52 protein-coding genes and 1 riboswitch (2 of these 53 only partly in view) are annotated in these 57,015 nt (G+C 60.8%); of the genes, 39 read left to right on the top strand and 13 right to left on the bottom strand.

What is annotated here, in order from left to right; genetic code table 11:
- From ilvD to AAIL67_RS02020, 6 genes are all read left to right on the top strand, one after another.
- Positions 1–1,592, top strand: the 3' portion of a protein-coding gene (gene ilvD / locus AAIL67_RS02045; protein WP_003063146.1) for a dihydroxy-acid dehydratase. It extends 268 nt beyond the left edge of the window; only the last 1,592 of its 1,860 coding nucleotides appear in the window; its start codon lies off the left edge, out of view; the stop codon is at positions 1,590–1,592.
- A 116-nt stretch (positions 1,593–1,708) separates the two neighbouring features.
- Positions 1,709–2,716, top strand: coding sequence for a tripartite tricarboxylate transporter substrate binding protein (locus AAIL67_RS02040; RefSeq protein WP_343483281.1), 1,008 nt, complete (start codon positions 1,709–1,711; stop codon positions 2,714–2,716).
- A 146-nt stretch (positions 2,717–2,862) separates the two neighbouring features.
- Positions 2,863–3,705 carry a prolipoprotein diacylglyceryl transferase gene (gene lgt / locus AAIL67_RS02035; RefSeq protein ID WP_034351803.1) on the top strand — a complete coding sequence of 281 codons (843 nt, stop codon included), beginning with the start codon at positions 2,863–2,865 and terminating at the stop codon, positions 3,703–3,705.
- A gap of 155 nt (positions 3,706–3,860) precedes the next feature.
- Entirely contained in the window at positions 3,861–5,276 is a 1,416-nt protein-coding gene (locus AAIL67_RS02030; protein WP_034351853.1) for a malonyl-CoA decarboxylase, read from the top strand.
- Between the two features lie 113 nt (positions 5,277–5,389).
- Positions 5,390–6,406, top strand: coding sequence for a tripartite tricarboxylate transporter substrate binding protein (locus tag AAIL67_RS02025; protein ID WP_343483280.1), 1,017 nt, complete (start codon positions 5,390–5,392; stop codon positions 6,404–6,406).
- A gap of 163 nt (positions 6,407–6,569) precedes the next feature.
- Positions 6,570–8,123, top strand: a complete 1,554-nt coding sequence (locus AAIL67_RS02020) for a malonyl-CoA synthase (protein WP_343483279.1) — start codon at positions 6,570–6,572, stop codon at positions 8,121–8,123.
- A gap of 334 nt (positions 8,124–8,457) precedes the next feature.
- On the opposite strand, the gene AAIL67_RS02015 is transcribed toward AAIL67_RS02020, so the two are convergent.
- Positions 8,458–8,901: a universal stress protein gene (locus tag AAIL67_RS02015; protein WP_003080460.1), complete on the bottom strand. Its 444-nt coding sequence runs from the start codon at positions 8,899–8,901 to the stop codon at positions 8,458–8,460.
- A gap of 188 nt (positions 8,902–9,089) precedes the next feature.
- Here AAIL67_RS02015 and AAIL67_RS02010 point away from each other — a divergent pair, with 188 nt between their 5' ends.
- The 9 genes from AAIL67_RS02010 to AAIL67_RS01970 all read left to right on the top strand — a co-directional run bounded on the left by AAIL67_RS02010 (position 9,090) and on the right by AAIL67_RS01970 (position 17,332).
- Complete coding sequence (locus tag AAIL67_RS02010) at positions 9,090–11,471, top strand: cation-translocating P-type ATPase (protein ID WP_343483361.1); 2,382 nt, start codon at positions 9,090–9,092, stop codon at positions 11,469–11,471.
- On the top strand, positions 11,471–11,608 hold the full coding sequence (gene ccoS / locus AAIL67_RS02005; protein ID WP_003056328.1) for a cbb3-type cytochrome oxidase assembly protein CcoS: 138 nt from the start codon (positions 11,471–11,473) through the stop codon (positions 11,606–11,608). Before AAIL67_RS02010 ends, ccoS begins: the two co-directional genes overlap by 1 nt.
- Positions 11,609–11,671: 63 nt before the next feature.
- Positions 11,672–13,108 (top strand): cytochrome-c oxidase, cbb3-type subunit I, encoded by a 1,437-nt coding sequence (ccoN, locus tag AAIL67_RS02000; protein WP_034351806.1) that lies wholly within the window; start codon positions 11,672–11,674, stop codon positions 13,106–13,108.
- A 19-nt stretch (positions 13,109–13,127) separates the two neighbouring features.
- Positions 13,128–13,760, top strand: a complete 633-nt coding sequence (gene ccoO / locus AAIL67_RS01995; RefSeq protein WP_003063130.1) for a cytochrome-c oxidase, cbb3-type subunit II — start codon at positions 13,128–13,130, stop codon at positions 13,758–13,760.
- 17 nt (positions 13,761–13,777) lie between these two features.
- Positions 13,778–13,915: a CcoQ/FixQ family Cbb3-type cytochrome c oxidase assembly chaperone gene (locus tag AAIL67_RS01990; protein ID WP_003063128.1), complete on the top strand. Its 138-nt coding sequence runs from the start codon at positions 13,778–13,780 to the stop codon at positions 13,913–13,915.
- A 27-nt stretch (positions 13,916–13,942) separates the two neighbouring features.
- Positions 13,943–14,854, top strand: coding sequence for a cytochrome-c oxidase, cbb3-type subunit III (gene ccoP, locus AAIL67_RS01985; RefSeq protein WP_003063126.1), 912 nt, complete (start codon positions 13,943–13,945; stop codon positions 14,852–14,854).
- An 82-nt stretch (positions 14,855–14,936) separates the two neighbouring features.
- On the top strand, positions 14,937–16,379 hold the full coding sequence (gene ccoG, locus AAIL67_RS01980) for a cytochrome c oxidase accessory protein CcoG (protein ID WP_034394184.1): 1,443 nt from the start codon (positions 14,937–14,939) through the stop codon (positions 16,377–16,379).
- A gap of 126 nt (positions 16,380–16,505) precedes the next feature.
- On the top strand, positions 16,506–16,811 hold the full coding sequence (locus tag AAIL67_RS01975) for a FixH family protein (protein ID WP_003063123.1): 306 nt from the start codon (positions 16,506–16,508) through the stop codon (positions 16,809–16,811).
- A 257-nt stretch (positions 16,812–17,068) separates the two neighbouring features.
- Positions 17,069–17,332, top strand: coding sequence for a hypothetical protein (locus AAIL67_RS01970; RefSeq protein ID WP_003063120.1), 264 nt, complete (start codon positions 17,069–17,071; stop codon positions 17,330–17,332).
- Between the two features lie 63 nt (positions 17,333–17,395).
- Here the strand turns inward: AAIL67_RS01970 and fnr are convergent, their stop codons facing one another.
- The gene (fnr, locus tag AAIL67_RS01965; protein WP_034369963.1) at positions 17,396–18,118 is read right to left on the bottom strand and encodes a fumarate/nitrate reduction transcriptional regulator Fnr; all 723 of its coding nucleotides are present in this window, start codon (positions 18,116–18,118) and stop codon (positions 17,396–17,398) included.
- Positions 18,119–18,386: 268 nt separating this feature from the next.
- On the opposite strand from fnr, the gene hemN reads away from it, so the two are divergent.
- The 5 genes from hemN to AAIL67_RS01940 all read left to right on the top strand — a co-directional run bounded on the left by hemN (position 18,387) and on the right by AAIL67_RS01940 (position 25,760).
- Positions 18,387–19,769 carry an oxygen-independent coproporphyrinogen III oxidase gene (gene hemN / locus AAIL67_RS01960; RefSeq protein WP_034394190.1) on the top strand — a complete coding sequence of 461 codons (1,383 nt, stop codon included), beginning with the start codon at positions 18,387–18,389 and terminating at the stop codon, positions 19,767–19,769.
- Between the two features lie 3 nt (positions 19,770–19,772).
- Positions 19,773–20,486 carry a sulfite exporter TauE/SafE family protein gene (locus tag AAIL67_RS01955; RefSeq protein WP_034351810.1) on the top strand — a complete coding sequence of 238 codons (714 nt, stop codon included), beginning with the start codon at positions 19,773–19,775 and terminating at the stop codon, positions 20,484–20,486.
- Between the two features lie 110 nt (positions 20,487–20,596).
- Positions 20,597–21,841, top strand: coding sequence for an HD-GYP domain-containing protein (locus tag AAIL67_RS01950; RefSeq protein WP_224650531.1), 1,245 nt, complete (start codon positions 20,597–20,599; stop codon positions 21,839–21,841).
- Positions 21,838–24,327: an EAL domain-containing protein gene (locus AAIL67_RS01945; RefSeq protein WP_343483273.1), complete on the top strand. Its 2,490-nt coding sequence runs from the start codon at positions 21,838–21,840 to the stop codon at positions 24,325–24,327. The genes AAIL67_RS01950 and AAIL67_RS01945 overlap by 4 nt, the downstream gene beginning before the upstream one ends.
- A gap of 182 nt (positions 24,328–24,509) precedes the next feature.
- On the top strand, positions 24,510–25,760 hold the full coding sequence (locus tag AAIL67_RS01940; protein ID WP_343483272.1) for a LuxR C-terminal-related transcriptional regulator: 1,251 nt from the start codon (positions 24,510–24,512) through the stop codon (positions 25,758–25,760).
- Between the two features lie 1,179 nt (positions 25,761–26,939).
- Here AAIL67_RS01940 and AAIL67_RS01935 read toward each other — a convergent pair.
- From AAIL67_RS01935 to AAIL67_RS01925, 3 genes are all read right to left on the bottom strand, one after another.
- A complete protein-coding gene (locus AAIL67_RS01935) occupies positions 26,940–27,905 on the bottom strand; it encodes a 3-oxoacyl-ACP reductase family protein (protein WP_238585703.1) in 966 nt (321 codons plus the stop codon).
- 277 nt (positions 27,906–28,182) lie between these two features.
- Positions 28,183–29,256: a linear amide C-N hydrolase gene (locus AAIL67_RS01930; RefSeq protein ID WP_034394203.1), complete on the bottom strand. Its 1,074-nt coding sequence runs from the start codon at positions 29,254–29,256 to the stop codon at positions 28,183–28,185.
- 555 nt (positions 29,257–29,811) lie between these two features.
- Positions 29,812–30,732, bottom strand: a complete 921-nt coding sequence (locus tag AAIL67_RS01925) for a GGDEF domain-containing protein (RefSeq protein WP_343483271.1) — start codon at positions 30,730–30,732, stop codon at positions 29,812–29,814.
- A gap of 609 nt (positions 30,733–31,341) precedes the next feature.
- On the opposite strand from AAIL67_RS01925, the gene AAIL67_RS01920 reads away from it, so the two are divergent.
- Together AAIL67_RS01920 and AAIL67_RS01915 are read left to right on the top strand one after the other, a co-directional pair.
- On the top strand, positions 31,342–31,557 hold the full coding sequence (locus AAIL67_RS01920) for a hypothetical protein (protein ID WP_034351818.1): 216 nt from the start codon (positions 31,342–31,344) through the stop codon (positions 31,555–31,557).
- 292 nt (positions 31,558–31,849) lie between these two features.
- Positions 31,850–32,107 carry a hypothetical protein gene (locus tag AAIL67_RS01915; protein ID WP_343483270.1) on the top strand — a complete coding sequence of 86 codons (258 nt, stop codon included), beginning with the start codon at positions 31,850–31,852 and terminating at the stop codon, positions 32,105–32,107.
- A gap of 435 nt (positions 32,108–32,542) precedes the next feature.
- Here the strand turns inward: AAIL67_RS01915 and AAIL67_RS01910 are convergent, their stop codons facing one another.
- On the bottom strand, positions 32,543–33,421 hold the full coding sequence (locus tag AAIL67_RS01910) for a LysR family transcriptional regulator (RefSeq protein WP_063660870.1): 879 nt from the start codon (positions 33,419–33,421) through the stop codon (positions 32,543–32,545).
- 88 nt (positions 33,422–33,509) lie between these two features.
- Between AAIL67_RS01910 and AAIL67_RS01905 the strand changes: the two genes are divergently transcribed.
- Together AAIL67_RS01905 and AAIL67_RS01900 are read left to right on the top strand one after the other, a co-directional pair.
- The gene (locus AAIL67_RS01905) at positions 33,510–34,310 is read left to right on the top strand and encodes a glutamine amidotransferase (protein ID WP_343483269.1); all 801 of its coding nucleotides are present in this window, start codon (positions 33,510–33,512) and stop codon (positions 34,308–34,310) included.
- On the top strand, positions 34,307–35,002 hold the full coding sequence (locus tag AAIL67_RS01900) for an amino acid racemase (RefSeq protein ID WP_034407806.1): 696 nt from the start codon (positions 34,307–34,309) through the stop codon (positions 35,000–35,002). The genes AAIL67_RS01905 and AAIL67_RS01900 overlap by 4 nt, the downstream gene beginning before the upstream one ends.
- A 254-nt stretch (positions 35,003–35,256) precedes the next feature.
- On the opposite strand, the gene AAIL67_RS01895 is transcribed toward AAIL67_RS01900, so the two are convergent.
- The 4 genes from AAIL67_RS01895 to AAIL67_RS01880 form a co-directional block, all read right to left on the bottom strand.
- The gene (locus AAIL67_RS01895) at positions 35,257–36,156 is read right to left on the bottom strand and encodes a PhzF family phenazine biosynthesis protein (protein WP_343483268.1); all 900 of its coding nucleotides are present in this window, start codon (positions 36,154–36,156) and stop codon (positions 35,257–35,259) included.
- A 232-nt stretch (positions 36,157–36,388) separates the two neighbouring features.
- Positions 36,389–36,874 (bottom strand): thermonuclease family protein, encoded by a 486-nt coding sequence (locus AAIL67_RS01890; protein WP_045839048.1) that lies wholly within the window; start codon positions 36,872–36,874, stop codon positions 36,389–36,391.
- 411 nt (positions 36,875–37,285) lie between these two features.
- Complete coding sequence (locus AAIL67_RS01885; RefSeq protein WP_034377466.1) at positions 37,286–37,666, bottom strand: cell division protein ZapA; 381 nt, start codon at positions 37,664–37,666, stop codon at positions 37,286–37,288.
- A 40-nt stretch (positions 37,667–37,706) separates the two neighbouring features.
- Positions 37,707–37,916, bottom strand: coding sequence for a hypothetical protein (locus AAIL67_RS01880; RefSeq protein WP_003063053.1), 210 nt, complete (start codon positions 37,914–37,916; stop codon positions 37,707–37,709).
- 241 nt (positions 37,917–38,157) lie between these two features.
- Positions 38,158–38,399: riboswitch (cobalamin riboswitch) on the top strand.
- A 67-nt stretch (positions 38,400–38,466) separates the two neighbouring features.
- On the opposite strand from AAIL67_RS01880, the gene AAIL67_RS01875 reads away from it, so the two are divergent.
- The 15 genes from AAIL67_RS01875 (at position 38,467) to cobT (ending at position 53,205) form a co-directional block, all read left to right on the top strand.
- Complete coding sequence (locus AAIL67_RS01875) at positions 38,467–40,377, top strand: TonB-dependent receptor (protein ID WP_343483267.1); 1,911 nt, start codon at positions 38,467–38,469, stop codon at positions 40,375–40,377.
- Between the two features lie 6 nt (positions 40,378–40,383).
- Positions 40,384–41,796: a cobyrinate a,c-diamide synthase gene (locus AAIL67_RS01870; protein WP_343483266.1), complete on the top strand. Its 1,413-nt coding sequence runs from the start codon at positions 40,384–40,386 to the stop codon at positions 41,794–41,796.
- Positions 41,797–41,843: 47 nt separating this feature from the next.
- A complete protein-coding gene (locus AAIL67_RS01865) occupies positions 41,844–42,425 on the top strand; it encodes a bifunctional adenosylcobinamide kinase/adenosylcobinamide-phosphate guanylyltransferase (RefSeq protein ID WP_343483265.1) in 582 nt (193 codons plus the stop codon).
- On the top strand, positions 42,422–43,333 hold the full coding sequence (locus tag AAIL67_RS01860) for a helical backbone metal receptor (RefSeq protein ID WP_343483264.1): 912 nt from the start codon (positions 42,422–42,424) through the stop codon (positions 43,331–43,333). The genes AAIL67_RS01865 and AAIL67_RS01860 overlap by 4 nt, the downstream gene beginning before the upstream one ends.
- On the top strand, positions 43,330–44,373 hold the full coding sequence (locus AAIL67_RS01855; protein WP_343483263.1) for an iron ABC transporter permease: 1,044 nt from the start codon (positions 43,330–43,332) through the stop codon (positions 44,371–44,373). Before AAIL67_RS01860 ends, AAIL67_RS01855 begins: the two co-directional genes overlap by 4 nt.
- Positions 44,370–45,167, top strand: coding sequence for an ABC transporter ATP-binding protein (locus AAIL67_RS01850; protein WP_343483262.1), 798 nt, complete (start codon positions 44,370–44,372; stop codon positions 45,165–45,167). The genes AAIL67_RS01855 and AAIL67_RS01850 overlap by 4 nt, the downstream gene beginning before the upstream one ends.
- Positions 45,168–45,227: 60 nt before the next feature.
- Positions 45,228–45,797: a cob(I)yrinic acid a,c-diamide adenosyltransferase gene (gene cobO, locus AAIL67_RS01845; RefSeq protein ID WP_003080011.1), complete on the top strand. Its 570-nt coding sequence runs from the start codon at positions 45,228–45,230 to the stop codon at positions 45,795–45,797.
- Positions 45,798–45,833: 36 nt separating this feature from the next.
- Positions 45,834–46,586, top strand: a complete 753-nt coding sequence (gene bluB / locus AAIL67_RS01840; protein WP_063660880.1) for a 5,6-dimethylbenzimidazole synthase — start codon at positions 45,834–45,836, stop codon at positions 46,584–46,586.
- Positions 46,583–47,665, top strand: coding sequence for an adenosylcobinamide-phosphate synthase CbiB (cbiB, locus tag AAIL67_RS01835; RefSeq protein WP_343483261.1), 1,083 nt, complete (start codon positions 46,583–46,585; stop codon positions 47,663–47,665). Before bluB ends, cbiB begins: the two co-directional genes overlap by 4 nt.
- Entirely contained in the window at positions 47,658–48,665 is a 1,008-nt protein-coding gene (locus AAIL67_RS01830) for an aminotransferase class I/II-fold pyridoxal phosphate-dependent enzyme (protein WP_343483260.1), read from the top strand. The genes cbiB and AAIL67_RS01830 overlap by 8 nt, the downstream gene beginning before the upstream one ends.
- Before the next feature lie 65 nt (positions 48,666–48,730).
- Positions 48,731–49,516 carry a HipA family kinase gene (locus tag AAIL67_RS01825; RefSeq protein WP_343483360.1) on the top strand — a complete coding sequence of 262 codons (786 nt, stop codon included), beginning with the start codon at positions 48,731–48,733 and terminating at the stop codon, positions 49,514–49,516.
- Entirely contained in the window at positions 49,503–49,904 is a 402-nt protein-coding gene (locus AAIL67_RS01820) for a DUF3037 domain-containing protein (protein WP_343483259.1), read from the top strand. Before AAIL67_RS01825 ends, AAIL67_RS01820 begins: the two co-directional genes overlap by 14 nt.
- A 3-nt stretch (positions 49,905–49,907) precedes the next feature.
- Positions 49,908–51,374: a cobyric acid synthase gene (locus AAIL67_RS01815; protein WP_343483258.1), complete on the top strand. Its 1,467-nt coding sequence runs from the start codon at positions 49,908–49,910 to the stop codon at positions 51,372–51,374.
- A gap of 105 nt (positions 51,375–51,479) precedes the next feature.
- Positions 51,480–51,908 carry a hypothetical protein gene (locus AAIL67_RS01810; protein WP_063660884.1) on the top strand — a complete coding sequence of 143 codons (429 nt, stop codon included), beginning with the start codon at positions 51,480–51,482 and terminating at the stop codon, positions 51,906–51,908.
- 184 nt (positions 51,909–52,092) lie between these two features.
- Positions 52,093–53,205 carry a nicotinate-nucleotide--dimethylbenzimidazole phosphoribosyltransferase gene (gene cobT / locus AAIL67_RS01805; protein WP_343483257.1) on the top strand — a complete coding sequence of 371 codons (1,113 nt, stop codon included), beginning with the start codon at positions 52,093–52,095 and terminating at the stop codon, positions 53,203–53,205.
- A 55-nt stretch (positions 53,206–53,260) separates the two neighbouring features.
- Here cobT and nth read toward each other — a convergent pair whose 3' ends face one another.
- The 3 genes from nth to AAIL67_RS01790 form a co-directional block, all read right to left on the bottom strand.
- Positions 53,261–53,917, bottom strand: a complete 657-nt coding sequence (nth, locus tag AAIL67_RS01800; protein WP_034351836.1) for an endonuclease III — start codon at positions 53,915–53,917, stop codon at positions 53,261–53,263.
- A gap of 87 nt (positions 53,918–54,004) precedes the next feature.
- Positions 54,005–55,663: a POTRA domain-containing protein gene (locus AAIL67_RS01795; protein WP_343483256.1), complete on the bottom strand. Its 1,659-nt coding sequence runs from the start codon at positions 55,661–55,663 to the stop codon at positions 54,005–54,007.
- Between the two features lie 183 nt (positions 55,664–55,846).
- A protein-coding gene (locus tag AAIL67_RS01790; protein ID WP_343483255.1) for a collagen-like triple helix repeat-containing protein crosses the window boundary here: on the bottom strand, positions 55,847–57,015 show its 3' portion. It continues 385 nt past the right edge of the window; 1,169 of the gene's 1,554 nt are visible here — the last part of the coding sequence; its start codon lies beyond the right edge, outside the window — the gene reads right to left on this strand; it ends in the stop codon at positions 55,847–55,849.

The following is a 57,015-nucleotide window of genomic DNA, read 5'->3' as shown; positions in this document are numbered from 1 at the left end:
TGCTGTATTCGCTGCCCAGCCGCGACCTGATCGCGGACTCGGTCGAGTACATGGTCAATGCCCATTGCGCCGATGCGCTGGTGTGCATCTCCAACTGCGACAAGATCACCCCCGGCATGCTGATGGCTGCGATGCGCCTGAACATTCCGGTGATCTTTGTTTCCGGCGGCCCCATGGAAGCCGGCAAGACCAAGCTGGCCAACCCCGAAACCAAGACCATAGAGTTCAAGAAGCTGGACCTGGTGGACGCCATGGTGATCGCGGCCGATCAGCGCTATTCCGACGCCGAGGTGGCCGAGGTGGAACGCTCCGCCTGCCCGACCTGCGGCTCCTGCTCGGGCATGTTCACCGCCAATTCGATGAACTGCCTGACTGAAGCGCTGGGCCTGTCCCTGCCCGGCAATGGCACCGTGGTGGCCACGCATGCCGACCGCGAAGAGCTGTTCCTGCGCGCCGGTCGCCGCATCGTCGAGCTGGCCCGCGACTACTACGAGAACGACAACGACAGCGTGCTGCCGCGCTCCGTGGGCTTCAAGGCCTTCGAGAACTGCATCACGCTGGACATCGCCATGGGCGGCTCCACCAATACCATCCTGCACCTGCTGGCCATCGCCCAGGAAGCGGGTATCGACTTCACCATGGCCGACATCGACCGCCTCTCGCGCGTCGTGCCCCAGCTGTGCAAGGTGGCACCCAACACGCCCAAGTACCACATCGAAGACGTGCACCGCGCCGGTGGCATCATGGCCATCCTGGGCGAGCTGGACCGCGCCGGCAAGCTGCACACCGATGTGCCCACGGTGCATGCCAAGACCATGAAGGATGCGCTGGAGCAGTGGGACATCATGCGCACGCAGGACGAGGCCGTTCGCCACTTCTACATGGCTGGCCCCGCCGGCATTCCCACGCAGGTGGCGTTCAGCCAGAACACCCGCTGGCCCAGCCTGGACCTGGATCGTGCCGAAGGCTGCATCCGCAGCTACGAGCACGCGTTCAGCAAGGAAGGCGGCCTGGCCGTGCTGCGCGGCAACATCGCGCTGGACGGCTGCGTGGTGAAGTCCGCAGGCGTGGACGAGTCGATCCTGGTCTTCGAAGGCCCGGCCCATGTGGTCGAGTCGCAGGACGAGGCCGTGGCCAACATCCTGGCCGACAAGGTCAAGGCAGGCGATGTGGTCATCGTGCGCTACGAGGGCCCCAAGGGCGGCCCCGGCATGCAGGAAATGCTCTACCCCACCAGCTACATCAAGTCCAAGGGCCTGGGCAAGGCCTGTGCGCTGCTGACGGACGGCCGCTTCTCGGGCGGTACCTCCGGCCTGTCCATCGGTCACTGCTCTCCCGAAGCGGCAGCCGGCGGCGCGATTGGCCTGGTGCAGAACGGCGACATCATCCGCATCGACATTCCCAACCGCAGCATCAACATGCTGGTCAGCGACGAAGAGCTGGCCCGCCGCCGTGAAGCGCAGAATGCCAAGGGCTGGAAGCCTGCCCAGGCCCGTCCCCGCAAGATCTCTGCGGCCCTCAAGGCCTATGCCAAGCTGGTGACCAGCGCCGATACCGGCGCCGTGCGAGATCTGTCGCTGCTCGACGATTAAGTTACGTTTGTTTCGTCATTTCGTCAGCGCGGACTTTGCCTGCTGACGGACAATCCCACAGCCGCTCGATGCAAGTCGCGCGGCTGTTTTTATTGTCTTGCCAGAAAGTGATCTCCATGTCTTTCGCTGTTCGCCCCTCCTTCTTGTTGAAGACAGCAGGGCTGCTGGCCTTGCTGGGGGCATTGACGGCGCAGGCTGCAGAAGGGCGTTACCCGCAGCGTCCCGTGCGTCTGGTGGTCCCTTTCACGCCCGGAGGCTCCACCGATATCGTGGCGCGCCTGGTTGCCGATGCCATGCACACGACGCTGGGTCAGCCCGTGGTGGCCGACAACCGGTCCGGCGCCAGCGGCTTCATCGGGGCCGAGGCCGTGGCAAATGCGGCGCCTGACGGCTACACGATCGGCCTGGGCACCATCAGCACGCTGGTGGTCAATCCCGTCATGCTGCCCCAGACGGCACGCATAGATCCTGCCAAGGCCTTTGTGCCGGTGGTTGCACTGGCGTCCATTCCGTCGGTGTTCTCCGTGCATCCGAATATGGGTGTGCAGAACTATGCCCAGTTCCTCACTCTTGCGCGCAGCAAGCCGGGGCAGTTCAATATCGGATCGGCCGGAATCGGCTCCATCGGGCATCTGATTGCCGAGCGCCTCAATGCCGATCTCAAGCTCAAGCTGCACCACATTCCCTACAAGGGGCAGGGGCCGGTGATCAGCGGCGCGCTGTCGGGCGAGACCCAGGTGCTCAGCGATCAATACCCTTCGTCGGCTCCGCATGTGGCTGCGGGCCGCCTGGTTCCGTTCGCCGTGGCCGCGCAGGAGCGCTTGCCGGCCCTGCCGCAGGTGCCCACGTTCAGGGAGTTGGGCCACCCTGCGCTCAACGATCTGGCCATCACCTGGTTCGGCATCGTTGCTCCGGCAGGAACACCGCAGGCCGTCGTGACCAGGCTCAACGGCGCTGCCAACGCGGCCTTGCAGGATCCTGCCGTGCAGGAGCGGTTGCAGGCCATGGGCGTGAATGTATTGGGCGGCACACCGCAGCGATTGAGCACCATGATGGATGAGACCGCCAAGGTCGTGCGCCAGACCGTGCGCGAGCAGGGCCTGGCGGTGGACAAGCCGCATTGACGCTTGAAAGAGCGCCGCTGGCGCCGGATGCAGCAGGATGCCAGGTCGAGGTTTTTCGCATCAGGGGGGCTTTGAGCCGGTGAATGAGGCTCTGCAGCGTTCTCGGAGCATGCAGTTTTGCAGAAACGTCATCGGCCTGCGGCACAATGCCTGACATGCTGATGTATCCGCACATTGATCCTGTAGCCGTGCAGATTGGCCCGCTGGCCGTGCACTGGTATGGCATTACCTATCTGGTGGCCTTTGGTCTGTTCCTGTTTCTGGGCACGCGCCGACTGCACCACCCTCCATTCAAATACATGACGGGCGATCGTGCCTGGGCGCGCAAGGATGTGGAGGACATTCTCTTCCTTGGCGTGCTGGGCGTGGTCGTGGGCGGGCGCATCGGCTACTGCCTGTTCTACAAGCCCGGTTACTACCTCTCGCATCCGCTGGAGATTCTTGCCGTCTGGCAGGGCGGCATGAGCTTTCACGGCGGCCTGCTGGGCGTCATCGGCTCCATGATCTGGTTTGCGCGCTCGCGCAAGCGCAACTGGCTGGAAGTCGCAGATTTTGTGGCGCCCTGCGTGCCTACAGGGCTGGCTGCGGGCCGCATCGGCAACTTCATCAACGGCGAGCTCTGGGGGCGTTTTGCGAGTGCGGATCTGCCCTGGGCCATGGTGTTCCCGCAAAGCGGCTCCATGCTGCCGCGTCATCCCTCGCAGATCTATCAGTTCCTGATGGAAGGGCTGCTGCTGTTCATCATCCTGTGGCTTTACGCGCGCAAGGAGCGCAAGCCCGGCCAGGTCGCGGCGGTTTTTCTGATCGGCTATGGGGCCTTCCGCTTCATCGCAGAGTACTTCCGCGAGCCCGACGACTTCCTGGGCATTCTCTCGCTGGGCATGAGCATGGGGCAGTGGCTGTGCATTCCCATGATCGTGGCCGGTGTGCTCATGTGGGTGTGGTGTGGCAAGCGCCAGGCCTACGCGGTTCAGCGGACTGCGGCCTGAAGGCCAAATCCTGAAAAACGCAGACTTCGGTCTGCGTTTTTCATGGTGTGGTGTGCGAGGCGGAAAAACTGCACATAATGGCTGAAAGCGTTACTGCAATTGCGGTATCTGCTTCTTCAATGAGAGCATGATGGTGCTGGAACAAGGAGATGCATATGGGGTGGGCAGCCGAGTGGATTGAGCAAACCAAGCTGTGGGTGCGCGGTGCCGAGGGCGAGAAGGGCGACGCCCAGCATCGCCCGCTGGCGCAACGCCTGGAGGCCACCTTGCGTCGTGGGGAGGAGGCGCTGTCGCCGCGCGAGCTGCGCCGCTTGCTGCTGGACATGCAGCAGGTGGCGGATACCGCGCTCAGCGACGTGGAGGGCGGCCGTCACGCGCAGTTGCTGATGGATTGGTATGCCAAGGCCGATCTGGCCGCGCGCAAGGACTTCTGGCTGCTGGCGATCGAAAAGTTCGGCCCCGATGCCAAGGCACTGCAGGCGGCCCGCGAGCGCTACGACAAGGCGGGCAGCGATGTGGAACGCGGCGAGGCCGAGATGAGCCTGCGCCGCGCCCTGGTTTCGTCGCGCACGCGGCTGCTGCAGCGTTTTGCCCAGCCCAAGGGCGGCATGGGCTTTCTGGTCGACATGCGCGCCGAGTTGCTGGCCTTGCCCAAGGCGGAGCAGCACTATGTGGCGCTGGACGCCGAGCTGGAGCATCTGTTTTCCAGTTGGTTCGATGTGGCCTTGCTGGAGCTCAGAAGCCTGAACTGGGATTCGCCCGCATCGCTGCTCGAAAAGCTGATCAAGTACGAGGCAGTGCACGATATCCGCAGCTGGGCCGATCTGAAGAATCGCCTCGACAGCGACCGCCGCTGCTATGGGTTCTTTCACCCGCGCATGCCCAATGTGCCGCTGATCTTTGTGGAGGTGGCACTGCTGGACAAGATGGCAGGCAGCATGGCTCCGTTGCTGGACGAGGCCGCAGCGGCAGCCGATCTGGCCAAGGCCAACACCGCCATCTTCTATTCCATCAGCAACACCCAGACCGGACTCAAGGGCGTGAGCTTCGGCGATTCGCTCATCAAGCATGTGGTGGAGACGCTCACCGAGGAGTTTCCCAAGCTCAAGCAGTTCGCCACTCTGTCGCCGATTCCGGGACTGCGCAGCTGGCTGAGCAAGAACGGCGATGCGGCGCTGGCGGAGCTCGACGACAAGCAAAAGGCAGCCCTGGAAAAAGTCGCCGGCGGAGTGAGTGCCGCGCAATTGCTGGCCGCGCTGGACGATCCGGGCTCGCTGCCGGAGAAATCGGTGGTGCGTCAGGCTGCCATGTTTTGCGCCGCGCGCTATCTGGGTCGGGAAACTGCCAAGGGTCGTCCGCTGGATGCCGTGGCACGCTTTCACCTTGGCAACGGTGCGCGCGTGGAGCGCCTGAACTGGGCGGCAGACCTGTCGTCCAAGGGGCTCAAGCAATCCATGGGGCTGATGGTCAACTATCTGTATGACCTCAAGCGCCTGGACAAGCACCGCAGCCTGTTGGCGCAGAGCAAGATTCCCGTTTCCTCGGAGATCGAATCGCTGTGCAAGGGTTGAGTGCATCGCGACTCGCGCTGCGCCCGGCCTGAGCCGGCTTGTTGCTGCTGCGTCTTCCAACCACAAGTCTGGCTGCGGCGATGCTGCTGACCAGGCGCGCAGAGGAGACATAGATGCAGGATTCTTGGGAAAAGAGCGTGGGTTTGCAGCGGCGCACGCTGCTGGGGGCGACGGGGGCGCTGCTGGCGGCTGGAGCATCGGGCTGGACGGGCATGGCCCAGGCATCGGAATGGCCGAGCAGGCCTGTCAATCTGATCGTGCCTTTTCCTGCCGGCGGCGGCACCGACACCTTTGCCAGGCCGTTCTCTGCCCAGTTCGCCAAGACCTCGGGCAAGACCTTGGTGATAGACAACCGCGGTGGCGCGGGCGGTACGCTGGGCGCCAGCATTGCGGCCAAGGCCGTACCCGACGGCTACAACTTCTTCATGGGCGGCACTCACCATGTGATTGCGCCATCGGTCTACCCCAAGCTCGAATACGATCTGGAGCACGACTTCATCCCGCTGGCGCTGCTGGCCAGCGTGCCGCAAGTCGTGGTGGTCAATCCCAAGAAGGTGACGCATGCCAGCTTGCAGGCTCTTGTACAGGACCTGCGTGCCAACCCCGGCAAGTACAACTATGCCTCGGCAGGGCCGGGCTCCTCGCACCATCTGGCGGGCGAGCTGTTCAAGCTGCAGACCAAGACCCAGATCACCCATATCCCCTACAAGGGCGCAGGGCCGGCGCTGCAGGACCTGATTGCCGGCAATGTGGACATGCTGTTCGATGGCCTGGGCTCATCGGCCCAGCATATCAAGGGCGGCCGCATCAAGGCCTTGATGGTGGCGGGCGCCAAGCGCAATCCCGCCTTCCCCGATGTGCCCAGCGCGGCCGAGTGCGGCCTGCCGGACTTCACCGTCACCACCTGGTATGGGCTATGGGCCCCCAAGGGCACGCCTGCTGCCGTGCAGCAGCAGATGCTGGACGAGGTGCGCAAGATCGGAGCCGCCGAGGACATCAAGGCTGCCTGGGCCAAGAACGGCGCCGATTACGGCCAGCTGAGCCAGCCGCAGTTTGCCGCCATGGTGCAAAGCGAGATCCAGCGCTGGGCCCATGTGGTCAAGGCGGCGAATGTGAAGATTGACTCCTGAGCCAGCTGGCTGCCTTGCGGGGCGCCCTTTGCTGGCGCCCCATTTTGAAGAAGTGATTTTTTTCAGTGCCTGGCGCCACCGGCCAGGCCAGGGCCGGGCCTATGATGGCCATGGACCTTTTGCTTTCACCGTTTCCGAGTTCGACAGCATCACGATGACCGACATGCCTCAAGCCAATCTTTTCAGCGCACTGCGCGCTGCGTTTCCTGCGGATCTGACGAAAATCGCCGTGGAGGCCATCGAGCCCGATGGCTCCAGCCTCTACTACACCTGGGCCGATCTGGAGCAGGGCAGTGCGCGCATGGCCAATCTGCTGGCCTCGCTGGATCTGCCCGAGGGCAGCCGCATTGCGGTGCAGGTGGAAAAGTCGGTTGAAGCCATGATGCTCTACCTGGCCACGCTGCGCAGCGGCCATGTGTTCCTGCCGCTGAACACCGCCTACCAAAGCGCCGAGATGGAGTACTTCATCACCAATGCCGAGCCGGCCGTGGTGGTGTGCGCCCCCGGCTATTTTGGCTGGGTGTCCAAGATTGCCTTCAACCACGGCGTGGGCCATGTCTACTCCCTCGGCACCGATCGCACGGGCAGCTTGCTGGAGCGTGCGGCCCACCACAGCGACGAGCATCAGGTCGTGCCACGTCGCGCCGACGATCTGGCGGCGATTCTCTACACCAGCGGCACCACGGGGCGCAGCAAGGGCGCCATGCTCAGCCACGGCAATCTGCTGAGCAATGCGGCCATGCTCAAGGTGTACTGGGGCTGGCAGGAAGGCGATGTGCTGATTCACGCGCTGCCCATCTTCCATGTGCATGGCCTGTTTGTCGCCATTCACGGGGCGCTGCTCAACGGCAGTCCCATGATCTGGTTTGCCCGCTTCGAGCCCGAGGCCGTCATGGCGCGCTTCAAGGATGCGACCGTCTTCATGGGGGTGCCAACCCTTTATGTGCGCATGCTGGCCGATGCCAGGCTGGACCGCGACATGGCCGCGCACATGCGTCTGTTCATCTCGGGCTCGGCTCCCATGCTGATCGAGACCTTCCGTGCCTGGAAGACGCGTACCGGCCACACCATTCTTGAGCGCTACGGCATGAGCGAGACCATCATGCTGACCTCCAACCCCTATCAGGCAGATGCGCGCTATGGCAACGAGGCCGAGCGTCGCGGCGCAACCGTGGGCTTTCCCCTGCCTGGCGTGGGCGTGCGCATTCATGGCGATGACGGCAAGGCCATGCCCGCAGGCGAGATCGGCAATATCGAGGTGCAGGGCCCCAATGTCTTCAAGGGCTACTGGCGCATGCCCGAGAAGACGGCAGAGGAGTTCACGGCCGACGGCTGGTTCAAGACCGGCGATGTGGGCCTGCAGGACGAGCGCGGCTATTTCAGCATCGTGGGGCGCAGCAAAGACTTGATCATCTCGGGCGGCTACAACGTCTATCCGGCCGAGGTTGAGGGCTTCATCAACGATCTTCCCGGCGTGGACGAAAGCGCCCTGGTGGGCGTGCCTCACCCGGACTTTGGCGAGGTCGGCGTTGCCGTCATCGTGCCGCGCAAGGGCGCGCAACTGGATGGGCTGAAGATTCTGGAGTCGCTCAAAGCCAGGCTGGCCAATTTCAAGGTGCCCAAGCGCTGCTATGTGGTGGACAGCCTGCCGCGCAACACCATGGGCAAGGTCCAGAAGAAGCTGCTGCGCGATCAGTATCAGCAGGAGTTCTCCTGAACCCGTTCGAAGCGGACGCCAGGCGTTGGTTTTTGGCTGCATTATTGGCTGCGTTTCAGGCGCTTGTCTTTTGACTTGACTCCTGAAAAGTGAGCTGATTGCGCAGCTTGCAAGGCAGATTCAGCATTGAATCGACCCAAAAATAAAGCAGCTTGTACGCAAGCTGCTTTTAATTTGTAAGTAGCAAACGGCGGCCCATGAGCGGCCTGTGTCACTGGATATCAGGGGGAAACCCAGCAAGGGGCGCCCGGCCAGGGGCGCCCGGCCAGGGGTGTCCCCCAGTACAGATGCCATCCTCTCAAGGGAAGCCGCTAAGCGGCTCAGGGAGATCCGATCAGCGCAGCACCAGCACCGGCACCGGTGAGTGCGTCAGCACATGCTGGGTTTCGCTGCCCAGCAGCAGGCGCTGCAGACCCTTGCGACCGTGCGAAGCCATGACGATCAGGTCGCAGTCATGCTTTTTGGCCATCTCCACAATCGACTCGGCCACCAGGTCTGAGTGGGCGATTTCGGTGGTGACATTGACCTTGCGTTCATGGCCAAAGGCTTTGACGCCGTTCAGCAGGGTCTGGGCCTGATTGGTCCATTGCTCCTCAACGCGCTTGGCTTCCTTGATGTCCAGCAAGTCGCTGCCTTCCAGGTAGCTGCGCGGATAGTGCGAGACAACCTTGAGCGCAATCACGCTGGCGCCGCACAGAGCGGCCAGATCCAGGCCTGCATGCACAGCCTTGTCTGAGAGTTCGGTGCCGTCGGTAGCAATCAAAATGCGGTTGTACATAGCTTTCTCCTTAGGTTGCATGCGTTGTAAATACAAGCATATGTCGATTGGGCAGTTAACGGTTGATTAATGTCAAGGTGGGTATCATCTGGCGTCGTTACGCTTGAAACATGTCCCAACACACTACTGTCCAGCCTTCCGCGGCAGAGCATGCTGTTGCTGACACCGGTTTCCTGAACTTGTCCCAGATGCACAGTCATCTGCTGGACGATCCGCAAGAATGGAGCTCGTTTGGTCGCCCCGCCGGCCAGAGCTCCAAGGCCCCAATCTCCGAGAACGCAACCGAGTCCCCGGTGTGGGATTCCTTTGTGGTTCTGGAGGGCATGCACTGTGCTGCATGTGCGCTGACCATCGAGGAGGCGCTTCGGGCTGTCCCCGGAGTGCAGGCAGCCGAAGTCAGTGCCGCAACGCGCCGAGCCCGTGTCGAGTGGCGTCCTGCCCAGGTGCTTCCATCGCAATGGATGGAGGCCGTATCGCGTGCCGGCTATCGCGCCTTGCCCGCGCGCGACGCGTTTGCGCGCGAACTGCGCCAGGCCGAGACGCGCCGTGCCCTGTGGCGCTGGCTGGTGGCCGGCCTGTGCATGATGCAAGTGATGATGTATGCATGGCCAGCCTACACGGCGCGGCCCGGCGACCTGTCGCTGGAGATGGAGACCTTGCTGCGCTGGGCATCCTGGGTGATTTCTCTGCCCGTGGTGCTGTTTTGCTGCGGGCCCTTCTTCAAGAGCGCGCTCAAGGACATCACCCAGCGCCGCGTGAGCATGGACTTGCCCGTGGCCCTGGGCATGTTGATCACCTTTGTCATCAGCACGCTGGGCACTTTTGATCCCTCCGGTCCCTTCGGTCAGGAAGTCTTCTTCGACTCGCTGACCATGTTTGTCTTCTTCCTGCTCACAGGACGCTGGCTGGAGCTGCGCCTGCGCGACCGCACGGCCGGTGCACTGGAAGCCGTGATGAACCGGCTGCCGGATTCGGTGCTGCGTCAGCAGCCCGACTCGGGAGAGTTCGAGCGTGTGGCCACGCGCCGCCTGCGTGTGGGTGATGTGGTGCGTGTGCTCACGGGCGAGGCTTTCCCCGCAGACGGCCGGATTATGCGCGGCACCACCCATGCCGATGAGGCGCTTCTGACTGGCGAGTCCACGCCTGTTTTGCGCGCACAAGGCGATGCAGTCACCGCCGGCAGCTACAACCTGGACAGTGTTGTCGATGTGAGAGTGGACAGCGTGGGTGAGGGCACCCGCTTTGCGCAGATCGTGAATCTGATGGAAAGCGCTTCGCTGCAAAAGCCAGCCCTGGCCCAGTTGGCCGACAAGGTGGCCCGGCCTTTTCTCGTTGTGGTGCTGCTGGCGGCGCTGGCTGCCGCCATCTGGTGGTGGCCCACCGACCCGGGCAAGGCCATGATGGTGGCCGTGGCCGTGCTCATTGTCACCTGCCCCTGTGCGCTTTCTCTGGCCACGCCCGTGGCCATGCTGACGGCGGCCGGCACCCTGGCGCGCAGCGGCGTGCTGGTGCGCAATCTGCAGGGGCTGGAGGCGCTGGCCGCCGTGGATACGCTGGTGTTCGACAAGACCGGAACGCTGACGCGCGACGGCCTGGTGCTGCGCGCGCTGACACCTGCTGAAGGTCAAAACACTGATGAGCTGCTGGCGCTGGCCGCCTTGCTGGCGCGCCAGTCCATGCATCCCGCTTCCAAGGCACTGGCGCAGGCGGCCGAGGTGGCCGAACTGCCTGCCAGCGCATGGCTGCTGGATTCCGTCCAGGAAATCGCTGGCAGCGGCCTCGATGTCTGGGTGCAGGCGCGCAGCAATACCGCCTTGCGCCGCCATCTTCGTCTGGGCTCGGCCGCGCATTGCGGCGTGCCCGAGTTGGCTCCGCATGAGCCAGGGCAGAGCGTGGTGCTGGCCGAGGAATCGCAAGGTGGCTGGCTGCCCCTGGCACAGTTCCATCTGAGCGAGGATGTGCGCCCTGAAGCGGCCCAGGTCATTGCCAACCTCAGGCTGCAAGGCGTGACGGTGCAACTGCTCTCGGGTGACCGCTCTGCAGCGGTGCAAACCGTGGCCGCCAAGCTGGGCATAGAGCAGGCGCAGGGCGACTGCAAACCGCAGGACAAGCTGGCCACCATGCAGGCGGCACAGGCGGCAGGGCATAAGGTTGCCATGGTCGGCGATGGCCTGAATGACGGCCCAGTTTTAGCCGGAGCGCATGTCTCTTTTGCTTTTGGTAAAGCAGTGCCGCTGGCACAATCGCAAGCAGACTTCGTGGTACTGGGAGACAGCCTGGAGTTAGTGTTGCAAAGCCTGTTGCTGGCCCGACGGACCCTGTCCGTGGTGCGCCAGAACCTGGGCTGGGCAGCAGCCTATAACGCGATCTCTATTCCTCTGGCCCTCGTGGGCTGGATGCCTGCCTGGCTGGCAGGGCTCGGCATGGCGCTGAGCTCCTTGCTGGTCGTCGCCAACGCAGCCCGTCTTGCACGTGCGTTGCCGCTGCAGGCTGTAGATAGCAACGCGTCCGCCCCCGCGCACCTTGCGCCGCGGGGCACCGTCATGCCACTGACTCAAGGAGGCCATTGATGGACATTTTGTATGTATTGATTCCGCTGTCGGTTGTTCTGGTCATGGCCATTGTGGCTGCCCTGTGGTGGGCCGTGTACCGGGGCCAGTTCGAGAGCGTGGAACAAGAAGGCGAGCGCATTCTTCGCGACGATTGATGTGGCTCAACGAGCCCGACCAGAAACCAATGAACACTTTGCAAGATATCTAAGAGGTGCCCGATGGAAGCAACAAATAACAATGCTGTCTATTACGACGACACCGTCGTAAGACAGTTCTCTATCATGGCCGTGGTATGGGGGGTGGTAGGTATGGCGGTGGGCGTGTTTATCGCGTCCCAGCTGGCCTGGCCGGAACTCAACTTCGGCATTCCATGGCTGAGCTACGGACGTCTGCGTCCGCTGCATACCAATGCCGTGATCTTCGCTTTTGGTGGCTCGGCGCTGTTCGCGACCAGCTACTACGTGGTGCAACGCACCTGCCAGACCAAGCTGTTCATGCCCAAGCTGGCCAGCCTGACCTTCTGGGCCTGGCAACTGGTTATCGTCGGCGCGGCCATCAGCCTGCCTCTGGGTTACACCCAGGGCAAGGAATACGCCGAGCTGGAATGGCCTCTGGACTTGCTGATTGCCGTGACCTGGGTGTCCTATGCCATCGTGTTCTTCGGCACTATCGGCATCCGCAAGGTCAAGCACATCTATGTGGCCAACTGGTTCTTCGGTGCTTTCATTCTGGCCGTGGCCCTGCTGCACATCGTCAACAATATTTCCATCCCCGCCGGCTGGATGAAGAGCTACTCGGCTTACGCCGGCGTGCAGGATGCGATGGTTCAGTGGTGGTACGGGCACAACGCCGTGGGCTTCTTCCTGACCGCCGGCTTCCTGGGCATGATGTATTACTTCATCCCCAAGCAGGCGGGCCGTCCCGTGTATTCGTATCGCCTGTCGATCGTGCACTTCTGGGCGCTGATCTTCACGTACATGTGGGCGGGTCCTCACCACCTGCACTACACCGCTTTGCCTGACTGGACTCAGTCCGTGGGCATGGTGTTCTCGCTGATCCTGCTGGCTCCCAGCTGGGGCGGCATGATCAACGGCATCATGACGCTGTCGGGTGCCTGGCACAAGCTGCGCGACGATCCCATCCTGCGCTTCCTGATCGTGTCCCTGTCGTTCTACGGCATGTCCACCTTCGAAGGCCCGATGATGGCCATCAAGACCGTGAACGCGCTGAGCCACTACACCGATTGGACCGTGGGCCACGTGCACTCCGGCGCTCTGGGCTGGGTGGGTCTGATCACCATGGGCTCTCTGTACTACCTGATCCCTCGTCTGTTCGGCCGCGAGAAGATGCACTCCGTGCCCGCGATCGAGCTGCACTTCTGGATGGCGACCATCGGCATCGTGCTGTACATCGCCGCAATGTGGATTGCCGGTGTGATGCAGGGCCTGATGTGGCGCGCTGTCAACCCCGACGGCACGCTGACCTACACCTTCGTGGAAAGCGTGAAGGCGACCTATCCCTTCTATGTGATTCGCGTGACTGGCGGTCTGCTGTATCTGGGCGGCATGCTGGTGATGGCATGGAACACCTGGAAGACCGCAATGGCCGGCCGTTCCGTCAAGGTGGCAGTGCCTGCCGTGGTGGCTCACGCCTGAGCATTGAGGAGCAAAAGCAATGTCTGATCAAAATAACGCAGCTCCCAAGAGCTTTTCGCACGAGAAGATCGAGACCAGCAACTTTTTGCTGATCGCGCTGACGCTGTTCGTGCTGACCATTGGCGGCCTGGTCGAAATCGTGCCGCTGTTCTTCCAGAAGTCCACGACCGAAGCCGTGGCGGGTCTCAAGCCCTACACGCCGTTGCAGCTGATGGGGCGCGACGTCTATCTGCGCGAGGGTTGCTACAACTGCCACTCGCAGATGATCCGCCCCTTCCGCGCCGAGACCATGCGCTATGGCCACTACTCGGTGGCTGGCGAGTTCGTCTACGACCACCCGTTCCAGTGGGGCTCCAAGCGTACCGGCCCCGACCTGCATCGCGTGGGCGGCAAGTACAGCGACGAATGGCATCGCATCCACCTGAACAACCCGCGTGACGTGGTGCCCGAGTCCAACATGCCTGCTTACCCCTGGCTGGAAGCCAACAAGGTGGATGACACGGCCGTGGCAACGCGCATGAGCGCGCTGCGCAAGGTGGGCGTGCCGTACACCGATGCGGAAATCGCCGGTGCTCAGGCCGAGGTCAAGGACAAGACGGAGATGGAGGCAGTGATTGCCTATCTGCAGGTCCTTGGTCGCGCCGTCAAGTAAGAGAGAAAGGGCTGGAAATGGATATCACCACCATGCGTATCGTGGCCACGCTGGCATCGCTGGCGTGTTTCGTGGGCATCTGGTGGTGGGCGTATGCCCGCCGCAACCAGGCCCGTTTTGACGAGGCAGCTCAGGTTCCATTCCTGGAAGACTGAGTCTGATCACCACAACGAGAACATCCCATGAGCGATTTCATTAACAATTTCTGGTCGGTGTATGTCGCGGCGATTACGCTGATCGGCATCTTTGGCTGCTTGCTGCTGCTGATTCTGGTGGCCCGCAAGAAGGTCGTTCCCTCGGGCGACAACACCACAGGCCATGTCTGGGACGAAGACCTGCGTGAACTCAACAACCCCATGCCCAAGTGGTGGATGGGTCTGTTCGTGATCACCGTGGTTTTCAGCCTGGGCTATCTTGTGGTCTACCCAGGTCTGGGCGGCTTCGGCGGCAAGCTGGACTGGAGCCAGACCGGCGCCTACGACAAGGAAATGGCCAAGGCCAAGGCGGACCTGGAGCCTCTGTATGCCAAGTTCACCAGCATGCCCACCGAAGAAATGGCCAAGGATCCCCAGGCCATGGCCATTGGCGAGCGTCTGTTCATGAACAACTGTGCGCAATGCCACGGCTCTGACGCTCGCGGCAGCAAGTCCTTCCCGAATCTGGCGGACGGCGACTGGTTGCATGGCGGATCTCCCGAGAAGATCAGGGAGACCATCACCAACGGCCGTATCGGCATGATGCCGCCCATGGCGGCAGCCGTGGGCTCGGCGGAAGATGTGCGCAATGTGGCGCACTATGTGCTGAGCCTGTCGGGCAGCCCTCACGATGCCGTCAAGGCTTCGCAAGGCAAGTCCAAATTCGTGGCCTGTGCGGCTTGTCACGGCATGGACGGCAAGGGCAACCCCGCGCTGGGAGCGCCCAACCTGACCGACGACATCTGGCTGCATGGCTGGGGCGAGGCGGCAATCGTGAACATCGTCAACAACGGCAAGCACAATGAGATGCCTGCCCAGAAAGAGAAGTTGACGGAGGCTCAAATTGCCGTGCTGGCCTCCTATGTCTGGAGTCTTTCGAATACGCAAAACCAGAAGTAATGCGTTTTGAAAAGGCGGTGCCCTGGCACCGCCTTTTTTGCGTTTCAATTTTCAGTAATTACAAAAATATTAAGGAACTGCGATGCCGTGCGATCAGGGGAAGCCCCGAAAAGTCATACCGATCACGCCTGAGCCTCATGAGGGCGGGCCTGAGCTGGTGCCTATGTTCGCTTCCGAGCAAAAAGTGTACTCACGCTCAATCAGTGGCGTGTTCTCACGGTGGCGCTGGGCCATGGTGTTTCTGACCCAGATCGTCTTCTACGGCCTGCCCTGGCTGCAGTGGGGCGAGCGCCAGATGGTGCTGTTCGATCTGGGGGCCCGGCGCTTCTATCTGTTCGGACTGGTGCTGTACCCGCAGGACTTCATCTATCTGACGGGGCTGCTGATCATCAGCGCGCTGGGGCTGTTCCTGTTTACCGCCGTAGCCGGGCGCCTGTGGTGCGGCTTCTCCTGTCCGCAGACGGTCTACACCGAGATCTTCATGTGGATCGAAAGCAAGGTCGAAGGCGATCGCAGTGCCCGCATGCGTATCGACAAGAGCGGCTGGACTTTGGAGAAGATCTGGAAAAAGTCGCTCAAGCAGTTTCTCTGGATCGTTCTGTCTCTTTGGACAGGTTTCACCTTTGTCGGCTACTTCGTGCCCATCCGTGAGTTGGGTGTGGAGCTGATGGCCTTCCAGGGCAACTGGCAGATTTTCTGGGTGGCGTTCTACGGCTTCGCCACCTACGGCAACGCCGGCTATATGCGCGAGCAGGTCTGCAAGTACATGTGTCCCTATGCACGCTTTCAGAGTGCCATGTTCGACAAGGACACCATGATCGTCAGCTACGACGCCGAACGTGGTGAAGCTCGCGGCCCGCGCAAGAAAGACGTTGACTACAAGGCACAGGGCCTGGGGGACTGCATAGATTGCAAGCTTTGCGTTCAGGTCTGCCCCGTGGGTATCGATATCCGCAAAGGACTGCAGTACGAGTGCATTGGCTGCGGTCTGTGCATCGATGCCTGCAACTCCGTGATGGACAAGATGGAGTATCCGCGTGGCCTGATCCGATTGACCACTCAGAATGCCGTAGCCAAGGCCTGGAAGCAGGTGCAGGTGATTCGCCGCATTTTCCGCCCGCGTGTGCTGATCTACTCGGCCGTGCTGGTGGCCCTCAGCGCCGCCATGATCGCCAGTCTGGTGCTGCGCGAGCCGCTCAAGGTCGATGTGATTCGCGACCGTGCTGCGCTTTCGCGCATCGTGGCGGGCGGCAAGCTGGAGAACGTCTACCGTCTGCAGATCATGAACGCCACCGAGTCCGAGCAGCGCTACCGTATCAGCGCCGTAGGCCTGGAGAATCTGGAAGTCGCATCCGAGCAGGAAGTGAGCGTTGGCCCTGCAGAGACACGCGGCATTGCGGTGCGGCTGCAGATTCCGTATGGCTCGGCAACTCCCGGCTCGCACCCCGTACACTTCAATGTGGACGCAGTGACTGCCGGAGCAGGGCGTATTTCCGAGAAGACGGTGTTCCTGGTGCCGCGTTAATGCCAGGTCTTGCCGGTCTTCGTGAGCCATCACGGAGGCCGGACAAGGGCACCGCCAATCGGCAACAATTTATGCCACCCTGCCATGCGTGCCTGGGTGGTCAGAATTTTGGAAAGAGGTTTCATCATGTCGGCAGCACAAGCCAAGGTCTCGCAAACGGCCAAGATCATCCACCCCGAGGACGGCAAGCCCTGGTGGAAGTTTGCCCATGTCTGGCTCATCATCGCCGGCCCGGTGATCGTGGTGATTGCCGGCTTTGTCACCGCATACATCGCACTGAGCAGGCCCGATCCCGTGATTGACCCCGACTACTACCGCCATGGCATGGAAATCAACCAGCGCCTGAGCGAAAGTGAAAAAAGCCTGGCCCCAGCAGTCACCGGCCGCAATCATGCGGCCACGCCAGCCAAGGATCATCCGCTGGATCGCTGAGCGCTCCGGCGCTTGCTTCGCCAAGGTCGCTTTTGCGGCCTTTTTTGTTGCCGATATCAAAATCAGAGCGTGTTGCGCATGCACCGTCTAACGTTGATGTAGAAGTAAATGGTTTTTTGATATTCGGATTGAGAAGGGTGCTACTGAAAAGAGAGTAATTCAGGGTTTCCCGCCACGGTGCATGCCCGCAGTCCTGCATGAACGGTCACCACTGTTGTGCAAAATATGATCAAGCCCACAGCCCAAGGAGAATCAGGATGGATGCTCGACGCTGGATGTGGATTGTCTGGCCGGCCTTTCTGGCGGCGGCAATCATGGAGATGGTGGTTTTTGCCTTTGTGGACCCGCTGGATGTGCACTGGCTGGGCTCCCCACTGGACTGGTCGCGCCAGGCCATCTATACGGTCGCTTTTTTTGCCTTCTGGGTCGTGACGCTGATTGGAGGTGCGATGACGGTGATGCTGGGGCGCTCCGTCAGCGATCTCAATGGCGGCATCGTTTCCGAGCCTCTGCCCGATTAATTCGCACAGATAAAAAAGCCCGCTGTCCGCGGGCTTTGTCTTGAGAGTGTCTGTCGAATCGGTTCAGCTCTGGCATTGCTGGCTGTTGACGATGCGTTTGAGCGCCTCGGTATCCAGGATGCGCAGGTGGCGCTGCTTGACTTCCACGATGCCTTCCTCTGCAAATTTGGAGAAGGTGCGGCTCACGGTCTCGAGCTTGAGGCCCAGGTAACTGCCGATTTCTTCGCGCGTCATGCGCAGCACCAGTTCCGACTTGGAAAAGCCGCGTGCCGACAGGCGCTGGACCAGGTTCAACACAAAGGCCGCCAGGCGCTCTTCGGCACGCATGCTGCCCAGCAGCAGCATCACGCCATGCTCACGCACGATTTCGCGGCTCATGACCTTGTGCACATGGTTTTGCAGGGCCGTGACCTCGCGCGAGAGCTGCTCCAGTTTGTCAAACGGCATGACACAGACCTCGGCATCTTCCAGGGCCACGGCATCACAAGTGTGGTGGTCGTTGACGATGCCGTCCAGACCAATGATTTCGCCAGCCATCTGAAAGCCTGTGACCTGATCGCGTCCGTCTTCGGTGGCCACGCTGGTCTTGAAGAAGCCGGTTCGAATGGCATACAGAGAGGTGAACTCTTCGCCATTGCGAAACAGCAGCCCGCCGCGCTTGACCTTGCGGCGCGTGGCCACAATCTCGTCAATGCGCTCCATTTGTTCATCGTCCAGGCCCATGGGCATGCACAGTTCACGCAGATTGCAGTTGGAGCAGGATGCTTTGATGGTCTGAAGATTCATGGGCTTTTTGCAACGGCGCAGACAGACACAGAGTGGAGAGTCGCGCTGGTCATTGACCTCGTGGTTGAAGATGAGATGGATCAAATTGTCGCAGCACTTGCCTTGAGGTCTCTTGATTTTCATCAAGGACAGGGTGATTGCCTTGGGGCACATTGCCTGTATTCGTTCAAAAACATGCGCTTTTGCCTATTTTGGGCATGATTTTCAGGATCTGATTTCCATTGAAATCTGCTCTATACAGAGTGTGGGCGCACCCTAACTCCCAGTTATGACCGCAGTCACGCCTGAGTTGCTGAGCCGCTTTGATATCCCCGGCCCACGCTACACATCGTTCCCAACAGCCGACCGTTTTGTTGAGGCTTTTGGTGCAGACGACTACATACTGGCACTCAAGCAGCGCAAGACGCATTCTGGCTCGCGTGCTTTGCCCCTGTCCGTTTATGTGCATGTGCCGTTCTGTGAGTCGCTTTGCTATTACTGCGCCTGCAACAAGATCGTGACCAAGCATCACGAGAAGGCTGCCGAGTATCTGGACTACCTGAGCCGCGAGCTGGCCATGCATACCGAGCATTGCGGCAAAGGTCAGCTCGTAAGCCAGCTGCATCTGGGCGGAGGCACACCGACCTTTTTCAGCGATGCCGAGTTGCAGCAGCTGATGGTTTTGATGCGTGAACATTTCAAGCTGGATCCCGCGGGCGAGTACTCCATCGAGGTCGATCCGCGCACCGTCAGCAACGAGCGGCTGAGAGCTCTCAAGGACATGGGGTTCAATCGCCTGAGCTTTGGCGTGCAGGACTTTGATCCCGCGGTGCAGAAAGCGGTGCATCGCGAGCAGCCCGCCGAGCAAGTCTTTTCGTTGGTGGCCGAGGCACGCCGCCTGGGCTTTGTCTCCATCAATGTGGACCTGATCTACGGGCTGCCCAGACAGACGCCCGAGTCTTTTGCGCGCACGCTGGCACAGGTCAATGAGCTGCGCCCCGATCGCATTGCACTGTATGCCTATGCGCATCTGCCCGAGCGCTTCAAGCCGCAAAGGCGCATCGAATCGGCAGACCTGCCTGTGGGGCAGGACAAGCTGAACATGCTCTCCGGCGCAATTGATGCATTCATGGATGGCGGCTATGTCTATGTAGGCATGGACCACTTTGCGCTGCCTGACGACTCTCTGGCCATTGCCAAGCGCCAGGGGCGCCTGCATCGCAACTTTCAGGGCTACAGCACCCAGCCTGATTGCGATCTGATTGCACTGGGCGTATCGGCTATCGGCAAGGTGGGTGCGACCTACAGCCAGAACGTCAAGACTCTTGAAGAGTACTACGATGCCGTCGATGGAGGCATGCTGCCCGTGCAGCGCGGACTGGCGCTTTCGCGTGACGATCTGGTGCGCAGAGCCGTCATCATGTCCATCATGTGCCAGGGCTCCGTCCTGTATGAGCCCATGGAGCAGGCCTGGCTTATCAATTTCCGCGAGTACTTCGCTGCGGAGCTGGATGCGCTGGCAGAGATGCAGCGCAATGGCTTGGTCGAGCTGTCCGTCGAGGGCTTCAAGGTCACTGGCCTGGGCTGGTTTTTTGTGCGCGGAGTAGCCATGCTGTTTGACCGATATTTGCAGGCTGACCGGAACCGCGCCCGCTTTTCGCGCATCATCTAGCGCATGTTGTTTTCGCTGGTCTGGACTGCTTTGATCATGGGGCTCGTGGGTGGGCCCCATTGTCTTGTGATGTGCGCTGCCCCCTGCAGTGTGGTCACAGCAGCGAAGCCTGTCGGCGGCGGGCAGCCAGTTGTCGTGCTCGGCCTGCAAAAACGCCAATGGCTGCGTACCAGCCTGTTTCATCTGGGGCGCATCGCTGCCTATGCCCTGCTGGGCGGGATCGCGGCCGTGGCCATGGAAAGTCTGGCCTGGCTGACCAGTCAGACAACGGCATTGCAGAGACTTTGGACGCTGATGCATGTGGCGGTCATGGCCTGGGGGTTGGCCATGGTGGTGCAGGCGCGGCAGCCAGCCTGGCTGGAGAGGGCGGGGCGTTCCGTCTGGGCCAGGGTTCAGCCCTGGGTCACCGCGCCGGGCGGCAGTCTGGCAGCGGGCTTTGCCTGGGCACTGATGCCTTGTGGTTTGCTGTATTCGGCGGTGTTGGTGGCGGCCTTGAGTGGCGGCGCCTGGCAAGGTGCTTTGTCTATGGCTGCCTTTGCCGTTGGTGGTGCACTGTGGTTGCTGGCGGGGCCCTGGCTGTGGCAACTGGGGCAGTCGCATGTCAATGCATTGCGGGCCAGGTGGGGCACCAGAGTTGCAGGTCTGATGCTGATTGGCGTTGCGAGTTGGGCTTTGTGGATGGACCTGGTCTACAAACCCAGTCTTTGGTGCCGATAAGTCACACAAGAGGGGGTTGTTGACGCTGTTTGCATCCCAACAGACCCTAGTCATGCTTGAGCAGTCATGGAACTGCGGAATAATGTCTCATCTTGTGTGTAGCGCCCAAAGTGAATCGTTTCGTTGCTATTGATATCGGACAACTGCGTATCGGCATGTATGTCCATCTGGAGACCGGCTGGTTGCGCCATCCGTTTCCCGTCAGCAGCTTCAAGATTGTCAATGACGAGCAGTTGCAGACACTCAGGACCCTGAAGCTCAAGGCAGTTCAGGTCGATCTATCGAGAAGCGATCTGGAGGAAGCGGCAGCGCCTCCGACAGCAGACCCTCAACCCGCTCCTGCCCCCCCCGAGAACGATGCGCATGCCTGGCGTAACAGTATTTTGGGCGTGCAGTCCAGGTTTCTGGGCGCGGTTTCCGTATTTGATGACGTGCAGGCCTTGTTGCCTGTCAACCCCGAGAAGGCGCGGACAACGACGGATATGCTGGTTGCACAGCAAGTCGTCAAACTGGCGCAGGCTCGTGATCTGAGTTTGCATCTGCTCGCGGATACGGGGGGCGCCACCTTTGGCGTACATGGTGTCAATGTCTCCGTGCTGAGCCTGTTGCTGGGTAAGACGCTGGGCCTGTGCGATGACGTATTGAAGGATCTGGGCACGGCGGCCCTATTGCATGACATCGGCAAGCCGGGGCTTGAGATTTCCGCATCGGCCAATGCACTGAATCAGGGCACGGGCCGCACGCCTCTGCGAGAGACCGTGTATGCGCGTCATGTCGGAGAGTCGGTGGCATTGGCTCTATCCATGGGCTATCCTCCTTCCGTCACGACGGCCATCGCCCAGCATCATGAATGGGCCGATGGGTCAGGCTTTCCACTTGGCTTGCTGGCCGAAGATATGGACATTGCCGGACAGATCCTGGCGCTGGTCAATAATTTTGAGCGCTTGTGCAATCTGCCACTGCAAGGCAACGAAATGACGCCTCATGAAGCCATGGCTGCACTGTACGGACAGTATCGCCAGCGATATGCGCCCGATGTGCTCAAGGCATTCGTGCAGACCTTGGGGGTCTATCCACCGGGCTCTTTGGTGGAACTAAGCGATGGGCGGATGGGCGTGGTGGTGTCTGTCAACACCAGCCAGTCGCTCAAGCCGAAGGTGCTGACCTATGACATGCAGGCGCCGCAGAAGCTGCGGTTCGTAGATTTGCTTGAATATGTGGGTTTGGGTATTCGCCGGGGCTTGACGCGAAATCAGCTTTCTCGAAATGCGTTAGAAGCTTTACAGCCGCAAAGGCGTCTTTGCTACTTTTTTGACAGTTCTGCAGCACCTGCTGCCGAGAAAGACCTCGCGTGACTTTGCAGCAGAGTTTTCTGATTGACCCTCTGCTTGCCTCCATGCTCGATGGTTTGCAGGAGGCGGTCTGGCTGCTGGATGCGCAGACATTGCGTGTCGTGCATGCCAATGCAGCCAGTATGCAGCTCACGGGCTACACGCCCGAGCAGGCGCAGGAGCAGTATGTCGATGTGCTGTGCGCCTCCCTGGTGCAAAAGGCGTTCTGGCAGGATGCCTCAAACTGGGTGGGCGGGGCGAAATTTCTCACGGAAATCTGTACAGCCAATGGTTCATTGACAGCTGTGGAGATGGGGGTGGGCTCCATCGCCCTGAATCCACGCTGGTTGATGCTCACCATGCTCGACCGCAGCGAGCAGTTGCGGCACGAGAGCGAACTGGACATGCTGCTTGCAGAGTTGCGGGCGACGCTTGAGTCCGCTGCAGATGGCATGCTGGTCTGTGATCTGCGCGGCGGCATTCGGGCATTCAATCACCGTTTTGCGGAGCTGTGGCAACTACCCGAACCACTGCTCGTGCAGCGAGATGATGCGGCCGTCTTTTCCCATCTGGAAGCGCAGACCATCAGCAGCGAGAGTCAGTTCACTCTTCTGCAGGATGCGCAGGACCTGTCGGCTCCTGAAACCTCGGAGGTACTGCAGCTGCTCAGTGGCAGGGTTCTGGAGCGCCGCTCCGTGCCTCAGCTCAGTCGCGGTGTGGCGATAGGGCGTATCTACTCCTATCGAGACATCACGGTGGAATCCAGCTCGGCGACAGAACTACGTCTGGCTGCAAGAGTGTTCGAGTCCAGCCTGGACGGTATCTTCATTGCCGATGCCAATGGTGTCATCGTTCAGGTCAACCCGGCTGGCGGGCAGTTGCTGCATGGCAAGGCGGTGCTGGGGCTCGCTGCCTGGACTCTGTTCGAGTCCGAGGGAGGGCCTGTGTCCGACCTGCTGGAGCTGGCCGCTGCGCGCTGGGATGTGGGCAGCTTCTGGGAGGGCAATCTTTGGCTCAAGCAGAGTGAAGGTCAGCGCTGCGCGGTCTGGCTGTCCTGGGTGGCATTGCGTGACGGCTATGGGCGTCTGGTACAAAGCATTGGCTTTATGCGCGACATGACCATGCAGCGCAGTGCCCAAAAGCAGATTGAGCAGCTGGCTTACAGTGATGCGTTGACAGGGCTGCCCAATCGCCTGAGTTTGAGCCGTCACGTGCAAGCCGCAATCACTGCTGCGCGCTTCACACAGCAGCCCTTCAGCATTCTGTTTCTGGATCTGGATCGTTTCAAGATCATCAACGATTCATTGGGCCATGACTTCGGCGACCGGGTGCTCAAGCTGGTTGCTCAGCGGCTGAGCGGACTGCTGCGCCCTGCGGATGTGCTGTGCCGTCAGGGCGGGGACGAATTTGTTCTCTATCTGCATGATTGCACGGGGGAAGGGGCTTCGGCCGTGGCTGCCCGTATTCTGGACGAAATGCGCCAGCCCTTCATGCTTGACGGCCTGGGCTTTTCCGTTCAGTGCAGCATTGGGGCTGCGCAATTTCCGGCGGATGGTTTGACGCTGGACGAGCTGATTCGTCAGGCCGATATCGCCATGTATCGTGTCAAGGAGCGTGGACGCGGCAATTTCAGTTTCTACCAGCCGCAAATGAGTGCGGGTCTGCTCTCGCGCATGAAGCTGGAGCATGCCATGCGCCAGGCGCTGGACAAGGGGCATATGGCCGTGCACTTTCAGCCACAGGTACATATCCGTTCGGGTCGCATTGTGGCGGCAGAGGCCTTGCTTCGATGGACGGACCCCGAGCTGGGGGTGATTTCTCCTGCAGCCTTCATTCCCTTGGCGGAGGAGTCCGGCTATGTGGTTGCGCTGGATGCCTGGGTGCTGGAGCAATCAGTACAAGAGGCGGCGCGCTGGCTGGCTATGGACATGCCTGTCAAGGTATCGGTGAATGTCTCCGCGCTGGAGTTCAGGCAGCCGGACTTTGTGGATCGCCTCAAATATGTGCTGGAAGCCAGCGGCTTGCCGGCACAGTGGCTGGAGCTGGAACTGACCGAGAGCATTTTGCTGCAGGAAGCGCAGGAAATGGCTTTGCGCGTGCACCAGATCGCAGAGCTGGGCGTGGGTCTGGTCATTGACGACTTCGGTACCGGTTATTCGAGCTTGGCTTATTTGAAAAAACTGCCGATCTCCAAGATCAAGATCGACCAGAGTTTTGTGCGCGGCCTGCCGCACGATGCGGGAGACAAGGCCATTGTGGGCGCCATCATCAGCATGGGGCAGGCATTGGGTGTGGAACTTGTGGCAGAAGGAGTGGAAACGCAGGAGCAATGCCAGGCAATTGAGCAGTTACAGGGTGACTACTTTCAGGGCTATCTGTGCTCGCCAGCCTTGCCTGCGGAGCAATTCCGAAAGCGCTTGGAGCAGGGTGCATCCGAGCAGGAGCCGAGAGCTCAGCCGTATTCGTCGGATGACGATGCCGGCGGTATTCATATTGCAGGTCTGCAATAGTCGGAGGGCATGCTTTTTTGCTAGGTTTCCTATCGTCTGATTTGACGATGCGCAGTTTCTGAGGACTTAGCAAAATCAAGGCATTTCTTGGGCCGACTTCCGGGTGCGTGCATCAATGAAGAACGCGCGCAGAGTTGAGTAACTGTGCGGTATTTGATGGGCCGGATTTTTTGAGACAGCAAATGCCCAAAAGCGATTACGCAACTTTTGATTTCTACAACTATCGCTCGGACGCTCTTGAGGCCGTCGTCGGCTTTCCCGTTCGGTATGCGGCGGAGCCTGAGGCAGCTTCTTCGCCGGAACAGCCTTCGGTCATCAGTACCGAAGCCTTGAGTCAACTGATTACTGCGCTGTACGAGTCAGCCATGGATCCGCAGAACTGGAAAGTATTTCTTGAACTGCTGCGCTCAAGTGCCAATGGCAACTACGCCTCGCTCGTGGTGCGAGACCCTCATGGTGAGAATGTGGGCTGGGTAATTTCAGCAACGGGCGGTCGCTCCGAAGTCATTCCTTACGATCCTTATGCGCAATGGAGTCCGTTTCTCGGTATCGTCAAGGACAAGGTGCTCACCCTGTCGGACGTGATGACGGAGGCCGAATGGCATTCCTGCCGCTACTACACCGACTGGTGCAAGGGGGTGGACATCGAGCACATTCTGGCCGTGGATGTCATGACCGATAACGGCTGCTCCTATGGCTGGCGTATCACGCGGCCAGCGGCGGCGGGAGCATTTGAGTCAAGACATCTGGACGTGGTGCGCATGTTGGTGCCGCACCTCAAGCGGGTGTTGAACATGCAGCTGAATCTGCATCGTGACCGGCAGGTCATATCGCTATACGGGCGTGCCACCGCGCAGCTGATGATGGGCGTGGTCATTCTCGATCAGACGGGGAAAATGATAGAGGCCAACCCAGCGGCCACCACCATTCTGAACGTGGGCGATGGAGTAAGGGTCAACAACGGTGCGCTTGAGGCCGTCTATGCCAATGACAATCGCCGGCTGCAGCGCCTGATCCGCGATGCCTTGCTCTCTCCCAAGCTGGAGAGCGTCTCCATGACCGAGGGCATGTCCATCACCCGCCAGTCCGGTCAACTCAACTGGGGCGTGGTGGTCCAAAGCATCTCTCCCGACGAATGGACCGAAGGCAAGCAGCGTCCCAGCGTAGCGGTTTTTCTGCGCGATACGACGGGCAAGGCAGAGCCGCCCGTCAAGCTCACACAACAGCTTTTCCATCTGACTCCTGCAGAGACAGCAGTGGCCACGCATCTGAGCAACGGCATGTCTTTGGAGGAGGCGGCTGAGGCGCTGGGTATCAAACCCAATACCGCCCGCGCCCATTTGCGCTCCATCTTCTCCAAGACCGGGGTTCGTCGTCAGACTGAGCTGGTGCGACTCTTTCTCAACAGCGTGGCCTGGCTGGGCAATCATTGATTCCAGCCTGGGAAACAGGCAAAAAAGGCCCGTATTGCGGGCGGTTTCTTGTGCCTGGTTGGAAGCTGTTGCAAGCATGGGGCTTGCTCTGTCATTGCCTCGTGGTTGTGGGATTTGCAGTCATGACGCTTGAAGCCCTCATTCACTGATGGGGCTCATGCCTTAAAGGTCGGCACTATCACTGCGAAGACGCAGCCTGCAAGGTTGAAATCAGCTTGGAATGCAAAGGTCAGCACGCCACCGACGTCTGGAACTGTCGAATGCCGGTCGCAGCCTTTCTGTTAGTCGCTTAGTACGCTTGCTGCAGAGGCGAGAGCATCGAGCACTGTCGGCTGAGTTTCCTGCGCAGGCTGTATGCAGGGGAACAGGGTGGCAGTTGTTTGCAATGCGTTGCGGCATGGTCGGAGATCTTGCTTTCCATTTCGGCTCCTCGAATGATAAAAGCACGCGACGGGCAGGGGTTGCAGGGCGGCGCTTGTCCCTGGCCTTCTTGAAAGCTGGAGGAGATTGATGAATGGCAGCTGCCGCAGCGCTTACCAGATTGAGTGTTGAGGGCAGGACTCCAGAAAGTAAAAGCCACATAGCGGATAGCTATGGTTAAACTATGGCTGATTAATTCAGTGAGGCATGTATGGATCGAATGGATGCCAGCGCAACGTATGAAATGAGCCCGCGCAGGGTTGTGTTTGAGTACAGGACCAATGGTGAGGCTCGATCAGCAGCTATCAGTGGCGATGCGCTTGAGCGCCTGACGAGAGCCAAGGAACTTGCTGGAGCGGGGCAGAACTTGGCGGCATACAGAGCCCATTGGCAAGCAATTCATGGGCTGGCTGCGACAAAGCACGATCAAGGTCAGGGGCCTGTCGTCATTCGCGTCGGTGATATTCAAGCTCGATAGAGTGATGCGGGTCTTGTGCCAGGCTCTCTGTGCTCATGAAGGAGTCGGGCGGCAACCTTTCTTGCTTCCTGAATCTGGACGTCAAGCCATTCGGCCTTGGCGGCTGCAGCGGCCCGCTTTGTATCTTACGAAGCGGCTGTAGAGAGTATGGGGCTTGCTTGATGGTGCAGTGCGCATGGCGTTTCTGGAAGCAAAAAGCTCGCGCGATGGCGAGCCTGTTTGTTGCTTGAGGTGGCTTGTCAGAGCCCACTCATGCGACTCACGGTTGGAGTGCAGTTAATTCATGTTGGGCGTCGTGGCGTTGGCAGATGGCCGCCGTCGACGTAGATGTTCTGACCGGTGATCCATTCGCCTTGGTCGCTGCAAAGGAATGCGACCAAGTGGGCGATATCTTCGCCGGTACCTGCTCGACCCAGAGAGATGTAGCCGGCGATCATGTCGTCCCACACTTTGCCGCGAGGCACATCATCCAGGCGACTTGTTTCCACGATGCCTGGAGCCACGACATTCACGCGAATCTTCTTGGGGCCAAGCTCTCGCGCCATGATGGTGGTCAGGCCATTGATGGCCACCTTGGTGGTGGCGTAGGCGCCAGTATCGGGTGCCAGCAGCTGCGCTGCCAGCGACGAGATATTGATGATGGCGCCGCCTTCTCCCTGTGCCCCCATATGTTTTGCGAACGCACGAGACATATAGAAGGTTCCGTTCAGGTTGACATTCATCACCCGATGCCATGTATCGATGGATAGCTCCGTCACCGGGATGCGGTCGTCGCCGCGGGTTGCACCCGCGTTGTTGATCAGAAAATCCACACGTCCCCATTCTGCAATCGTGCGTGCAAGCAATGCGTCGATGGACTCTGGATTGCTGACATCGGAAACCACAGGCAGGGCGCGGCGCCCGAGCTGACGGATTTCATCCGCCACCGATTCGATATCTCGCCAATGCGCTTTGCGTTCATCTTCCGGATAGGTGTCGGGGGCGCGGCCCGTGCCCGTCAGGACAACATCACAACCCGCTTGCGCCAATGCCAGTGCAATGGGGCGACCGATGCTGCGCATCCGGCCTGCACCGGTGACCACGGCCACTTTGCCTTCAAAACCAGTCAACGTATACGACATGCCACTTCCTTGCGATAGGGACCCTGAACATTCAGGCGAATCAAGATTCTTCGGTCTGGCTTGATGCTCCTGCACTCCAATCTGCGCATCAAGGACGATGCAGCGGTTGAAGATCGAGCAACTCATCAGCCAGATTCTTGAAGTGGTGGAGTTGAGGAAAATCGTCTGATGAGACTAGGGATACGCGCCCATTGAAGGGTTCCTGCTTGCTTGTCAGTCAGGGGTCTTTTGGGGTGCGCTGAGTGCATGTGGATAAGGTCGGTACGCCTTTTTGCGGTAGGACAGTGGCAACTCGGAGGCAGGGTTGGCGGACCGCCAGCATTGGCTGATACATCGCGCTCCAGAAAGAAAAACCCGCACGGTGCGGGTTTGTATCAGGGCAGAATCATTGGCTGAGAAATGATCAGATGCCTTGAAATTTAAACGGCTCGGATGCCTTGAATTGGCCAGTGGCATCCCCTGAATAAGTGTGATTCTGGTCCGGTCCCAGATCGATCTTCATGACCTTGCCTTTTTCCTTGCTGAAGTCCAGTGCCTTCAGGTCTACCCAGAAGGTGTTGGGTGTCAGTGCCGACTCAAAGAAATACAGCTTGCGCTCGTGATCAAACACGGTGCGCCAGCGTGTGGAGGAAATATTGGGCTCCTCCGGCGTATTCAGGCCATAAGGAACAGAGGCATTGCGAATCACACTGAACACGCTGGCGAGCGCCTTGTTCGGGCTTTGATCCTTGGGTATTGCGTTCACGTAGAACGAAGCGCGGGCGAAGCGGTCTGCTGCACGGTTGGTGCCAGGCAGCATTGTGGTGCCTCCAATCTGTTTCCAGTATGCATTGAGCGCCAGTTGCTGGTCGAAGGTTGGCGAGTTTGTCATGACCTGGTATTGGCGACCATGATGAATGACTTGCTTGCCCGCGATGTATTCCACGATCGCGCTATCGCCGCTGGCGTCGGAGATTGAAAGGTGTACGGTTGTCAGCCGGTTTTCACCGGGCATGGTGTCGGATACGAGGGTGAATGGTTCCTTACTTAGCGCGGCTACTGCCTGCTGCACTGTCGCAAAGTTGTCCAGTACATATTGAGCCCAGGCGGCAATCGATAGGCCTGGCTTGCTATTGGTGCCAAATGCAGGGTATTGCGACTCGACGAGCCATAGAAGGTTGGCATTCAGACCGGCTTCGTTGACCCCGTCGGTAGTGGAAATGTCATAGCCTGAAGTGATGACGCTGCCGTACTTGGACGTCCAGCGCACAGTATTGGGGCCGGTTTCGCCAGTGCGCTGCATGCCTCGCGGCAGTACCCAGAGGTTGCTGACGATGTCACTCTTCCAGTCCATGGATCGTGCAGTGATCACTTGGCCGTTGGCTCCGTGAAATACCAGCCGTGTGCATGCCCAGGAACTGGACATGGCTGCTAGACCTGAAACTCCAAGCAGCAAGGCTGCCACACGAGGGCGGATACACGGCATATTCATCTTCATTGAGCCTCCACGGTTAAAAAATGTGAATGGTGCCAAGCATGCCACATGCATCGGTAGTGAGATATTGATCGAGCTCCAGCGACGTAGATGCCAGGCCATAAACATTCAAACTGCCTCAGTACCTGCTCTTGCAATAAGTCCAGCAAGGCAGTGGCGATTCATGAGCGTCGGGTGCATGTGCTTTTCCAAGCACAAAATTCCGCTGCATGGCAGGAAGGGCTCGATAAGTGGATGTTGAAAACGGCTGTGCGCATGGCACGTTTTATCTCCGGGCGCGGCCTTGGCGCCGGTGATGCTGGCGCTGCTCGGAAAGAATGCAAGAGCATTGCGGCCTTCGCATCCCTTCGCCTCAATCGGATCGGTAGTCAGGCGCGAAGGCTTGTCCCTGGCAATGGCGCCTCCTGTATCAAGGAAAGCTGCGATCGTGAAGGCTCTCGGCGTCCATGACCGCATCAAGAAGTGCAATGTGCTTGATAGCGGTGGGCAGTGGGCGGGAATGATCACTCACAAGGAAGTGATCTGACGGCTCAGGGTCTTGGCTAGCGAAAGTTTGATCTACGCGAGAACTACGCGATTGCGTCCAGCGGCCTTGCCTCGATACATAGCAGCATCAGCGCGCGAGATGAGGGCTTCTGCGGTTTCTCCCTGTCGATACTGAGTCGCACCCAACGTACATGTCACTCGCAGATCTTTGTGCACTAACTGTGTCCACGGGAGTGCTTCTGTGCTTTCGCGAATTCTCTCAAGCAGCACTCCTGCCTGGGCCAGTTGTGTGTCACAGAGCACCAGAAGAAATTCTTCTCCGCCGTAACGACCAGCGCAATCGGCTGCACGAATCTGCGAGGACAGAAGTTGTCCAAAGGCTCGAAGTACTTGATCTCCTCCTTCATGACCGTAACGGTCATTGACCTGTTTGAAGAAGTCAATGTCAAGCATTGCGATGCAAAACGGGGCGTCTCTGCGTTGAGCCGCATGAATACATTGTTGCAGTCGATCCATGACCCCTCGGCGGTTTTCCATTCCCGTCAAGTCATCGTTGCGCACCAAGTTTTCAATCTGCTTCAGCGCGATGGCCAGTTTTTCATTACTCGCACTGAGTCGATATTGCATGCCACGAAAGTAGGTGACCAGCACGCTGCATCGGACGACTGCTCCGAGCATGACGCCGACAGTGAGGAACCGCCCGATGAGGGTGTCGGTGGTCATGCGCATCTGTGGCCCTACCCAGTAAACAGCCAGCGCAATTGCAATGAGCGTGCAGCTCCAGGTCATCCAGAAACTTGTACGCCGCGGCGCAAGAAAGCCGTCGGTACTGAAGACCAGAAGCATAACCAGTGCCTGGAACGCAACCTGAGGCGCTGCGACAAGCAAGCCCAGCACCCCTGTAACCGAGACCAGTTGGTGCCAGAAGAACAAGCCAGGGTCACTCTGAGTCTGGCTCCAGCCACTGGCGTAGGCCCAGGTGATGAAGGCCATCCCTGCACCTATCCAGAGCCCATACAGCAGCACTGCATGCAACGGCACGTAGCCTGCCCAGCAGTGGCCGAGAAATAGCATGAAGGCATATAGATGGCTCAATAGGACCGAAGCGTGCAACTGCCATGTGCGCTTGCGCCAGCGTTCGAAATGCTGAGTTTCATTGGTAAGAGGCGATGAAGACTTAGGGCCCCACAAGGGTGGTCCGCGTGTTTTTTCAGGGGAGTGAGCCATTGCCGGTTAATGGTCGCCAAGGTGCGATTGGTTGTTGCAAATAACAGTTTGCCCGAATTCCGGCCCCGGAAAATTACGGTGAGTGACCTGACAAAGTTTGGGTCGAACTGATCGCTAACGGTGCATACGGCAAGGTGACCCAGAGCCATTGGAAGGCTATATCGGTAGAAGTGTTTCCTGGCGCCTTCAACTCGACATGCCGACCTACAACACTGCGGTAAATGCTCTTGAACATTGCGATCCAGAAACAAAAAAGCCCGGTTGAGCCGGGACGGTGCACGAATTGGGTAGGCAAACAGGAAGTTCAACAAGAACTTACATGCAGCGCGCGCGGCAAGACTAGCCTGCAATGCTCCACGTTCTTAAGGAGTTGCTATGAAAGCGCTACTTTTAATCGCGGCACTTGCCAGCATGCTGGCAGGATGCTCAATGATGCCGGGACGTAGTTCCGGGTCTATGCCTGCCGAGAGTTCCAGCCAGACGATGGGCGGAATGAATATGAGCGGCGACCGGGATCGCTGGATGCATGACGACAATGGACGTCCTTGGACCGGAGGTGATGGTGCCTTCTATGGCGCTCAGAACATGTAGGTGAATGGCAGGGTCAAGCTTTTGCTTCGAGGCACTGCACGGTCCTTTCGTCCAGCCGCTCGGCATACGTGCCTGGGCACACGAATTCGTCGCGCAGTGCCTTCACTGGAACAAAGGGCTCATCAGCCTGCCAGAAAGAGCCGATCAGCCTCGACCTCAAGTAGACAGCCAAGTTTTATGGCTTCAAAGCTTCAAAAAACAGAGCGCATCAATACTGACTGTTGTATGAATTAGGTAAGCAAAGTAGCCGTTCAACAAGAATTTACAGCGGGCACACGCCTCAGGAATAGCCTTGAAGACTCCTTTTTCTCAAGGAGTTGTCATGAAAGCGCTACTTTTAATTGCAGCAGTAGTCAGTACGCTGGCGGGTTGCTCGATGATGCCGGGGCGTGATGCCGGACACATGCCAGAGCAAGGTGCCCAGCGGACGATGGGAAGCAGTGATATGCGCTATGAATGGGGGCGTGGAGCGTATCAAGGTCCAGGCAGCATGTCGCTGTGGGCGGGCGGGGATGACACTTCTGGAGGCCTTGGCTGGCGCCGTGATTAAGTAGTAAGAACCACATCCTGTGCGAACGCCGCTATTTCCTACCAGGTACTCCAAGGATCATCCTGTAGACACTGCACGGTCTTGTCGCCCGGCCACTCCGGGAGGTTCCGATCGCCTAGTATTGACTGGGTAAGTCCAGCATCCTTCAACCAAAGGCATATCCCAGTCATCGACCGCAATCATCACGCCTGTGGCGTTGGCGTCGATTTCAATAGGGAAATCATTGGGCTTGTCGAAGGAGTTGACGTGGTTGGCCTGCCTCAGTTCTTCCTGCGGCACTTTGATGAGTTTGGGCTAATCGTTATTGTGGGACTTCAGGTGCTGCAAGAAGTTCGGTAGATGCGCTTGTGGACGATTTTGATCGGCGGCCTATCGGTCAGGCGAGAGTGACTCGGAGCAGGCCGCTGCGGCTGCTTAAGCTCAAAGAGCTTAAGGTCAACTCTTTAGGCGGTCGGCGGCCAGCATTTGCCTCAACGCCTCCGTGGAGGCTGACTCCTGCTGTGGCAACCAGACCAGATGCGTGGTCACTTCTGCATAGTGTCTGGGCAGCGGAAGCACTTGCAACTGTGGTTCGGCATGTACGGCCCTCAAGATGGAGCGCGGCATGATGCCAACGCCCGTACCGGCTGCAATGCAGGCCACGATGGCGTGGTAGGACGCCATCTCCAGAACGCGGTGAGGGGCAGTTCCGATGCTGGCAAACCATTCCTCCAGGATTCGACGGTACGAACAGCCTGCAGGGAATGCAATCACTGTGCAGCGTGACAACTGTTCCGAATCCAGCACACCGGTAGCCGAGCGTGCGGCGATGAGCACCAGTTCCTCATCGAATGCTTTCTGGGTCGCCAGTCCCGGTGCCGTAAACGGCTCAGAAATCAGCGCTGCATCCACTTCATAACGCTGAACCATGTCCAACAACCGTGATGTGGATCCGGTAACCAGTTCGATGAGTACATCCGGGTAGCGCTCATGAAACCTGGATAGAAACGGAGGCAGTCGCGCCGCAGCCGTGCTCTCCAGTGTGCCCAGTCGCAGCGTACCCTGCGGCGCCCGAAGCAGCATTGCGGACTCGGCCTCTGACGACAGTCGCAATATCCGTTCGGCGTAGCCGCGCAGTACCTCGCCTTCGGCCGAGAGCTTGAGCCGGTTGCCATGCCGCAAAAAGAGTTGCACGCCCAGACGCTCCTCCAGATTGCGGATGCGCGTGGTGACATTGGACTGCACGCGGTTCATCTGCCTGGCAGCCTGGGTGACACTACCGGTATCCACAACAGACTTGAAGAACGCCAACGATTCCAGATCGATCTTTCTCATTTGGAGATTTTCTCATCATTGAAATTCAGTATTCATGATGGATTTGTTTCACTAAAGTGTGAGGTATTGCCACCTTCCTACATTTCTCGTGGACTCTCAATCTTTGCTGCTGATCCAGGCGGGCACGCTGCCCGAGGACATTCGAGTCATCGCAGGCGATCTTCCCCAGTGGTTTCTGGCAGCTGCCGGCTGCAGGCCCGAAACCATGGACATAGTGAAGGTGTATGAAGGAGAACCTCTGCCCGAGCCCGGGCAGCACCGTGCGGCGATCATCACGGGCTCGTGGTCCATGGTGACCGATCAGCATCCCTGGAGCGAAGCGACCGCCATATGGATACGGCAGGCTGTGACACAGGGGATGCCTCTCATGGGAGTTTGCTATGGGCATCAGCTTATGGCTCATGCACTGGGAGGAGCAGTGGACTACCACCCTGACGGCAGAGAGATGGGGAGTCTGGAAATCGAACAACTGGCGGTTGCTGAGCCGGACGACTGGCTTGCCGGATGCCCACCTCGCTTCCTGGCCCACCTCACACATCTTCAGACCATCCTGCGCCTGCCCAATGGAGCCAGGGCATTGGCTCGCTCAGCTCGCGATCCCCATCAGATAGTCCGATACAGCCCCACCGCGGTGTCCGTGCAGTTTCATCCAGAGTTCACATCGGAAGTCATGGCAGCCTGCATCAATGCAAGAGTGCAAGTGCTGCGCGCGGAAGGTCTGGATCCAGCAGCCATGCTGCAAGGTGTTAGTCCGACACCAACGCCGTTGATGCTGCTAAGGCGCTTCATCGAAACACATGCTGGCACCGTTTCAGCAGGCAATTCAGCAGCCTCGCTGAATGTCGCCATGGGCAACCACCCGGAATTACCTCAAGGAACAGCGAAATGAAGAAACTCGGCCTCATTGGTGGCATCGGCCCGGAGTCCACCGTGGCCTATTACCGAAAGATCATTCACGGCGTTCAGACACAGACGGGCAAGGAGAATCTGCCTCGCCTGTCCATCGAAAGCCTCAACGCTTTCAAGGTGTTCAGCCTCTGTCGTGAACGCGAGTTTGAGCAGCTTGCCGACTATGTGCTCGGGGCAATTCACAGCTTGGCCGCCGGTGGTGCGGACATGGTGGGTTTGACTGGCAATACGCCCAACATCGTTCTGGACCGCATACTCCCGCTGTCGCCGGTTCCCATAGTGAGTGCCATTGATGCCACCTGCAACGCGGCACAGGAGCGAGGCGCGCGAAAAGTCGGTTTGTTGGGTACCGTGTTCACCATGACGAATACATTCTTCAAGACACCTTTTGAAGATCGGGGCATACAAGTTATCGTGCCCAGTGAGCATCAGATTGCGCAAATCCAGGCCAAGATCGAGGCCGAACTTGAGCATGGCCTTGTCAAAGAGAGCACTCGCCAGGAGTTCGTTGCCATCATTCAGGATTTGCAGCAACGTGAAGGTATCGACCATATAGCACTCGCCTGCACTGAACTGCCGCTGATCCTTAGTGACCGCAACAGCCCTGTTCCCTGCCTTGATACCGTCGAAATCCACGTAGAGGCATTGGTTCGTGCGGTACTTTCGAGCTGAGCCTACTTCAGGCCCAGCTACCAACGTTACTGCGGTCTTCTCGACCGAACAGCGACAGATTCAATCGGCCCAGCCGTTCAGACGCCGGTTCGGCATCTGCAATGCCACCTTGTACATTGCATCTCACTTCAAGGGGACTTCAAGCTTGGTCAAGTTGCCAGCCAACTTGTACAAGTCGCTATTGGTGCCCACGAGGCGCTGCTGAAGTTGGCTGCATTGATCGTCGATGCACGCCTCATGGATCGGGGGTGCTCTTACAGTTGGACCGTGCCTTGCATGCAGGTGACTGTGTGGCCTCCAATCCACAGTTGTTGCTGTGCATCCTGCTGCACGGACACTCGGCCGTTGCGGCCCACGCGGATCCCTTGGCTTGCCACGTAGGGCGCCTGCATATGTTTCTGGGCGATTAGCCACTGAGCCAGGCTGCCATTCAGGCTGCCGGTAACCGGGTCTTCCACACCGGTGGTGGAAAAGGCGCGCACTTCGAGTTGTGCCTGTGTCTCCTGACAGGCATCGCCGATCAGTGGCATCGCATTGGTGGCTCGATACAGAGCAGCCACCCCTACCTTATGGCCCAGGGCCTTGATGCGTGCCAAGTCGGGCTCCAGGCCGAGAACGCTGTCGGTATTGTCCAGCAGCAGGCACAGCCACTGTGCTCCATTGTCCAGGTAGGCGGCATCCTGCACCTGGGCTGCGTCTATGCCCAGAGCCTCGTAGATCAGGTGCAAATGGTCAGGCAGGGGCAGGGCCTGGTGGGCCGGAGTGGCGAATGCCAGGCCGTGGATCGAGCGCTGGATGGGGATCAGACCCTTGGCGCACTCTTGCACGATGCGCTCTGGATGCTTGGGGACCCCGCCCTGGGCGAGCCAAGCGTGGCAGGTGCCCAGCGTCGGGTAGCCGGCAAACGGCATTTCGGCAGTCGGGGTGAAGATGCGCACTCGATAGTCGGCGCCCAGGGCGCGGCCCGCGTCCGTCGGGGGCAGGACAAAGGTGGTCTCGGACAGGTTGGTCCAGCGCGCAAAGTTTTGCATCTGTGCATCGTCAAGGTCGCGCCCATCGAGCACTACAGTCACGGGGTTGCCGCGGTAGGGCACGACCGTGAAGACATCCACGGTCATGAAAGGGCGGGGCTGAAGGGCGATGGCGGTGCTCATGGCGGAGGGATGTTGGTGTGGACAGCGGCAAACAGGAAGGCGCACAGCCTGCGAGACGTTGCGCGCGGGGCAGGGTATGCCTGCGACGAGGGTGACGCTGAATCATGTCATACGCTTGCTGGCGTTTTCACTTCGGAGCGGCTGCTTTGTGTTGCATCGACCGGTTGAATCCGCCCTGTGCAGCGGGCAATAACATGAAAATCCTGATCTGCTCGCTAGGGCGACAACCGACTTAGGGTTTGCAGAAACCCGCGCGAGTGGGCCGATTGCAAGGCACAGCCGGCTCTGGATCACGCCACAGCCCGACTTTGCGTGCCATGGCCTCTTGCTCGGCAAACTCATACTGTCCCCGCGCCTGGGGAGACTGTTCGTGGCCACAGGCGCGGTACCATCGGGCCATGCCTTGGGTGATCATGGCCAGGCCGGCATCGAGCGTGCGCGGCCCGCTGGGTGCCGATGCAGGCGTCACCCAAACAGAGCAGATCTGTCGCTGGTACCGATCTGTCTTGGTGCAGCGCAGTTCGGTCTCCTTAAGAAATGTCAGCTCAGCCAATGCTTGTCGGGCTCTCTCGCCGAATGGTTGCTTGCGCTCGGGTGCATCGATGCCCTGCAGCCTGACCGTGACCTGCTCATAAGCGCCAGGCTCACCGCAGCGCACGGTCAGGGTGCGACCGTCGGAGATGCCGATGACGAGGCAGAGAAGGGTGGCGGCAAGCATGGCTTCAGTCTATTGGGCAAGAAAAAGGCCCGCAACGCGGGCCAATCATCAATCCAGATAGATGTACAAGTTGTTGATTTCAATTGCCTGCGATTGCTCGGCTTTGTTTGATTCTTCAGGCCATCTTCATGGCTGGAAAGCAAGCAAATCAACAGCTTGTATGTATAAAGGTGTCTGCAAATGCCACCGGCTCGTCATCCTGAACCGGGGGTTCAGGTGGGCAAGAGCAACCTATCGTTGGGTTCATCTGACGCGAGACGATCACGCTCAATAGGTGATTTATCAAGCCCATGCTCGTTGAGCATTGGTTCAAGGAAATATAAAAACCGGCAGATTTGCAGACGGTTTTATTCTAACGGGTATTGGCAGTCGCGCGGAGGTCATGACTGCTTTGCTGCTGAGGTTACCCAATCAGAGCAGCCTGGCGTCAGCATCCAGTGCCTGATCGAGCTTGAGCACCAGTTGCTCGGCAAGCTCCTGCTGGCGCTGCAGCTCAGCCTGGGCGGCCTCATTGATCTCGGGGGGCGCGAACTGCTCCTGAGCATGCGCCTGCATTTCTGCCTGGGCGTTGGCCATAAGGGCTTGCTGGGCATCGCGGTCAAGCACGTCGAAAGCCATATTGAGGGCTGCCAGCACTGCCACGCGCTCGCGCGAGCGGACCTTGCCGCTGTCGCGGATGCGGGTCATGGCTTCATCCACGCGGCGAACGGCTTCCTGCACACGTTCTTCTTGACCATCGGGGCAGGTCAGCACATAGCTTTGCTGCATGATTTGCACATCGATCTGCTTCATGGGCGTCAGTGGCGGGTCTGGTGATGGAGGGTGACGACTGTCACTCTCCCTGGTTGGCGGGCAGGCGTTCGATCAAGGCATCGACGCGCGCACGTGCGGCCTGCAGGCGCAGACGCAGCAAATCGCGCTCTTGCGTCAGAGCGATGACCTGATCGGTGAGCAGGGTGTTGGTGCGCTGCAGTTCCTCGTGGCGCACCAGCAGACGCTCTACGCGCTCGGCAATGAGATCAAGAGAGGGCTGGGTGGTCATAGACTCTGCCATTGTAGGTCTTGCAGTCCGTGGGTGAGTATAAATGTGCAGGCAAATTCAGCAGTTTGCGCTGGAGCACAGGCTGCTTGACTGCCGCAATCGTAAAACTGCAATATTTCTCTCAAAATCGTAGCGTGCTGCACAAGTTCTGTGTACCTCAAGTGCATATTTAAGGTAAAAAATCGTCACCTGAGCCGCGCTCGGTTACTCCGAATGAAGGATTTGCGCCGCGTGGCGCTCATTACAATGGGCGCCTGTTGGTGCTCGAGGTCGCTTTTCTGTGGTCTCAGTTCAACGGGAAGCAGGGAGGTGCTGGCCAGACACACTGGCACACCGAACCTGCGCTGCCCCCGCAACGGTCGGCGAATGGAGTGCTGCGGCATTCCACCTTTTTCCCCATGGCCACTGGCGCTGCGCGCTGGGAAGGCCGGCAAGAGGATGATTCGCCTAGCCCGGATACCGGCCAACATGGGTTGCCTGCATTCTGTGCAGGTATGTTTGCTCAATGTCGGCGGGTAGGCTGATGTGGGCGTATTCAAGTGTGCTTTCCATGAGTCCGCAATCTTCGTCCCTGCGCATGGCGCAGGTGGCTTCGCGCGCACGCGCATCGTTTGTTCTCCGTCCCACTCTTCTGGCATCTGCGTTGGCCGTGGCGTTTGCCGCACAGGCTCAATCAGCTGCACAGGCCGATGCGGTGCACATGAAAGAAACCGTGGTCACCGCCAATCGCATCGAGCAGCCTTTGTCCGATCTGGTGGCCGATATGTCGGTGGTGGGCCGTGAAACGATTGAAACTGCGGGTGCCGTGGGTGTGGCCGATGTGCTCTCGCGTCTGCCGGGTGTGCAGATGGTGCGCAACGGCGGCGCCGGCTCGACCACCAGCGTTTATCTGCGCGGTGCCGACACGCGTTTCACAGCCGTCTACATCGATGGTGTGCGAGTGGATTCGCAGTCCACGGGCGGAGCCTCCTGGCAGGACATCCCACTGGAAGCGATCGACCGAATTGAAGTGTTGCGTGGCCCGGCTGCGGCTGTTTACGGTTCTGACGCCATGGGCGGCGTGGTGCAGATCTTTACCAAAAAGGGTGAGGGCAAAGCCAAGCCCTATGTGGGCCTGGGCTGGGGCAGTCGTGGCACGGTAAAGGCGCAGGCCGGCGTCAGCGGCGGTGTGGCCGGCTGGGATTACAGCCTGGGTGTTTCGCATGCCAGCAGCAACGGCTTCAATGCCAAGACCTCTTCGGGCTTCAATCCCGATGCCGATGGTTATCGCAGCAACGCCTTCAACGGGCGGGTGGGCTACCAGATCAACAGCAATCACCGTGTTGAAGCCACGGCTCTGACCAGCTATATGAACGCGGGTTATGACGCCACCGTCTCCAAGAGCAGCCCCATGGCCGATGACCGTAGCATCTACAAGATGAATGCGGTGGGCCTGAACTGGCTGGCCAAGTGGAGCGATGTCTACAGCACACGCCTTCAGTACACACAGTCGCGCGATTTCTACCAGACCAAGCCCAGCGTCTATGAAACCGACACACGTTTGCACAGCTATCTGTTCCAGAACGAGTGGCGGCTGGGAGCACAGACCGTGACGGCCGCGCTGGAGCGCCGCGAGGACAAGCTAGTCAACAACGGCCTGGATATCGGCAGCCGCAATCGCTCTCAGAACGCACTGGCACTGGGCTATGGCCTGCATGCGGGCAAGCACACGCTGCAGCTCAACGCCCGTCATGACCGCGACAGCGAGTTCGGCGGCCACACCACGGGCAGCGCTGCGTATGGCTATGAGTTCATGCCCAACTGGCGCGCAACCGCATCGGCCGGCACTGCCTTTCGCGCACCTACGCTCTATCAGCGCTTCAGCCAATATGGCGATGCCAGTCTGTCGCCTGAAAAAGGCCGCAACGTGGAGCTGGGCCTGAAGTGGGGTAAAGGCAGCGACAGCTTCTCGGCCACGCTCTACCGCAACAATGTCTCCAATCTCATCAACTATGTGGGTGGGACGGGCTCCTGTGCGGGCAATACCGGCCTTTACGGCGGCTGCTATGCCAATGTGGCCAAGGCCCGTTACGAAGGCATCACCCTGGCCGCCACCACCCGTTTGGCCATGGTGAATCTGCAAGGTTCGGTGGACTTCCAGGATCCGCGCGATACCGATAAGGATCTGCAACTGGCTCGCCGCTCCAAGCGCTACGCCAATTTGTCTGCCGACACCACGCTGGCCGGCTGGAGGCTGGGTGCCGAAATGCAGGCTGCCGGAAAGCGCTTTGACGATGCGGCCAACAAGACCGTGCTGGGCGGTTACACGCTCTGGAATCTGAGTGCGCAAAAGCAGCTGACGCGTGAATGGAGCCTGGTGGCGCGCATCAACAACCTGGCCGACAAGCGCTATGAGCTGGCTCGAACCTACGCCACCGAAGGCCGCAGCGGCTATATCGGTGTGAAGTGGGAAGCCAGGTAAGAGGCCATGACAGTCATCGCAATGCATGAAACCGGCCTGCGCTGCCCGGCGCTGCTGATCAGTGCTCCGGCCTCCGGCCAGGGCAAGACCACCATCACGGCTGCCCTGGCTCGCCTGCATGCGCGCCAGGGACGCAAGGTGCGCGTATTCAAGTGCGGACCGGATTTTCTGGACCCCTATTGGCACGAGCTGGCCAGCGGTTCGCCCGTGCATTCGGTGGATTTGTGGATGACGGGCGAGGGGGATGTGCGCCAGCGTCTGCATGAGGCGGCCCAGGAGGCTGACCTGATTCTTGTCGAAGGCGTGATGGGCCTGTTCGACGGCAACTTCAGCGCGGGCGATCTGGCGCAGTTGCTGGGTCTGCCCGTGCTGGCCGTGGTCGATGCCTCGGCCATGGCGGGCACTTTCGGGGCGCTGGCTTATGGCTTGCAGCATTACCAGGGCGGTCTGCGCTGGGCCGGCATGCTGGCCAACCGCGTGGCCACGGCCCATCATGCGGATCTGCTCAGGCAAGGCCTGCGCGAGCAGTCGCTGTGGCTGGGTGCCATGCCCGGTGTGCAACTGGGCGATGCAGCGGTCAAGGCCAGGTCTGCGGCGCTGCTGCCCGAGCGCCACCTGGGCCTGATTGCAGCCCACGAGCTCGGCGATGCGCTGCAGCGCTTGGATGCTGCGGCCGATGCCCTGGCCCAGACGCCGCTGGGGCAGAGGGCCTGGAGTTCGGACGACGGTCAGCCCAGCTGGCAGGACTGGTGCGTGGACTTTGCAGCGCCGGACATGTCCCGCGATCAAGCGCGGCTGGAGCCCTGGCTGAGCGGCCGCCGCATTGCCATTGCGCGCGATGCGGCGTTTTCCTTTATTTATCCCGCCAATCTGGACTGTCTGCGTGCCATGGGGGCCGAGTTGTGCTTTTTCTCGCCGCTGGCTGGCGATGCGCTGCCGCCCTGCGATGCGATCTGGCTGCCCGGCGGCTATCCGGAGCTGCATGCCCGGGCTCTGCATGAGAACCGGCAGTTGCGTGACGGCATTGCCCAGCATATGGCGCAGGGCAAGCCGGTCTGGGCCGAGTGCGGGGGCATGCTGGCGCTGTGCGATGGAGTAACTGCCCTGGACGGTAGCACCCAGCCCATGTGGGGGCTGCTGCCCGGCCAGGTTGTGATGCAGAGCCGGCTTGGCGGTCTGGGCATGCAGCAGCTGGCACTTGATGCGGGCTTGCTGCGCGGCCATACCTTTCACTACACAAGGCTGGAGACGGCCATGCCGGTGCTCACGCGCAGCAGTCGCCCCGGCGCGGCCGTACAGGCCGACCGTGGCGAGGCGCTTTATCAGCATGGCAGTGTGCAAGCCAGTTACTTTCATGCCTGGTTTCCGTCCTGCCCGTCGGCTGTGGCGGCGCTTTTTGGCGCAACAATCGAAAGCTGAGCCTTTAGTCCATCACCATGAGCCCTGCAAGCACAGTCTCCTTCATCATGCCGCGTACCCAACTGATTCTGGGCGGGCAAAAAAGCGGCAAATCCCGTCGTGCAGAGTTGCTGGCGCGCCAGTGGCTGCAGACGGATGCCGGGAATCAGGCGGCGCTGGTGGCGACCGGCCAGGCCTGGGACGCGGAAATGAGCGAGCGCATTGCGCGCCACCAGCGCGACCGCGCCGAGCGCGTGCCAGGCATGCTGACCATAGAGGAGCCTCGCGAGCTGGCCCAGGTGCTGGCCCAGCACAGCAGCCCGCACCGGCTGCTGGTGATTGATTGCCTGACCTTGTGGCTGACAAACTGGCTGATGCCGGTGCAGACCGGGAACTCCGAAGACAGCCAATCTCCAGCTCCCGACTGGCAATCACAGCTAGCACTCTTTCTGAAAGCGCTTGATGAAGCAGCCGGCCCCGTCATTCTGGTCGGCAACGAAATCGGTCTGGGCGTGATTCCCATGGGGCGCGAAGTGCGCGCCTTTGTCGATGCGCTGGGCTTGCTCAATCAGCAGGCGGCAGCGCATTGTGAAAGCGTCACGCTGATGTGCGCCGGCTTGCCTCTGGCATTGAAAGGGCCGCAGGCATGAGGGCCACCGTAAAACGGCTTGCCGCTGCTGCGCTGCTTGTTTGCGGCCTGGCTGGGGCTTTGTCGGTGGCGGCGCAGTCCGTGCAGATCACCGATGCACGTGGCGCGCAGGTGCAATTGGCCAAACTGCCGCAGCGTATCGTCAGCCTGCTGCCCTCGCTGACCGAGAGTCTGTGCGCACTGGGCGGTTGCGAACGTCTGGTGGGGGTGGATCGCTATTCCAACTGGCCAGCCCATGTGAAGACCGTGCCCGTGGTGGGTGGCGGGCTGGATCCGAATATCGAGGCTATTGTGGCGCTAAAGCCAGATCTGGTGCTGGTTTCCATGGCATCACGGGCCATTGCGCGAATGGAGGCGCTGGGCCTCAAGGTGGTGGCGCTGGAGCCACGCACCCACGAGGAAGCGCGCACCGTGATGCAGAAAATAGGTCAGCTGCTCGCCTTGCCGCCCACACAGGGCGCAGACCGCGTCTGGGCCGGGATCGAAGCCGACCTGAACAAGGCCGCTGCCAGCGTGCCCGAAGCCATGCGCGGTCAGCGTGTGTACTTTGAGGCCAGTCGCGGCCCGTATGCCGCCGGTGAAAAATCCTTTATCGGCCAGACACTGACGCGGCTGCATCTGCGCAACGTGGTCGACGCCAGGCAAGGGCCGTTTCCGCGCCTGAATCCCGAATATGTGGTCAAGCTGGATCCGGACATTCTGATGGCCGGCGAGCGAGCCTGGAAAACCGGTGTGCCGGAATACCCGGGCTGGGCCCAGATGCGGGCGGTGAAGCAGGGCGCGATCTGCGCCTTCACGCCCGAGCAATCCGACATTCTGGTGCGCCCAGGCCCCCGCATGGCCGAGGGGGCGCAAATCATTGCCCAGTGTCTGCAGCGTCTGGCGGCGAGGCAGGGCAATAGCCCATGAAGGCCTGCATCTCCAGTCGTCATCGCAGGGGGCAGCGCGGGCTGGCCGCTGCTTGGCTGCTGCTGTGGCTGACGCTGGCTGCAGCTTTGCTGGCGCTGCTGGGTGCGGGTATCGGCAGCACCGGGTTCGAGAGCGTGCTTCATGCCCGGCATGATCCGCTGGCCTGGCAGATCGTTATGGATATTCGCCTGCCACGCACGGCGGCGGCCTTGCTGGCCGGAGGCCTGCTGGGGCTGGCCGGAGCAGTGGCGCAGGGCGTGTTTCGCAACCCCCTGGCCGATCCTTATCTGCTGGGCAGTGCCTCGGGCGCATCGCTTGGGGTGGCGCTGGCCATGGCCGCCCTGGGTGTCTCTCCTTTCGCTTTGGCCGGTCTGGCCCGCTGGGGCGTGACGGGCGCGGCTTTTGCGGGTGCTGTGCTTGCCGTGGTGTTGACCCTGGTGCTGGCCAAGGGCGTGCAGAACACCATGCGCCTGCTGCTGGCCGGCGTGGTGGTGGGCGTGGTGCTGGGCGCCGCCGCATCGCTGGTGTTGCTCATGAATCCCGACATCATGCAGGCCATGCAGTCCTTCATGCTTGGCAGCACGGCGTTTGCGGGCTGGAATGCCTGCGCGCTCATGCTGTGGGTGCTTATGCCCGCGCTGGTGCTGGCCTGTAGCCTGAGCCGCGTGCTCGACGGGCTGGCACTCGGCGAGGCCACGGCCCATAGTCTGGGTCTGCCGCTGGCGCCGCTGCGCCTGCTGCTGATCGTGCTGCTGGCGCTGGCCACGGGCACCGCCGTGGCGCAGACCGGTTTGATCGCTTTTGTAGGCCTGGCTGCGCCCCATCTGGTGCGTTCCATGGTGCGCGCGCTGCACCGCTGGCTGCTGGTGCTAAGCAGTCTGATGGGGGCGGTGCTGCTGCTGGCCGCCGACCTGCTGGCGCGATGGTTGATTGCTCCTCAGGAACTGCCGGTGGGCGTGCTCACCGCCGTGCTGGGCGGCAGCTATCTGCTCTGGCTGATGCACAAGCGTGGCGCCATGCCGTCTGGAGAGGGCACATGAGCGGCAATATCGAAACCGGTATCGCATTGGCGACCGAGGCCCTGAGCGTGCAGCTGGGCGAGCGCGAGGTGCTGCGTCAGATCAGCCTGCGCATTCCCCAGGGCCGCTGGACGGCCATCGTTGGCCCCAATGGCGCGGGTAAATCCACGCTGCTGCGCGCCATGGCCGGCATGCGTGCCGCCAACCAGCGGCAAGGCGGCGCGGTGCTTTTGCAGGGCCGCAAGCTGGGCGACTGGAATGGCCGCGAGCGTGCCAAGGCCCTGGCCTGGCTGGGCCAGAATCAGCCTGTTGCGGCCGATATGGCCGTGTATGACGTGGTCATGCTGGGGCGTTTGCCCCACCAGGGTTGGCTGGCTCCGGCCTCGAACGCCGACCGGCAGGCCGTGGAGCAGGCGCTGCGCCAGACCCATGCCTGGGACTGGCGCCAGCGCAGCATAGGCCAGCTATCGGGAGGTGAACGTCAGCGCGTGCTGCTGGCAAGGGCCCTGGCCGTGCAGGCCCGGACTCTGCTGATGGATGAGCCACTGGCCAATCTTGACCCGCCGCATCAGACCGACTGGATGCTGACGGCCCGCAGTCTGGTGCAGCAAGGCGCGACCCTGGTCAGCGTGCTGCACGAGTTGTCCTTTGCCCTGCTGGCTGACGAGATGATCGTCATGCAGGCCGGCCGTATCACCCACCAGGGCGCTTGCAGCGATCCCGCTACCCATGCCGCGCTGGAGTCCGTGTTTGACCGGCGCATACAGGTGCGCGAACTCGATGGCCTGTGGCTGGCCTTGCCGCGCCTGAGCTGAGTCCGGCTGAAATTCTTGATTTTTTGCCCTTTAGCCATTGATAGACAAGCGAGATTAGCTATGAATATTGAAACTCCTCCCACCGAGAAGCCTTACGAAAAGCCCGAGGGCGAACGCCGCGGCCTGATCATCGTCAACACCGGCAATGGCAAGGGCAAGAGCACGGCCGCCTTTGGTCTGGCCTTCCGAGCCACGGGGCGGGGAAAGGCCGTCAAGGTCTATCAGTTCATGAAGGTGCCAACGGCCCGCTTTGGCGAGCACCGCCTGGCCGAGCAGGTCGGTCTGCCCATTGAAGGACTGGGCGATGGCTTCAGCTGGAAAAGCAAGGATCTCGATCACTCCGCCCAGCTGGCGCGTGACGGCTGGGAAAAGGCCAAGGCCGATATTCTCTCGGGCGAGCTGTTTCTGGTCGTGCTCGACGAGATCACCTATCCGCTGATCTACGGCTGGCTGCCGCTGCAGGAGGTGCTGGACACGCTCAAGGCACGCCCCAAGGATGTGCATGTCTGCCTGACAGGCCGCCGCTGCCCGCAGGAGATCATCGACATCGCCGACACCGTGACCGAGATGACGCTGATCAAACATGCCTTCCAGGCGGGTATTCCCGCTCAAAGAGGTATCGAAGACTGATGGCTTTTGCCATGTCTGTGGCGCGACAATAGTTCCATGACCGAATCCAAGACCAGCTCCTTCGCGACGATTGCCGCAACGCCTTTCACCGAGGCCGAGCGGGCTGCCGTCTATCGCGCCATCTATGAGCGCCGCGACATGCGTCATTTTGCGGGCGGTAAGGTCCCCGACGAGGTCTTGCTGCGCCTGTTGCGTGCGGCGCATCACGCGCCCAGCGTGGGGTTCATGCAGCCCTGGCGCTTTATTCGGGTCAAGAGTGCCGAATTGCGCTTGCAGATCCACGGTCTGATCGAGGAGGAGCGCGTGCGCACCGCCCATGCCCTGGGCGAACGTGAAGAAGACTTCATGAAGCTCAAGGTTCAGGGTGTGCTCGATGCGGCCGAGGTGCTGGTTGTCGCCATGCCGCCGGGACGCGAGGCGCATATCTTCGGTCGCCGCACCCTGCCCGAGATGGATATCGCCAGCAGCGCCTGTGCCATCCAGAATCTCTGGCTGGCCGCGCGTGCCGAAGGTCTGGGCATGGGCTGGGTCTCGATTTTCGATCCGCTGGCGCTGGCAAGGCTGTTGCAGATGCCTGAAGGTGCCCACCCGCTGGGCGTGCTCTGCCTGGGCCCAGTCGATGCCTACTATGCCGAGCCCATGCTGCAGCAGGAAAAATGGGCCTGCCGTGCGCCTCTGGAAGACATGCTGATGGACGATGTCTGGGACGACTCGCGTGTGGTGGCCGCGGCGACCAAGGGCAAGCCGGGCAGCGGGCCGTGCGCCGCGAAGGACAAAACAGACGCATGACAAGTTTTGGCTGGACTGAGCTGATCGGTCTTTCTCTCAGTCCGCTGGCATGGCTCTATCAGACATTTACCGCCAGTGATCTGGCGGCGCCCAACTGGGCTGCCAATGTGCAGGCTGGCTTGCTGGCCTTGCTGGTTGCCTTGCTGCTGGACCGGCTTTGGGGCGAGCCGCCGGTGTGGCTGCACCCCGTGGTGCTGATGGGCAAATTGCTGGGCTGGTCGGGGCAGGCGCTTGCACCGCGTGTTGAAGTGCAGAGTGACTATCTGCGTTTTGGCCTTGCAGCGATTGTCTGGTGTGCGCTGGCAGCTCTGTTTTTCATGGTTTATGGCCTCGCCCAGTTCATGCTGGGTTTTGCACCCTGGTGGCTCTGGGGGCTGGTGATGGGGGTGTTGCTCAAGCCGCTGCTGTCCTGGCGCATGCTCAAGGATGAGGTGCTGGCCGTGGAGGCCGCACTGCAGCAATCGCTGCCCGCAGGGCGGGAGCGTCTGAGCTGGCTGGTGAGTCGCGACACGACACGGCTGGACGCGGCCACCGTGCGCGAAAGCGCCATCGAGACGCTGGCCGAGAACCTCAGCGACTCCGTGATCGCTCCGCTGTTCTGGTTTGCCGTGGCCGGCTTGCCCGGGGCGGCCGTCTATCGTTTTGCCAATACGGCCGATGCCATGTGGGGCTATCCCGGCTGGCGAGGCCAGGGCGAGCGCCGCCGCCACTGGCAATGGGCGGGCAAATGGGCGGCCCGCGCCGACGATGTGCTGAACTGGATTCCGGCGCGCATCACCGCCATGTGGCTGGCGCTGCTGGCCGGCGGCCTGTCCTGGACCGGTTTGAGGCGCGATGCTGGCGTGACGCCATCGCCCAATGGCGGCTGGCCCATGGGAGCCATGGCGCAGGCGCTGGGGGTTCAGCTTTCCAAACCCGGCGTCTATAGACTCAATCCGCAGGGGCAGGCACCGCAGGCGGCTGATCTGAAGCTGTCTGTAAAATTGGCATCAAAAGTGATCAAATTGCATGTGCTGCTTGCATTGATTGCTATGATTTTGATGTTTCTGTGGAGAGGAAGGCTGCTTGCCAATGTTTGATGTGAATGCGGCAGCCATGCATGGCGGTACCGATGCGCTGGGCGTTCCGGCGCATGATTTTTCGACCAATCGCAATGCCTGCGGGCCTTGTCCCATGGCCGTGAAGGCGTTGCAGGCCGCCCATGTAGCGCAATACCCCGATCCGCAATACGGGGCATTGCGCGCGCAGCTGGCGGCTTTTCATGGCGTGGCGGTAGAGCGCATCCTGATCGGCGGCAGCAGCAGCGAGCTGATTCATCGCCTCACGCTGCACGCTGTGCGCAGCGGTGCCAAAAGCGTGCAGTTTCCCCAGCATCACTATGGCGACTATCTGCAGGCCGCGCGGGTGTGGCGGCTGGCGCTGTGCCGCCGCACAGAAGCGGTCGTGGCGCCGGTGCTCAGCTGGGCCTGCGAGCCTTCAAGCCCGCTGGGGGCGATGGAAGACATCTGGCCTGCCTGGCAGCAGCCGCCGGCGCAGAAGGAATGGCGCGTGCTGGACTGCGCCTACCGTCCGCTATGGCTGGAGGACCAGCCACCAGAGCGCAATCTCGACACGGTCTGGCAGTTGTGGACGCCGAACAAGGCGCTGGGCATGACGGGTGTGCGCGCTGCCTATGCGATTGCGCCCATGCATGCCACTGCCGCAGAGCTGCAGGCGCTGAACGCGCTGGCGGCATCCTGGGTGGTGGGCTCGCATGGAGTGGCCATGCTGCAGGCCTGGGTGACGGACGAGGTGCAGCAATGGCTGGCCCACAGCCTGATGACCTTGCGCCGCTGGAAGGCGCAGCAGCTGGCGCTGTGCGAGAGGTTGGGCTGGCAGGTCGTCCCCGGTCATCAGGCTAATTACTTTGTCGCAGGTCTGCCGCAGGCAGAGCTTGCGGCGCCTCTGGCCGGCCTGCGTGCCCAGGGCATCAAGCTGCGGGACTGTGCAAGCTTTGGTCTGGCTGGCCATGTGCGGTTGGGTGTGCTGCCGCCCGTGTCGCAGGCCGCGCTGGAGCAGGCCTGGAAAAGCATCCAATGACCTTGCCGATCAGACCTGATGGGCGCAAGGCGCTACCATTTCCCATGGACACTGAAACCTTGAAGCTGCGCTCGGTGCTGGTGGAGCGCTATGTCACGCCGCTGCGCGAAGGCGGCTCCATGCCGGCAATTGTCGAGACCGACGATCTGGGCACCTATGTGCTCAAGTTCCGGGGCGCCGGGCAGGGCGTGCGCGCGTTGATGGCCGAGATCATCTCTGGCGGCATGGCACGTGCGCTGGGCCTGCCGGTGCCTGAAATCGTGCTGCTGCACTTGAACGGCGACCTGTCCCGCACCGAGTCCGACCCCGAGATCCAGGACCTGATTCGCGCCAGCGACGGGCTGAACGTGGGGCTGGACTATTTGCCGGGCTCCATCAACTTTGACCCGGCGGTGGACGTGGTGGACGATGACTTTGCCTCGCGTCTCGTGTGGTTCGACACCCTGGTCAGCAATGTGGACCGAACGGCACGCAACACCAATATGCTGATGTACCAGAAGCAGCCCTGGCTGATCGATCATGGTGCGAGTCTGACGTTTCACCATGCCTGGAACGGAGTGGTTGCTGATCCGGCCAAGCCTTTTGCGCCCAGTGCCGAGCATGTGCTGCTGCCGCAGGCCAGCCAGCTGGCGCAACTGGATGCGCAACTGGCCGCCAAGCTTGGGCCCGAAGTGCTCAAGAGCATCGTGGACGAGGTGCCCGACTGCTTTCTGGAGCAGGCCGCTGCCGACAAAGAGGGTGATGTGCTCAAGAATGTGCAGGCCCATCGCGCGGCCTATGTGGATTATTTTGCGGCCCGGCTTGCCGAGCGTGGCCGCTGGTTGCAAGGAGTGATCGATGCACGCGCATGAGGTCTATGACTACGCCATCGTGCGCGTGGTGCCGCGCGTGGAGCGTGAGGAATTTGTAAATGCGGGTGTGATCCTCTCCTGCCAGCGTACCGGCCATCTGCAGGCTGCGGTGGCCCTTGACGAAAAGCGTCTGCTGGCGCTGGACCCGAATGTGGATCTGGAGGCCGTACACCGTCATCTGGGCTCCATCGTGGCCATCTGTGAAGGCCGCGCCGATGGCGGGCCGATCGCGCAGCTGCCCATGCGGGCGCGCTACCACTGGCTCACCGCCAAGCGCAGCAGCATCATCCAGACCTCGCCCTCGCATATGGGCATGTGCACCCATCCCGGCGAGGCGCTGGCCCGAATCCTGCAGCGTGTGGTGCTGCCGATCCCAACCGAGATTTAAGACATGACAGCACGTTGCATCATGGTGCTGGGCACCAGCAGTGGCGCGGGAAAAAGCTGGGTGGCCACGGCACTGTGTGCCTACTACCGCAGCCAGGGCCTGAAGGTTGCACCGTTCAAGGCGCAGAACATGAGCAACAACGCGCGCGTTGTGGCCACGCCCGAGGGCCGATGGGGCGAGATCGGCACGGCCCAGTATCTGCAGGCGCTGGCTGCGGGGGCCGTGCCCGATGTGCGCATGAACCCGCTGCTGCTCAAGCCCGAGGCCGACACGCACAGCCAGGTCGTGCTGTTCGGGCAGGTCAATGAGGAGCTGAGCGCCATGCCCTGGCGAGGTCGCAGCCTCAAGGTCTGGCCGCAAATCGCACAGGCACTGGACGAGCTGCGTGCCGAAAACGATGTGGTGGTGATCGAAGGCGCAGGCTCACCGGCCGAGATCAATCTGCATGCCAGCGATGTGGTCAATATGCGCGTGGCCAAACATTGCAACGCACATTGCCTGCTGGTCTCGGACATAGACCGCGGCGGCGCCTTTGCCCATCTCTACGGCACCTGGGCACTGCTGCCCGAGGATGAGCAAAAGCTCATCAAGGGCTTTGTGCTCAACAAGTTCCGGGGCGATGCAGCACTACTGGCACCGGCGCCCCAGATGCTGGAAGAGAAGACGGGGGTGCCCACGGTGGCCTGCATTCCCATGCAGTTCCAGCATGGTCTGCCCGAGGAGGACGGCGTGTTCGATGATCGCGGCAGCACGGGAGCCGGGCGGGCCGTTCACACCACGATTGCCATCATCGCCTATCCGCGCATCAGCAATCTCGATGAATTTCAGCCCCTGCTGCAAGTGCCGGGCGTGCGCGTGATCTGGGCTCGCTCTCCCGCGCAACTCGCCGAGGCGGACTGGGTCATTCTGCCGGGCAGCAAGGCCACGGCTGCCGACCTGGCCTGGATGCGTACACAAGGGCTGGATGCCGCCGTCGTCGCTCATGCCGGACTCGGCAAGCGCGTGCTGGGCATTTGCGGCGGTCTGCAGATGCTGGGCGAGGCGCTGATCGATCTGCATGGAGTGGACGGCAATGCCGCAGGCCTGGGTCTGCTGCCGCTGGCGACCCTGTTTGCGCAGGACAAGACCGTGCAACCCACGACCCTGCAACTGCCTGCGTTGCAAGCCCCATGGAATGCCCTGAGTGGCGTGCCCGCACGTGGCTACGAGATCCACCACGGCCAGACCCAGCTGCGTGCCGACATGCAGACGGCCAACGTGCGACCGGCTCAGGAGCTGTTGCCCGGCATGCTATGGCAGGGAGGCAACAGCGCTGTCATCGGTACCTATCTACATGGTCTGTTTGAAAACGCCGAGGTAATTCATGCGCTGTTCGGCCACGATGCACCCAGCCTGGAGCAGGTGTTTGCGCGGCTGGCGCAGGGCGTGGGGCAATGGTTTGAGCCGACCGCGCTCCAGGCTTCGATCTGATTTGTAGGACTGTTCCTGCGGGCGCATAGCCGCTGAGCCGATAAGCCCTGCCTGAGAGTGAGTGCAAGCTGACCGAGCTATTCACTTTTCGGAATGGAGTTGCGTATGGATTTTTTCAAGGTTCAGACTCTTCAACTAGCTTTGGGTGCAGCGGTTTTGTCGCTGGCAGGCATGGCCTGCGCACAAGTGGATGCAGCCAAGCCGGCGGCTGAAGCAGCTGCGATGGATGCGGCCAAGCCTGCGATGAAAAAGCACCACCACCGCCATCATCACAAGGGCCAGCGTCCCATGCGTGAGAGCAATTCGTCTTCACGCGAGGCGATGGCGGCAAGTGCCGAAGCCAAGAAGGGCAAGCTCGACGACGGCCAAGGCCTCAGCCAGTACGAGCGCAATGCCTACGCCCGCTGCGGTGTGTTCAAGACCGAAATCGACCAGCAGGCCTGTATGGCGCGTGTCAAGGATGGCGCTGTCAGCGGTTCGGTCAAGGATGGCGGCATCCTGCGCGAAATCACGGTTGAGGAAGTCATTCGCTGAGGCTTGTGCCGCGTCTTCAGCCAAGGCCCTAAGGGGCCTTTTTTCATGCCGCTCCTGAGCAATCGGCGAACTTGGCGTTCCGGTGCCGATGAAAGCGCGATACTTGCAGGATCCCAAAAACGTGCCTTCCGCATCCCGGTGGTGGATGGCACTCAGGCCTGATGCACCGGGAATGACTGCACGCATGAGTTCCGCTTCTTTTCCCGAATTCCCACCATCCACCATCTGGTCCTGCCCGCAGGTGCAGGATATCCATGACGCGGCGCTGCAAGCCCGTGTCCAGCATCGCCTGGATTTCAAGACCAAGCCCCAGGGATCGCTGGGCGTGCTGGAACAACTGGCCTTGCGCATTGCCGGCATCGTGGGTTGCGAGACTCCCAATCTGTATGCACCGCAGATGGTGGTGTTCGCTGCGGACCACGGACTGGCTGCTCAAGGTGTGTCGGCCTATCCGGTCGATGTGACCTGGCAGATGGTGGAGAACTTCCTCGCTGGCGGCGCGGCCGTAAGCGTGCTGTCTCTGCAGAACGGAATTGATCTGAATGTCGTGGACTGCGGCGTGGCCCGCGACTTTGAGGTGCGCGAGCAGGATCCTGCGCACAAGCTTCCCAAGGCCCATGAGCCACGCCTGTGGCGGCGCAAGGTGGCCTATGGCACGGCGGACTGCAGCCGGGGCCCGGCCATGAGCGAAGCGCAATGCGCGATGGCGCTTCGCAATGGCGGGGAACTGGTCAAGAAACTGCCGGGCAATGCGCTGTTGCTGGGCGAGATGGGCATAGGCAATACATCCAGCGCTTCATTGCTGCTGGCGCGTCTGTGCGGCGAGCCGATAGAGGAAGTGACCGGGGTGGGCACGGGCCTGAGCAGCGAAGGCCTGGCGCGCAAGATCGCAGTGCTCAGGCGGGTGCTGGATTTTCACGCCGACGTGCAAGATCCACTGGCTGTACTGGCAGCTATGGGCGGACTGGAGATCGCCACCATGACTGGAGCTGTGCTGCAGGCCGCTGCCGAACGCCGCCTGATCGTGGTGGACGGCTTTATTACCACGGCCGCCGTGCTGGTGGCCAGCCGCCTGCAGCCCCATGTGCTGCAGCGCTGCGTGTATGCGCATCGATCGGGTGAACCGGGTCATGCCCGCCTGCTGGCCCACCTTCAGGCCCAACCCATGCTGGACTGGCAGTTGCGCCTGGGTGAGGGTTCTGGCGCGGCGCTGGTCTGGCCGCTGCTGCGCTCGGCCTGCACCATGCTCAATGAGATGGCCAGCTTTGAATCGGCTGGCGTCAGCGGCAAGAGCTGAGGAGCTTGAAAAGATATAGCTGAAAGCGCTTTGTGGATATGCATTTGAGGCGTTTTCAGCTCTTTTTTCCAGCTGCCGGTGCCGGGGTTTTGGGTGTGAAATCGCAGTATTTTGAAGCCACGCATTCCCAGCAGCGGGGCTTGCGCGCCTGGCAGACATAGCGGCCCAGCAGGATCAGCCAGTGATGGGAGTCCACCGCGTATTCGTCGGGTACGCGCTTGAGCAGCTGCTTTTCGACTTCCAGCGGATTCTTGCCAGGTGCCAGCCCCGTTCGGTTGCTGACGCGGAAGATGTGCGTGTCCACGGCCATGGTGGGCTGACCGAAAGCCACGTTGAGCACCACATTGGCGGTCTTGCGGCCTACACCGGGAAGGGCTTCCAGCTCTTCGCGGGTTCTGGGTACTTGGCCGCCATGCAGCTGAACCAGCATGCGGCAGGTCTCCATCAGATGCTTGGCCTTGCTGCGGTACAGGCCTATGGTCTTGATGTAGCTCTCCAGCCCCTCAAGCCCCAGATCCAGAATGGCCTGCGGAGTGTTGGCAACAGGAAAAAGCTTGCGCGTGGCCTTGTTCACTCCTACGTCGGTGGCCTGGGCAGACAGCAGTACGGCGGTCAGCAACTCGAACACCGTGGTGTATTCCAGCTCGGTTTGTGGCGTGGGGTTGGCGGCCTTGAGCGCAGCAAAAAACGGCGCTATATCGTTTTTCTTCATGGGCGATATTGTGGCTTGTCGTTCAGGGGGCAACAAAGAAAAAGCCGCTGCGTTACACAGCGGCTCGGCAGGCGGAATCGCAGCAAGTCAGGGATCCAGGTTGTAGCTCAATACAAGGCTGTAGCGCAGTTCCCTATCGGGATTGTTGACAGAGCGATCGCCCAGCGGCTTGCTCATGGCAAGGTCCAGTGCGTAGTGGCGGCTGTCGGAGAGGCGCAGCCCCAGGCTGGCAGAGCGCAGCGTATTGCCGCTGACGCCGCTGGTCTGCTGATGCGTACGCGCCCATTCGTAGAGCAGATAGGGCTCGGCCGACTTGATCCAGGCCTGGTTGATGAGGAATTGGTAGTTGAGCTCGGCACTGGCGCCTACGCCGGAATCGCCTGAGAACTCGCCAGCCTGATAGCCGCGGCCAAAGCGGGTGGATCCAAAGGAGATTTTCTCCGGGATGGGAAGAATGTCGGCACTGTATTGCCCGCCCACGGCAAAAGCGGCGCCCATCTTGTTCGCGAAGCGATGGCGCTGTGCATAGTCGGCGGTGATGCGTGTGAAGTCCAGCTTGGCAGGGCTTTCAAGCTTTTGCAGCAAGCCCTGCCGATAGTAGAGGTCCAGATTCTTGTAGGCCCCCAGGCTGTCCAGGCCGTGGGCCAGCAGGACCGAAGCCGAGCGGGTAGTGTTCTTGCCAAAGGACGCCCAGGCCATTTGCGCATAGAGCGTGCGAACCTTTTCCTCGCGCAGCAGGGAGGCCTGGCTATCGGCCAGTTCACGGCTGTAATTGATGGCATACAGACCTGCCGTGGTGCTGAGCTGGGTGGTATTGCTCAAGATCCATGGGTGGCTGATATTGAAGTCCAGCTTGCGCTGCTGTGTCAGGTCATCAATACCGGGAATGCGCGTTGCCGGCGGGTTGAAGCTGCGGTAGTCGGAATAGCTGACACGTGCTTGCGTGCCTTCGGATGTTAGCTGCTGAGTGAAGCCGATGCTGCCGAAACGCTCCTTGTCGGGGTTTTGCAACATCGCCGAAGCCTGAAGCTGGCTGCCTGACCACAGAGGGTCGTTCAGGGTGAGGGAGGCAATGATGCGCGGCGTGGGCTTGCGCGCCTCGCCCCCAACGGTGACGGCAATGGGCTTGTGCTTGGATTTGATGACCAGGGGCACCGCACCATCGGTGGTGGTCGGCAGATTGGCCGACGCTGTGATCTGCACTCCGGGAAGGCGTGCCATCAGCTGGGTCTGGTGCTGAAAGGTCTTGGTGGTCAAAGGCCTCTCATTGAGCAGCGGCTGGGCAATTTCGCGTATCTGGTCCTCGGAGCGGCCGAAATTTCCCTCCAGATTCAAGCTCTGCACATAGCCTTCGACCACGATGACCTGCACCGCGCCATTGGCAAAGTCCTGCGGAGGAAGGTAGGCAAAAGAAAGGGCGTAGCCATGGCGTTGATACAGCTCGCTGACCTTCTGGGTCGCGGCGTTGAGCTCGCCAACCGTATGCGTGCCATTGATGAAGGGCGTGAAAAGCGCGCTGACCTCCTCGAAAGGAATTGCCGTGCTTCCCTGGACATTGACGCCACGTACCGCGACCCGGAGGTTGATGAGATCCTGAAGACTTGGCTGGGGCTTGTCTATCTGCACCGGTACCTGCTTGGGCTGCTGCTGCAGATTCCTTGCAGCTTCGGGTGTCTGGGGCAGGCTGTTGAGCGGGTTGCCAGCCTGCTGTGACCAAGCCAGAGGAGCCCAGGCTGCAAGTGTCAACGCCTGAATCCTGGAGCCGATGCGGCCCTGTGGTTTTGCTTTTGACTGCAAAAGTCCCTCCTGTTCTATTTTTATGACTCTCATTGTTCCCTACATCCCCAGAACTGGGTATGGGGCTGTCGTAAAAAAGCCCGCCTGAAGGCGGGCCAGGCTCAAGCGGTGCACTGGCCACCGCCGTTTCCCTTATTTGCTGGTTGCGACTGCTCCACCGCCCAGGCCGAGCGCCAGATTGCCACCCAGCAGACCGCCCAGCAGGCCGCCCGAGGCGCTTGCACCACCTGCAGCGCCTGCGCCCGCAGCTACATTGGTCACGCCGCCCAGCACGCCGCCCACGAGGCCGGTGACCGTGCCCACGGTATTGCCGACCAGGCCCGTGACTGCGGTGCCGGCATTGCCACTGCCTCCTGCTGCTCCGCCTGCTGATCCTGCGACACCGCCGACCAGCCCGGTCACGCCGCCCAGAACGCCACCGACCAGATTGCCTGCTCCTGCGACAGGGCCACCGACATTGCCGCCACCGTTTGCTCCACCGGTCACGCCTCCAACCAGGCCCGTGACTGAGCCCAGCACGCCGCCAACAATATTGCCTGCTCCTCCAGCGGATCCGCCTGTGCCGCCCGTGACATTGCCAAGCACGCCACCGAGCAGGCCGCCGCTTGGTGTGCCGGGACCAGTCACCACACCACCCAGGCCGGCCACGGTCTGGCCGACACCCGAGACCACGCCGCCCAGCGGAGCAACAACGGGAACCCCGGTGGCGGTGACGGAAGCCCCCACATGATTGACTACACCGCCCACAGTACCCAGCAAGCTGTTAACCGGCTGGCCCAGGCCAGTGGTCTGAACCAGATTCTGGGTGGTACCGAGTACGGTGCTCAATACCGGTGTGGCGACCTGGCTGACCTGAGTCGTAAGACCCGAGACCAGCGGGTTGCCGGTCAGCTTTGCCACCGTGCCTTCGACACCGGAAACGGTGGCGCCAAGGATTTGTACCGTGCCGCCCGCGAGGCCCGCCACATCGCCGACTACGCCAAGCTGAGGTTTGTCCAGGGCGCTGACCGTCTTGCCCGCAGAACTGACCGCTGCTCCCAGAAAGCCCACCGCGGGAGCCACGCCTTGCAAGGTGGTGCCTATGGGGTCGGCCGTCTTGCCGATCTGGCCCAGACCCGCACTGACGCCGCTACCCACGCTGTTGACGGCATTGTTCACATTGCCAAGAATGCCTCCGGCCGGCTGGGCCACACCGCTCAGAGGCGTGCCGTTGGTGGCCGTGCCCAGAGTGGAGGTCACGATATTGTTGACGTCGCTGATGACGCCGCTTGTTCCGGAAAGCGTTCCTGTGACATCCGCCA

Source organism: Comamonas sp. A7-5, from assembly GCF_039581385.1.
GTDB lineage: Bacteria > Pseudomonadota > Gammaproteobacteria > Burkholderiales > Burkholderiaceae_C > Comamonas > Comamonas thiooxydans.
Note: the sequence above shows the minus strand (reverse complement) of the source record. Positions and strands in the feature narration are given on the sequence as shown.

Bases quoted from the DNA above. Each gene is read 5' to 3' on its own strand.
- AAIL67_RS01970 (WP_003063120.1), top strand. From the start codon at position 17,069: ATGGATGCTCGACGCTGGATGTGGATTGTCTGGCCGGCCTTTCTGGCG.
- AAIL67_RS01865 (WP_343483265.1), top strand. From the start codon at position 41,844: ATGCCGCGTACCCAACTGATTCTGGGCGGGCAAAAAAGCGGCAAATCC.
- AAIL67_RS01885 (WP_034377466.1), bottom strand. From the start codon at position 37,666: ATGAAGCAGATCGATGTGCAAATCATGCAGCAAAGCTATGTGCTGACC.
- AAIL67_RS01910 (WP_063660870.1), bottom strand. From the start codon at position 33,421: ATGAGAAAGATCGATCTGGAATCGTTGGCGTTCTTCAAGTCTGTTGTG.
- ccoO (WP_003063130.1), top strand. From the start codon at position 13,128: ATGTCTGATCAAAATAACGCAGCTCCCAAGAGCTTTTCGCACGAGAAG.
- AAIL67_RS01930 (WP_034394203.1), bottom strand. From the start codon at position 29,256: ATGAAGATGAATATGCCGTGTATCCGCCCTCGTGTGGCAGCCTTGCTG.
- AAIL67_RS01975 (WP_003063123.1), top strand. From the start codon at position 16,506: ATGTCGGCAGCACAAGCCAAGGTCTCGCAAACGGCCAAGATCATCCAC.
- AAIL67_RS01880 (WP_003063053.1), bottom strand. From the start codon at position 37,916: ATGACCACCCAGCCCTCTCTTGATCTCATTGCCGAGCGCGTAGAGCGT.
- cobO (WP_003080011.1), top strand. From the start codon at position 45,228: ATGAATATTGAAACTCCTCCCACCGAGAAGCCTTACGAAAAGCCCGAG.
- AAIL67_RS01875 (WP_343483267.1), top strand. From the start codon at position 38,467: ATGAGTCCGCAATCTTCGTCCCTGCGCATGGCGCAGGTGGCTTCGCGC.
- ccoG (WP_034394184.1), top strand. From the start codon at position 14,937: ATGCCGTGCGATCAGGGGAAGCCCCGAAAAGTCATACCGATCACGCCT.
- AAIL67_RS01860 (WP_343483264.1), top strand. From the start codon at position 42,422: ATGAGGGCCACCGTAAAACGGCTTGCCGCTGCTGCGCTGCTTGTTTGC.
- cbiB (WP_343483261.1), top strand. From the start codon at position 46,583: ATGACAAGTTTTGGCTGGACTGAGCTGATCGGTCTTTCTCTCAGTCCG.
- hemN (WP_034394190.1), top strand. From the start codon at position 18,387: ATGACCGCAGTCACGCCTGAGTTGCTGAGCCGCTTTGATATCCCCGGC.
- fnr (WP_034369963.1), bottom strand. From the start codon at position 18,118: ATGAATCTTCAGACCATCAAAGCATCCTGCTCCAACTGCAATCTGCGT.
- AAIL67_RS02030 (WP_034351853.1), top strand. From the start codon at position 3,861: ATGGGGTGGGCAGCCGAGTGGATTGAGCAAACCAAGCTGTGGGTGCGC.
- AAIL67_RS01870 (WP_343483266.1), top strand. From the start codon at position 40,384: ATGACAGTCATCGCAATGCATGAAACCGGCCTGCGCTGCCCGGCGCTG.
- ccoS (WP_003056328.1), top strand. From the start codon at position 11,471: ATGGACATTTTGTATGTATTGATTCCGCTGTCGGTTGTTCTGGTCATG.
- AAIL67_RS01820 (WP_343483259.1), top strand. From the start codon at position 49,503: ATGCACGCGCATGAGGTCTATGACTACGCCATCGTGCGCGTGGTGCCG.
- bluB (WP_063660880.1), top strand. From the start codon at position 45,834: ATGACCGAATCCAAGACCAGCTCCTTCGCGACGATTGCCGCAACGCCT.
- AAIL67_RS02040 (WP_343483281.1), top strand. From the start codon at position 1,709: ATGTCTTTCGCTGTTCGCCCCTCCTTCTTGTTGAAGACAGCAGGGCTG.
- AAIL67_RS01810 (WP_063660884.1), top strand. From the start codon at position 51,480: ATGGATTTTTTCAAGGTTCAGACTCTTCAACTAGCTTTGGGTGCAGCG.
- AAIL67_RS01890 (WP_045839048.1), bottom strand. From the start codon at position 36,874: ATGCTTGCCGCCACCCTTCTCTGCCTCGTCATCGGCATCTCCGACGGT.
- AAIL67_RS02025 (WP_343483280.1), top strand. From the start codon at position 5,390: ATGCAGGATTCTTGGGAAAAGAGCGTGGGTTTGCAGCGGCGCACGCTG.
- AAIL67_RS02015 (WP_003080460.1), bottom strand. From the start codon at position 8,901: ATGTACAACCGCATTTTGATTGCTACCGACGGCACCGAACTCTCAGAC.
- lgt (WP_034351803.1), top strand. From the start codon at position 2,863: ATGCCTGACATGCTGATGTATCCGCACATTGATCCTGTAGCCGTGCAG.
- cobT (WP_343483257.1), top strand. From the start codon at position 52,093: ATGAGTTCCGCTTCTTTTCCCGAATTCCCACCATCCACCATCTGGTCC.
- nth (WP_034351836.1), bottom strand. From the start codon at position 53,917: ATGAAGAAAAACGATATAGCGCCGTTTTTTGCTGCGCTCAAGGCCGCC.
- AAIL67_RS01925 (WP_343483271.1), bottom strand. From the start codon at position 30,732: ATGGCCTTCATCACCTGGGCCTACGCCAGTGGCTGGAGCCAGACTCAG.
- AAIL67_RS01935 (WP_238585703.1), bottom strand. From the start codon at position 27,905: ATGAGTTGCTCGATCTTCAACCGCTGCATCGTCCTTGATGCGCAGATT.
- AAIL67_RS01815 (WP_343483258.1), top strand. From the start codon at position 49,908: ATGACAGCACGTTGCATCATGGTGCTGGGCACCAGCAGTGGCGCGGGA.
- AAIL67_RS01855 (WP_343483263.1), top strand. From the start codon at position 43,330: ATGAAGGCCTGCATCTCCAGTCGTCATCGCAGGGGGCAGCGCGGGCTG.
- AAIL67_RS01920 (WP_034351818.1), top strand. From the start codon at position 31,342: ATGAAAGCGCTACTTTTAATCGCGGCACTTGCCAGCATGCTGGCAGGA.
- AAIL67_RS01900 (WP_034407806.1), top strand. From the start codon at position 34,307: ATGAAGAAACTCGGCCTCATTGGTGGCATCGGCCCGGAGTCCACCGTG.
- AAIL67_RS01850 (WP_343483262.1), top strand. From the start codon at position 44,370: ATGAGCGGCAATATCGAAACCGGTATCGCATTGGCGACCGAGGCCCTG.
- AAIL67_RS02010 (WP_343483361.1), top strand. From the start codon at position 9,090: ATGCACAGTCATCTGCTGGACGATCCGCAAGAATGGAGCTCGTTTGGT.
- ccoN (WP_034351806.1), top strand. From the start codon at position 11,672: ATGGAAGCAACAAATAACAATGCTGTCTATTACGACGACACCGTCGTA.
- AAIL67_RS01940 (WP_343483272.1), top strand. From the start codon at position 24,510: ATGCCCAAAAGCGATTACGCAACTTTTGATTTCTACAACTATCGCTCG.
- AAIL67_RS01895 (WP_343483268.1), bottom strand. From the start codon at position 36,156: ATGAGCACCGCCATCGCCCTTCAGCCCCGCCCTTTCATGACCGTGGAT.
- AAIL67_RS01955 (WP_034351810.1), top strand. From the start codon at position 19,773: ATGTTGTTTTCGCTGGTCTGGACTGCTTTGATCATGGGGCTCGTGGGT.
- AAIL67_RS02020 (WP_343483279.1), top strand. From the start codon at position 6,570: ATGCCTCAAGCCAATCTTTTCAGCGCACTGCGCGCTGCGTTTCCTGCG.
- AAIL67_RS01830 (WP_343483260.1), top strand. From the start codon at position 47,658: ATGTTTGATGTGAATGCGGCAGCCATGCATGGCGGTACCGATGCGCTG.
- AAIL67_RS01990 (WP_003063128.1), top strand. From the start codon at position 13,778: ATGGATATCACCACCATGCGTATCGTGGCCACGCTGGCATCGCTGGCG.
- ccoP (WP_003063126.1), top strand. From the start codon at position 13,943: ATGAGCGATTTCATTAACAATTTCTGGTCGGTGTATGTCGCGGCGATT.